Annotated in this window: 54 protein-coding genes and 1 pseudogene (1 of these 55 only partly in view); 31 read left to right on the top strand and 24 right to left on the bottom strand. The window is 66.5% G+C overall.

All coding sequences use genetic code 11. The features are described 5' to 3' along the window. Window positions 1–56 carry the start of an AraC family transcriptional regulator gene (locus tag AB0L57_RS28445; protein ID WP_364968438.1) on the bottom strand. 985 nt of this gene lie to the left of the window's left edge, so only the first 56 of its 1,041 coding nucleotides appear in the window; the start codon lies at window positions 54–56; the stop codon falls past the left edge of the window. A 39-nt stretch (window positions 57–95) separates the two neighbouring features. Here AB0L57_RS28445 and AB0L57_RS28440 point away from each other — a divergent pair, with 39 nt between their 5' ends. Continuing rightward, a complete protein-coding gene (locus AB0L57_RS28440) occupies window positions 96–1,568 on the top strand; it encodes an NAD(P)/FAD-dependent oxidoreductase (RefSeq protein WP_364968436.1) in 1,473 nt (490 codons plus the stop codon). 19 nt (window positions 1,569–1,587) lie between these two features. Here AB0L57_RS28440 and AB0L57_RS28435 read toward each other — a convergent pair whose 3' ends face one another. Then, window positions 1,588–2,010, bottom strand: coding sequence for a PPOX class F420-dependent oxidoreductase (locus AB0L57_RS28435; RefSeq protein ID WP_364968434.1), 423 nt, complete (start codon window positions 2,008–2,010; stop codon window positions 1,588–1,590). Between the two features lie 139 nt (window positions 2,011–2,149). Between AB0L57_RS28435 and AB0L57_RS28430 the strand changes: the two genes are divergently transcribed. Genes AB0L57_RS28430 through AB0L57_RS28420 form a run of 3 tightly spaced genes read left to right on the top strand, consistent with a single transcriptional unit; the run spans window position 2,150 to window position 3,688 of the window. Continuing rightward, window positions 2,150–2,635, top strand: a complete 486-nt coding sequence (locus tag AB0L57_RS28430) for a methylated-DNA--[protein]-cysteine S-methyltransferase (RefSeq protein ID WP_364968431.1) — start codon at window positions 2,150–2,152, stop codon at window positions 2,633–2,635. After that, complete coding sequence (locus AB0L57_RS28425) at window positions 2,625–3,380, top strand: 2OG-Fe(II) oxygenase (RefSeq protein ID WP_364968428.1); 756 nt, start codon at window positions 2,625–2,627, stop codon at window positions 3,378–3,380. Before AB0L57_RS28430 ends, AB0L57_RS28425 begins: the two co-directional genes overlap by 11 nt. 5 nt (window positions 3,381–3,385) lie before the next feature. Next, a complete protein-coding gene (locus tag AB0L57_RS28420; protein ID WP_364968426.1) occupies window positions 3,386–3,688 on the top strand; it encodes an Ada metal-binding domain-containing protein in 303 nt (100 codons plus the stop codon). A gap of 11 nt (window positions 3,689–3,699) precedes the next feature. Here the strand turns inward: AB0L57_RS28420 and AB0L57_RS28415 are convergent, their stop codons facing one another. Next, complete coding sequence (locus tag AB0L57_RS28415) at window positions 3,700–4,170, bottom strand: hypothetical protein (RefSeq protein WP_364968424.1); 471 nt, start codon at window positions 4,168–4,170, stop codon at window positions 3,700–3,702. A gap of 285 nt (window positions 4,171–4,455) precedes the next feature. Here AB0L57_RS28415 and AB0L57_RS28410 point away from each other — a divergent pair, with 285 nt between their 5' ends. Next, the gene (locus tag AB0L57_RS28410) at window positions 4,456–5,169 is read left to right on the top strand and encodes a VIT family protein (protein ID WP_364968422.1); all 714 of its coding nucleotides are present in this window, start codon (window positions 4,456–4,458) and stop codon (window positions 5,167–5,169) included. Between the two features lie 10 nt (window positions 5,170–5,179). On the opposite strand, the gene AB0L57_RS28405 is transcribed toward AB0L57_RS28410, so the two are convergent. Together AB0L57_RS28405 and AB0L57_RS28400 are read right to left on the bottom strand one after the other, a co-directional pair. Then, window positions 5,180–5,347: a hypothetical protein gene (locus tag AB0L57_RS28405; RefSeq protein WP_364968419.1), complete on the bottom strand. Its 168-nt coding sequence runs from the start codon at window positions 5,345–5,347 to the stop codon at window positions 5,180–5,182. Between the two features lie 118 nt (window positions 5,348–5,465). Then, the gene (locus tag AB0L57_RS28400) at window positions 5,466–6,464 is read right to left on the bottom strand and encodes an acyl-ACP desaturase (RefSeq protein ID WP_364968417.1); all 999 of its coding nucleotides are present in this window, start codon (window positions 6,462–6,464) and stop codon (window positions 5,466–5,468) included. Between the two features lie 211 nt (window positions 6,465–6,675). Between AB0L57_RS28400 and AB0L57_RS28395 the strand changes: the two genes are divergently transcribed. The 3 genes from AB0L57_RS28395 (at window position 6,676) to AB0L57_RS28385 (ending at window position 10,350) form a co-directional block, all read left to right on the top strand. Next, the gene (locus AB0L57_RS28395) at window positions 6,676–7,920 is read left to right on the top strand and encodes a KasA/KasB family beta-ketoacyl-ACP synthase (protein ID WP_364968414.1); all 1,245 of its coding nucleotides are present in this window, start codon (window positions 6,676–6,678) and stop codon (window positions 7,918–7,920) included. 106 nt (window positions 7,921–8,026) lie between these two features. Next, window positions 8,027–9,895 carry a long-chain-fatty-acid--AMP ligase FadD32 gene (gene fadD32 / locus AB0L57_RS28390; RefSeq protein WP_364968618.1) on the top strand — a complete coding sequence of 623 codons (1,869 nt, stop codon included), beginning with the start codon at window positions 8,027–8,029 and terminating at the stop codon, window positions 9,893–9,895. Window positions 9,896–10,152: 257 nt separating this feature from the next. Next, window positions 10,153–10,350, top strand: a complete 198-nt coding sequence (locus AB0L57_RS28385) for a hypothetical protein (RefSeq protein ID WP_364968412.1) — start codon at window positions 10,153–10,155, stop codon at window positions 10,348–10,350. Between the two features lie 66 nt (window positions 10,351–10,416). Here AB0L57_RS28385 and AB0L57_RS28380 read toward each other — a convergent pair whose 3' ends face one another. Beyond that, a complete protein-coding gene (locus tag AB0L57_RS28380) occupies window positions 10,417–11,583 on the bottom strand; it encodes a thiolase family protein (protein WP_364968410.1) in 1,167 nt (388 codons plus the stop codon). A gap of 139 nt (window positions 11,584–11,722) precedes the next feature. Here AB0L57_RS28380 and AB0L57_RS28375 point away from each other — a divergent pair, with 139 nt between their 5' ends. The 4 genes from AB0L57_RS28375 (at window position 11,723) to AB0L57_RS28360 (ending at window position 17,409) form a co-directional block, all read left to right on the top strand. Beyond that, window positions 11,723–13,318, top strand: coding sequence for a hypothetical protein (locus AB0L57_RS28375; RefSeq protein ID WP_364968408.1), 1,596 nt, complete (start codon window positions 11,723–11,725; stop codon window positions 13,316–13,318). A gap of 43 nt (window positions 13,319–13,361) precedes the next feature. Next, complete coding sequence (locus tag AB0L57_RS28370) at window positions 13,362–14,201, top strand: DUF72 domain-containing protein (protein ID WP_364968405.1); 840 nt, start codon at window positions 13,362–13,364, stop codon at window positions 14,199–14,201. A 100-nt stretch (window positions 14,202–14,301) separates the two neighbouring features. Then, entirely contained in the window at window positions 14,302–14,799 is a 498-nt protein-coding gene (locus AB0L57_RS28365; protein WP_364968403.1) for a MarR family winged helix-turn-helix transcriptional regulator, read from the top strand. A 12-nt stretch (window positions 14,800–14,811) separates the two neighbouring features. Then, window positions 14,812–17,409, top strand: a complete 2,598-nt coding sequence (locus tag AB0L57_RS28360; protein ID WP_364968401.1) for an MFS transporter — start codon at window positions 14,812–14,814, stop codon at window positions 17,407–17,409. On the opposite strand, the gene AB0L57_RS28355 is transcribed toward AB0L57_RS28360, so the two are convergent. Further along, window positions 17,382–17,783, bottom strand: a complete 402-nt coding sequence (locus AB0L57_RS28355; protein WP_364968399.1) for a hypothetical protein — start codon at window positions 17,781–17,783, stop codon at window positions 17,382–17,384. The genes AB0L57_RS28360 and AB0L57_RS28355 overlap by 28 nt on opposite strands. A 386-nt stretch (window positions 17,784–18,169) precedes the next feature. Between AB0L57_RS28355 and AB0L57_RS28350 the strand changes: the two genes are divergently transcribed. From AB0L57_RS28350 to AB0L57_RS28340, 3 genes are read left to right on the top strand one after another with little or no spacing between them, the layout of a single operon-like run. Continuing rightward, a complete protein-coding gene (locus tag AB0L57_RS28350) occupies window positions 18,170–19,222 on the top strand; it encodes a helix-turn-helix transcriptional regulator (RefSeq protein WP_364968396.1) in 1,053 nt (350 codons plus the stop codon). Beyond that, window positions 19,219–20,622, top strand: coding sequence for a pyridoxal phosphate-dependent aminotransferase (locus tag AB0L57_RS28345; RefSeq protein ID WP_364968394.1), 1,404 nt, complete (start codon window positions 19,219–19,221; stop codon window positions 20,620–20,622). The genes AB0L57_RS28350 and AB0L57_RS28345 overlap by 4 nt, the downstream gene beginning before the upstream one ends. Then, the gene (locus AB0L57_RS28340) at window positions 20,619–21,584 is read left to right on the top strand and encodes a hypothetical protein (protein WP_364968391.1); all 966 of its coding nucleotides are present in this window, start codon (window positions 20,619–20,621) and stop codon (window positions 21,582–21,584) included. Before AB0L57_RS28345 ends, AB0L57_RS28340 begins: the two co-directional genes overlap by 4 nt. Before the next feature lie 5 nt (window positions 21,585–21,589). Here AB0L57_RS28340 and lipB read toward each other — a convergent pair whose 3' ends face one another. From lipB to AB0L57_RS28325, 3 genes and pseudogenes are all read right to left on the bottom strand, one after another. Continuing rightward, a complete protein-coding gene (lipB, locus tag AB0L57_RS28335) occupies window positions 21,590–22,225 on the bottom strand; it encodes a lipoyl(octanoyl) transferase LipB (protein ID WP_364968388.1) in 636 nt (211 codons plus the stop codon). 315 nt (window positions 22,226–22,540) lie between these two features. After that, a pseudogene (locus AB0L57_RS28330) lies at window positions 22,541–23,584 on the bottom strand (DUF475 domain-containing protein); the annotation flags it as partial. A 123-nt stretch (window positions 23,585–23,707) separates the two neighbouring features. Further along, window positions 23,708–24,193, bottom strand: a complete 486-nt coding sequence (locus tag AB0L57_RS28325) for a transglycosylase SLT domain-containing protein (RefSeq protein ID WP_364968385.1) — start codon at window positions 24,191–24,193, stop codon at window positions 23,708–23,710. 516 nt (window positions 24,194–24,709) lie between these two features. On the opposite strand from AB0L57_RS28325, the gene AB0L57_RS28320 reads away from it, so the two are divergent. From AB0L57_RS28320 to AB0L57_RS28310, 3 genes are all read left to right on the top strand, one after another. After that, complete coding sequence (locus tag AB0L57_RS28320) at window positions 24,710–25,156, top strand: MarR family transcriptional regulator (protein ID WP_364968382.1); 447 nt, start codon at window positions 24,710–24,712, stop codon at window positions 25,154–25,156. A 10-nt stretch (window positions 25,157–25,166) separates the two neighbouring features. Further along, window positions 25,167–27,836, top strand: a complete 2,670-nt coding sequence (locus tag AB0L57_RS28315) for an MFS transporter (protein ID WP_364968380.1) — start codon at window positions 25,167–25,169, stop codon at window positions 27,834–27,836. A gap of 73 nt (window positions 27,837–27,909) precedes the next feature. Then, entirely contained in the window at window positions 27,910–28,731 is an 822-nt protein-coding gene (locus AB0L57_RS28310) for a YceI family protein (protein WP_364968377.1), read from the top strand. A 15-nt stretch (window positions 28,732–28,746) separates the two neighbouring features. Here AB0L57_RS28310 and AB0L57_RS28305 read toward each other — a convergent pair whose 3' ends face one another. Beyond that, window positions 28,747–29,097 carry a hypothetical protein gene (locus tag AB0L57_RS28305; RefSeq protein ID WP_364968374.1) on the bottom strand — a complete coding sequence of 117 codons (351 nt, stop codon included), beginning with the start codon at window positions 29,095–29,097 and terminating at the stop codon, window positions 28,747–28,749. Window positions 29,098–29,300: 203 nt separating this feature from the next. After that, window positions 29,301–30,512 carry a helix-turn-helix domain-containing protein gene (locus AB0L57_RS28300; protein WP_364968372.1) on the bottom strand — a complete coding sequence of 404 codons (1,212 nt, stop codon included), beginning with the start codon at window positions 30,510–30,512 and terminating at the stop codon, window positions 29,301–29,303. 175 nt (window positions 30,513–30,687) lie between these two features. Between AB0L57_RS28300 and AB0L57_RS28295 the strand changes: the two genes are divergently transcribed. Further along, complete coding sequence (locus AB0L57_RS28295) at window positions 30,688–32,232, top strand: long-chain-fatty-acid--CoA ligase (protein WP_364968369.1); 1,545 nt, start codon at window positions 30,688–30,690, stop codon at window positions 32,230–32,232. A 6-nt stretch (window positions 32,233–32,238) separates the two neighbouring features. On the opposite strand, the gene AB0L57_RS28290 is transcribed toward AB0L57_RS28295, so the two are convergent. From AB0L57_RS28290 to AB0L57_RS28255, 8 genes are all read right to left on the bottom strand, one after another. Continuing rightward, window positions 32,239–32,778, bottom strand: a complete 540-nt coding sequence (locus AB0L57_RS28290) for a TerD family protein (RefSeq protein ID WP_364968366.1) — start codon at window positions 32,776–32,778, stop codon at window positions 32,239–32,241. A gap of 112 nt (window positions 32,779–32,890) precedes the next feature. Beyond that, on the bottom strand, window positions 32,891–34,888 hold the full coding sequence (locus AB0L57_RS28285; protein WP_364968364.1) for a CocE/NonD family hydrolase: 1,998 nt from the start codon (window positions 34,886–34,888) through the stop codon (window positions 32,891–32,893). A gap of 178 nt (window positions 34,889–35,066) precedes the next feature. After that, window positions 35,067–36,263, bottom strand: a complete 1,197-nt coding sequence (locus AB0L57_RS28280) for a cytochrome P450 (RefSeq protein ID WP_364968362.1) — start codon at window positions 36,261–36,263, stop codon at window positions 35,067–35,069. A gap of 32 nt (window positions 36,264–36,295) precedes the next feature. Beyond that, window positions 36,296–37,567, bottom strand: coding sequence for a cytochrome P450 (locus tag AB0L57_RS28275; RefSeq protein WP_364968359.1), 1,272 nt, complete (start codon window positions 37,565–37,567; stop codon window positions 36,296–36,298). After that, window positions 37,564–38,145, bottom strand: coding sequence for an ATP/GTP-binding protein (locus AB0L57_RS28270; protein WP_364968615.1), 582 nt, complete (start codon window positions 38,143–38,145; stop codon window positions 37,564–37,566). The genes AB0L57_RS28275 and AB0L57_RS28270 overlap by 4 nt, the downstream gene beginning before the upstream one ends. A 40-nt stretch (window positions 38,146–38,185) precedes the next feature. Then, window positions 38,186–38,554, bottom strand: coding sequence for a DUF742 domain-containing protein (locus AB0L57_RS28265; protein WP_364968357.1), 369 nt, complete (start codon window positions 38,552–38,554; stop codon window positions 38,186–38,188). 10 nt (window positions 38,555–38,564) lie between these two features. Beyond that, complete coding sequence (locus tag AB0L57_RS28260; RefSeq protein ID WP_364968355.1) at window positions 38,565–38,972, bottom strand: roadblock/LC7 domain-containing protein; 408 nt, start codon at window positions 38,970–38,972, stop codon at window positions 38,565–38,567. Beyond that, on the bottom strand, window positions 38,969–40,402 hold the full coding sequence (locus AB0L57_RS28255) for an ATP-binding protein (RefSeq protein WP_364968353.1): 1,434 nt from the start codon (window positions 40,400–40,402) through the stop codon (window positions 38,969–38,971). Before AB0L57_RS28255 ends, AB0L57_RS28260 begins: the two co-directional genes overlap by 4 nt. Window positions 40,403–40,868: 466 nt before the next feature. Here AB0L57_RS28255 and AB0L57_RS28250 point away from each other — a divergent pair, with 466 nt between their 5' ends. From AB0L57_RS28250 to AB0L57_RS28240, 3 genes are read left to right on the top strand one after another with little or no spacing between them, the layout of a single operon-like run. After that, on the top strand, window positions 40,869–41,693 hold the full coding sequence (locus AB0L57_RS28250; RefSeq protein WP_364968351.1) for an SDR family NAD(P)-dependent oxidoreductase: 825 nt from the start codon (window positions 40,869–40,871) through the stop codon (window positions 41,691–41,693). Further along, complete coding sequence (locus AB0L57_RS28245) at window positions 41,690–42,586, top strand: TIGR03619 family F420-dependent LLM class oxidoreductase (RefSeq protein WP_364968349.1); 897 nt, start codon at window positions 41,690–41,692, stop codon at window positions 42,584–42,586. Before AB0L57_RS28250 ends, AB0L57_RS28245 begins: the two co-directional genes overlap by 4 nt. 1 nt (window position 42,587) lies before the next feature. Continuing rightward, window positions 42,588–43,085, top strand: a complete 498-nt coding sequence (locus AB0L57_RS28240) for a nuclear transport factor 2 family protein (protein WP_364968347.1) — start codon at window positions 42,588–42,590, stop codon at window positions 43,083–43,085. A gap of 16 nt (window positions 43,086–43,101) precedes the next feature. On the opposite strand, the gene AB0L57_RS28235 is transcribed toward AB0L57_RS28240, so the two are convergent. The 4 genes from AB0L57_RS28235 to AB0L57_RS28220 all read right to left on the bottom strand — a co-directional run bounded on the left by AB0L57_RS28235 (window position 43,102) and on the right by AB0L57_RS28220 (window position 46,769). Further along, window positions 43,102–43,344, bottom strand: a complete 243-nt coding sequence (locus AB0L57_RS28235; RefSeq protein WP_364968344.1) for a DUF1471 domain-containing protein — start codon at window positions 43,342–43,344, stop codon at window positions 43,102–43,104. A gap of 49 nt (window positions 43,345–43,393) precedes the next feature. Beyond that, window positions 43,394–45,160 (bottom strand): oleate hydratase, encoded by a 1,767-nt coding sequence (locus AB0L57_RS28230; protein WP_364968341.1) that lies wholly within the window; start codon window positions 45,158–45,160, stop codon window positions 43,394–43,396. A 70-nt stretch (window positions 45,161–45,230) separates the two neighbouring features. Next, the gene (locus tag AB0L57_RS28225) at window positions 45,231–46,085 is read right to left on the bottom strand and encodes a 3-hydroxyacyl-CoA dehydrogenase (protein WP_364968339.1); all 855 of its coding nucleotides are present in this window, start codon (window positions 46,083–46,085) and stop codon (window positions 45,231–45,233) included. Between the two features lie 39 nt (window positions 46,086–46,124). Then, entirely contained in the window at window positions 46,125–46,769 is a 645-nt protein-coding gene (locus tag AB0L57_RS28220; protein ID WP_364968336.1) for a helix-turn-helix domain-containing protein, read from the bottom strand. Window positions 46,770–46,974: 205 nt separating this feature from the next. On the opposite strand from AB0L57_RS28220, the gene AB0L57_RS28215 reads away from it, so the two are divergent. From AB0L57_RS28215 to AB0L57_RS28175, 9 genes are all read left to right on the top strand, one after another. Continuing rightward, window positions 46,975–47,961 carry a DUF2804 domain-containing protein gene (locus AB0L57_RS28215; protein WP_364968335.1) on the top strand — a complete coding sequence of 329 codons (987 nt, stop codon included), beginning with the start codon at window positions 46,975–46,977 and terminating at the stop codon, window positions 47,959–47,961. A gap of 251 nt (window positions 47,962–48,212) precedes the next feature. Further along, window positions 48,213–49,004, top strand: coding sequence for an ABC transporter permease (locus AB0L57_RS28210; protein WP_364968332.1), 792 nt, complete (start codon window positions 48,213–48,215; stop codon window positions 49,002–49,004). A gap of 56 nt (window positions 49,005–49,060) precedes the next feature. After that, entirely contained in the window at window positions 49,061–49,861 is an 801-nt protein-coding gene (locus tag AB0L57_RS28205; protein WP_364968611.1) for an ABC transporter permease, read from the top strand. Window positions 49,862–49,871: 10 nt separating this feature from the next. Continuing rightward, complete coding sequence (locus tag AB0L57_RS28200) at window positions 49,872–51,038, top strand: MCE family protein (RefSeq protein ID WP_364968329.1); 1,167 nt, start codon at window positions 49,872–49,874, stop codon at window positions 51,036–51,038. After that, window positions 51,035–52,057 (top strand): MCE family protein, encoded by a 1,023-nt coding sequence (locus AB0L57_RS28195; RefSeq protein ID WP_364968326.1) that lies wholly within the window; start codon window positions 51,035–51,037, stop codon window positions 52,055–52,057. Before AB0L57_RS28200 ends, AB0L57_RS28195 begins: the two co-directional genes overlap by 4 nt. Then, window positions 52,057–53,091: an MCE family protein gene (locus AB0L57_RS28190; RefSeq protein WP_364968324.1), complete on the top strand. Its 1,035-nt coding sequence runs from the start codon at window positions 52,057–52,059 to the stop codon at window positions 53,089–53,091. The genes AB0L57_RS28195 and AB0L57_RS28190 overlap by 1 nt, the downstream gene beginning before the upstream one ends. After that, window positions 53,088–54,323 (top strand): MCE family protein, encoded by a 1,236-nt coding sequence (locus AB0L57_RS28185; protein WP_364968322.1) that lies wholly within the window; start codon window positions 53,088–53,090, stop codon window positions 54,321–54,323. The genes AB0L57_RS28190 and AB0L57_RS28185 overlap by 4 nt, the downstream gene beginning before the upstream one ends. 5 nt (window positions 54,324–54,328) lie before the next feature. Next, window positions 54,329–55,462, top strand: coding sequence for an MCE family protein (locus AB0L57_RS28180; RefSeq protein WP_364968319.1), 1,134 nt, complete (start codon window positions 54,329–54,331; stop codon window positions 55,460–55,462). Then, entirely contained in the window at window positions 55,462–57,009 is a 1,548-nt protein-coding gene (locus tag AB0L57_RS28175) for an MlaD family protein (protein WP_364968609.1), read from the top strand. Before AB0L57_RS28180 ends, AB0L57_RS28175 begins: the two co-directional genes overlap by 1 nt. Window positions 57,010–57,105: the final 96 nt, after the last annotated feature.

Below are 57,105 nucleotides of genomic sequence, written 5' to 3'. Positions count from 1 at the left end.
AAACCGGCCGACCGGATCACCGACATGTCGTCCAGAATCAAATAGTTGTCGCGCAAAGTCAAGATTGCCGGGGGAGTAGCCAGCACACTGGAACCATGACCGCAGCTGGTGAATATGTCGATGTCGTCATCGTGGGCGCTGGGCTGTCCGGAATCGGCGCCGGATACCGGGTGCAGACCGAGCTGCCCGGTACTTCCTACGCGATTCTCGAGGCACGCGAGGCGCTGGGCGGCACCTGGGACCTGTTCCGCTATCCGGGGATCCGCTCGGATTCGGACATGTTCACCCTCGGCTATCCCTTCGAGCCGTGGCGCGATGCCAAATCCATCGCCGACGGGCCCTCGATCCTGCGATACATCACCGAGACCGCGCGGCGCCACGGCATCGACGAACACATTCGCTACGGCACCAAAGTGATTGCGGCGCAATGGTCCAGCGCCGAGGCGCGCTGGACGCTCACGCTGAGCCAGGAGGGTGAGACGCGGACGCTGCGGTGCCGCTTCCTGTACTCGTGCGCCGGATACTACGACTACGACCAGGGGCATTCACCCGAGTTCCCCGGCGTGGAATCCTTTTCCGGGACGATGGTGCATCCGCAGTTCTGGCCGGAGGATCTCGACTACACCGGTAAGAAGGTCGTGGTGATCGGCAGCGGCGCGACCGCCGTCACCCTGGTTCCGGCCATGGCCGAACAGGCCGAACTGGTGACCATGCTGCAGCGCTCACCCACCTGGATCTCCGCGGTCCCCGGTCGCGACAAACAGGCCGACAAGATCCGCGAACTGCTTCCGGCGGGCTTGGCGCACCGGGTGATCCGCATCAAGAACATCCTGTTCAATGTCGGCTTCTATCAGTACTGCCGACGCCGGCCGCAGGCGGCGCGCAAACTGCTCACCGGGCTGACCACTCGAATCCTGAAGGACGAGAAGCTGGTCGCCGAGCACTTCACCCCGGAATACAACCCGTGGGATCAACGGCTGTGTGCGGTACCCGACGCCGATTTCTTCAAGGCGATGCGCAAGGGCAAGGCCGAGGTGGTCACCGATCACATCGACACGTTCGTGCCCGAAGGTATCCGGTTGCGGTCGGGCAAGGTGCTGCCGGCCGATATCGTCATCTCGGCCACCGGCCTGAAACTGCTTGCCTTCGGCGGTATTTCGCTGGAGGTCGACGGCGAATCGGTGAATCTGTCCGACCGCTTCGTCTGGCAGGGCACCATGCTCACCGGCGTCCCGAACTTCGCCGTCTGCATCGGCTACACCAATGCCTCGTGGACGTTGCGCGCCGATCTCACCTCACGGCTGGTGTGCAAGGTGATCGCGCACGCCGATCGCCGCGGCTACGAGGCGGTGGTGCCGCAGCCGCAGGCCGATCTCACCGAACACCCGCTGCTCGATCTCGCCTCCGGATACATCCAGCGCTCCATCGCCGACTTCCCGCGTCAGGGTGATCGGCATCCGTGGAAGGTACGCCAGAACTATCTGCTGGATTCGGCCACGACGATGCGGACGAATCTGGACAAGACGCTGCGTCCGGTGCGGCGGACGGCGGCGCTGTCGAACGCCTGACCGCCGGGCCGCCGGCGAATCAGGACGCCCAGGGACCGTGTCCGCCGATCTTGTCGATCCGTACCCGGGTCAGCACCCCCGGCGGCGCGTCCGCGGGCGGGAATGCCAGGCCCGGCCGGGCCAGCGTGGCGGCCAGTTCGCGCAACAGTTCCGGCGCCCCGCCCTCGACGATGCGCGCGGTCCCGGTGACCGACAGGTACGGCCGCATGAACTCACTCGGTTCATCGGACACGATGGTCAGCGCCACTCGCGGATCACGGCGCACATTGCGCACCTTCAGATACTCACCCAGGTGAGCGCTGACCAATTCGTCCCCTTCGGGAGTGGACCGCAGTGCCACCCAGACGACGGAGATCTGCGGGCTGCCGTCGGAATTGAGAGTCACCAGCGTGGCGTTCGCGCCGGCGCCGATGAACTCACGCGCGGAATCCGGAAGATGCATGCCGAGTCGGACGCCCGCAGGTGCCCGTTCATTCCCGCCGCGCCACGGGCGTGGATGCGATGTCTGATTTCCGCCGGTATGTGCTCCGCGGCTGCGGCAGATTGGGGAACGTACGGCCCGGACGACGATGGGAGCAGCAATGACGGTCCATGCGACGACAACGAGCCCGCTGGGCGAATTGATATTGACCGGTGCGGTCCGCCCGACCGGCATCGCGCTCCGGTCGGTGTCGATCGCCGGGCCGAAGTCGGTTGTGGTCCAGCCGGAATGGGTCGAGGACCGCGACGCCTTCACCCCGGTGATCGAGCAACTCGACGACTACTTCGCCGGCCGGCGCACCAGATTCGAGCTGGATTACGCGGTCGAGGGCAGTGAGTTCCGCAGGCGGGTCTGGCGGGCGCTCGATGACATCCCGTACGGCCACACCGTGTCCTACGGCGAGATAGCGGCGCGAATCGGTGCCCCGCGCGCGGCGGTGCGCGCCGTCGGCGCGGCGATCGGCGCGAATCCGGTGCTGATCGTGCGGCCCTGTCATCGGGTCGTCGGTGCCGACGGCCGGCTCACCGGATACGCCGGTGGCCTCGACTCCAAGCGCCGGCTGCTGGAGCTCGAACATGCCGCATGAGGTGGTCACGGCGGACTCGCTACCGACGGAGCTCGCGGCCACGGCCTTCGGTGAGCGGGTGGCCGGTCAGGACTGGCGTGCGCTGGCCGCCGAACTCGATGGCCACGGGTGTGCGCTGACCGGACCGTTGCTGACACCGGCCGAATGTTCGTCGCTGGCCGCGCTCTACGCGGACGAGGCCCGCTTCCGGTCCACGATCGAGATGGCGCGCCATCGGTTCGGAGCCGGTGAATACCGGTACTTCACCCACGACCTGCCGCCCGTCGTCGCGGGGTTGCGGGCCGCGTTGTACCCCGAGCTGCTGTGCGTGGCGCGGGCGTGGGCCGAGCGGCTGGGCCGGCCCGGTACCTGGCCGGACGAACTCGACGACTGGATCGCGATCTGCCACCGCGCCGGCCAGACCCGGTCGGCCCAGATCCTGCTGCGCTACGGCCCGGGTGATTGGAATGCGCTGCACCGAGACCTGTTCGGCGACATGATCTTTCCGCTGCAGGTCGTCATCGGGCTCGATGTTCCCGGAACCGACTACACCGGCGGGGAATTTCTGCTCGTGGAACAGCGCCCGCGTGCTCAATCGCGTGGTACGGCGGTCACCGTGCCACAGGGACACGGGTTGATCTTCACCACGCGCGATCGTCCGGTGCGGTCGGCCCGCGGTTGGTCGGCCGCTCCGATGCGGCACGGAGTGAGCACGGTGCGCACGGGCCGCAGGCATACCCTCGGCCTGGTCTTCCACGAGGCCTGAGATCGATGGCCGAGAAGCCGGAGGTCGTTCCCGCGGGGCACTATCTGCTGCTCGGCTCGGATGCGGTGCCGTATCTCAGCGCCACCGCCGGAACCCTGGGTGGACACCGCCGCGCGCGTATCTACGGGCGGCTGGACTGTCCGGCCGCGCTGCGGGCGCTGCGTCGGGGCGATTACGCCGCCCATCGCGTCTTCTTCGCCGACGAGCGGACCGCGGTGGCCGCCGGCTATCGTCCGTGCGCGCGCTGTCTGCCGGATGCCTACCGGCGGTGGAAGACCACGCCCGCGATGCCCGGCTCCGCGCCCTGACCGCCTCGGGCTCAGAGACTGTGTTGCCGCCACGCGATCGGCGGCCGCGGCGGGCCGATGTGGCGATGCACCAACTGGAGTACGCCCAGCAGAATCAGTGAGAATCCCGTCGACAGATAGTCGCCGGTCATCACGCCGAGGATCGCGAGACCGCCGAATACCGGTAGCTCGAGCCACGAGCACCAGGCGAGTAACCGGAACCGGGACGCATGGGAATCGAGCCAGGCCAGCCCGTCGTCGACGATGTCGGCGGCCGTGTCGAACTCGACCATGCCGTCACCGACCTGAACGAACCGGTGCACCGCCTGATCCCGTGTGATCCGCCCCAGCCACACCTCATCGATGAGCCGCTTACCCTCGACCGCAACTTCTGTGACGACCGCGTCCATTTGTGCGGATTCCCTTTCCAGTTGGTCCCGCAGATTGTAGACACGGCGGCAGCGCCGGGGGGTGAGATCCTCACGCCCGGTCGCCGATTCCACCCACGCCGGCGGCTCCTGTCGCTGCCGAGGGCACGCGTCCGCGCCGCCGATGTCCGTGTGCGGCGCGGTGGCGGGCTGCCGCCGGACCCGCCATTGTCCAGACCTCATGAAAGAGCTGTCGCGGAGCCTGTTTCGGTGCCCGGCGGGGAATGGATCGATGGCGTGTCCGGTTACGAGGTGAGGTATGGAAACCCTTGCTGTGCAATGGATTACCTACATTCGGACAGCCTTGCTTTGCTGGCCGGAAATGGTGTGCGGAGCTATTTTTATGGGGTGCAGGCGAATATGGTGACAGTCGAGAGTGCGGCTCGTCCGGAGAGTCACGGCGCCGGTCTGCCGGTGCGATCGAATTGGCTGCGGGCCGCGGTATTGGGTGCCGATGACGGAATCGTCTCCATCGCAGGGATCGTCATCGGTGTGGCGGCCGCCACCACATCCACGTCGGCCGTCATCACCGCCGGAGTCGCCGGGCTGGCGGCGGGGGCGGTGTCGATGGCGCTCGGGGAGTACGTCTCGGTGAGTACGCAGCGCGACAGCGAGCGGGCGGTCCTGGCGGTGGAAAGGCGGGAGCTGGCCGCCGATCCCGCGGGCGAACTCGCGGAACTGGCCGCGATCTACGAGGCCAAGGGCCTGTCACCGGCCACCGCGCGGACGGTGGCGGAGGAATTGACGGCCACGGATGCCTTCGTCGCGCACGCCGAGGCCGAATTGGGCATCGATCCGGCGGAATTGACCAATCCGTGGCACGCCGCGTTGTCCTCGGCGTTGTCGTTCACCATCGGAGCCTTGCTGCCGCTGCTGGCGATGCTGGCGCCCACGGCGATCCGGGTTCCGGTCACCGCGGCGGCGGTCCTGATGGCACTGGCGGCGACCGGCGCCATCGGTGCCCGCCTCGGGCAGGCGCCGATGGGGCGGGCCGCATTTCGGGTGCTGGCCGGTGGTGCGCTCGCGATGATCGCGACCTATCTGGTCGGTCACCTGGTCGGTATGGCGATCTAGCGGGGTGAATTCAGCGGTTTCCGAACCGGTTTCCCAGGCGGTCCATGGCCGCTCGTACCTGGGCCTGCCGGTGCGGATCACCGACCCGGAACTCGACGTGCACAACGGGATGGGAAGCGCCGCTGCGCGCCACGAATTCGCGGTCCGTGGGGTGAGCAGCGCGGGGTGAAGCGGTCATACCTCCCAGTGTGCACCCGCGGCTATTTTCTGGCAATGTGTTCTGCCGCTCTGACACGTTCGAAACCATATCGAAATGCTCGGGGATGCAGTCGCTTACACCACCGCGCCGCGGGCACTCACGGTTGTGAGCTCACCAGATCGCGTTTGCGGGCCTCGCGGGCCAGTGCCCGGTCGCGCTGCTCTTCGAAACGCGCACAATCGGTTCGCAACTTCTCGAGGAATTCCCCGAGCCTGTTCCGCGCGCGATCACCGCGGGCGGTGAAGTCGTTGCGATCGAACACATTCCACTTGCGCAACACTGGCATCACCACTTCGTCCAGATGCTGGCGCAGATCGTAGATCCCGTGTTTGGCCATCAGCACCCCGTTGCGCCGCCAGTCCGGCATTCCGGCGCCCGGCATCTGGAAGTTGCAGACGATGTCGGTGATCGACTCGATGGCCTGATCGGGTACGAGATCCAATGCCGCGCCACACATGTTGCGGTAGAAGATCATGTGCAGGTTCTCGTCGGCGGAGATGCGCGCCAGCATGCGGTCCGCGACGGGGTCGTCGCAGACCTTTCCGGTGTTGCGATGCGAGACCCGGGTGGCGAGTTCCTGGAAGGTCACATAGGCGACCGAGTACAGAAAACCGCTGTCGGCCAGGTCGGCCACGTCGGCCTTCGCGCTGTCGCGCACCAGCTTCATCGCGTTGTAGCCGTTGGTCATGTGCGTCATCCGGGCCCGTTCCAGGGCGACCGGGTCGACACTGCGGGTGACCACGAGATAGTCGCGGATGACGATGCCGTGCCGGTTCTCCTCGGCGGTCCACCGGCCGACCCAGGTGCCCCAGGCGCCGTCGGTGGAGAAGTTCTCGGCGATCTCGCGGTGGTAGGACGGCAGATTGTCCTCGGTGAGCAGATTGGTGATCATGGCCGCCCGGGCCACCTCACCGAGACGCGACTGTGCGGGATCCCAGTCGTTTCCACCGAGTGCCGCAAAGTTGCGGCCGGCGTCCCAGGGGACGTAATCGTGCGGATGCCAGGTCTTGGCCATCGACAGGTGACGGTGCACATTGCGCTCGGCGACTGGCTCCAGTTCGAGCAGCAATTCGAGCTGGGTGAGATTCCTGACCAACGGTGGTGCCCTTCCTCATCATGGATCGCGGTGCGACGCTCGGGAAGAAACCGGTACAGTGCAGTCACGACCGGCCTGCCGGGTGGCACAGGTCGCCGGTCGAGTTCGCTCGTCAATGTAGCCGTTCCACCGCCACCGATGTCGCTTCCGCTTGTATTCGCCACAGTGTTGCCCCAGTTCCGGAGTGTTGCCTGTCGAAAGTGAGCCGAGAATGACGGTTTCCAGCCGCACGCGTTACCGCGACGTCGTCGTCACCAGTCTTGCCGCGACCACATCGATCGCGGGCGATGTCGACTCCACCTGGAAGGGACTGCTGAACGGTGAGAGCGGAATCGATGTGCTCGACGACGGATTCATCGACCAGTTCGAACTACCGGTGCGGATCGGCGGGCACCTCGAGGTCTGTCCGTCCAGCGCGCTGACCCGCGAGGAGACTCGCCGGCTGTCCTATGTCGAGCAGATGGCACTGGTGCTGGGGCGTGAGGTGTGGCGCAACGCCGGTTCGCCGGAGGTCGACCAGGAGCGGCTCGCCATCTCCATCGGGACGGGTCTCGGTGGCGCCGAGGCGCTGATCGACGTCAAGGACAAGATGGCCAACGGCGGTTATCGGCGGGTCAGCCCGCTGGCCGTGCAGATGATCATGCCCAATGGCCCGGCCGCGGTGGTGGGGCTGGAACTCGGCGCCAAAGCAGGTATCTCCACGCCGGTTTCGGCGTGTTCGTCCGGATCCGAAGCCATTGCCAACGCGTGGAAGACGATCGTGATGGGCGATGCCGATATGGTCGTGACCGGCGGTGTCGAGGGGTCGATCCAGGCCGTGCCGATCGCCGCTTTCACGATGATGCGCGCGATGAGTACCCGCAACGACGATCCCAAGCGCGCCTCACGGCCGTTCGACACCGATCGGGACGGTTTCGTCTTCGGCGAGGCCGGCGCGATGATGGTGCTCGAATCCGAGGAGCACGCCAGGGCCCGCGGCGCGACCATCCACGCCCGGCTGCTGGGAGTCGGCGTCACTTCCGACGGTTTCCATCTGGTGGCGCCCGACCCCGACGGCAAGGGCGCGGCGCGGGCCATCACCCGCGCACTGCAGACCGCCGGTCTGTCGAAGAACGATGTGGCGCATGTGAATGCGCACGCCACCGCCACGCCGATCGGTGACACCGCCGAGGCTCGCGCCATCGCGTCCGCGGTCGGCGCCCACGCCTCGGTGTACGCGCCGAAATCGGCGCTGGGGCATTCCATCGGCGCTGTCGGGGCGCTGGAATCGGTGCTGACGGTGCTGTCGATCCGCGACGGCGTCGTTCCGCCGACCCTGAATCTGGAGAACCAGGACCCGGAGGTCGACCTCGACATCGTCAAGGGCCAGGCCCGGGCGGGGCGGATCGACTACGCGGTCAACAACTCCTTCGGGTTCGGCGGCCACAACGTATCGCTGAGTTTCGGGCGCTACTGAGCTCCATCGCCGAAATGCCCGGACATCGGGCTTCGGCATCGATCCGGGTATTCGGTGTCATCGCACGCCGGTCTGTGCGTGCGTGCGTGAAAAAGGATAGGGAATGATCGGCGAGACTTTCGATGACTATCTGGACGAACAAGGCGATATCAAGATCCTGGGCGATGCGACCCTGATCGATTTCGTCGACAAGCACAGCGCGGCCAACGGTGACGAGCTCGCGTACCGCTACATCGACTATTCACGTGAACGTGAGGGTGAGTATCACGAGCTCACCTGGCGTCAGTTCGGTGCGCGCCTGCGGGCGGTGGCGGCACGATTGCAACAGGTCACGAAACCACGCGACCGGGTGGCCATTCTCGCGCCACAGGGTCTGGACTATGTGGTGGCGCTGTTCGCGGCGGTGTACGCGGGCAATATCGCCGTTCCGCTGTTCGATCCGGACGAGCCCGGCCACACCGACCGTCTGCACGCGGTGTTGAGCGACTGCCGCCCCACCGCGATTCTGACGGCCAGTTCCGCGGCGGCCGGCGTACGGGAATTCTTCCGCGCGCTTCCCGCCGCACAGCGCCCGCGCATCATCGCCGTCGACGCGATTCCGGACAGTATCGGCGCCAACTGGACCGAACCGGATATCAACATCGACAGCGTGGCATATCTGCAGTACACCTCCGGATCGACCCGGACCCCCGCCGGTGTGGAGATCACGCATCGATCGGTGGGCACCAATCTGCTGCAGATGATCGACGCCCTCGGCATCGACGAAACCGCCCGCGGGGTCACCTGGTTGCCGTTGTTCCACGATATGGGCCTGCTGTGTGTGATCCTCCCGGCGATCGGCGGCAAGTTCATCACCATCATGTCGCCGAGTGCTTTCGTCCGGCGGCCCTCCCGCTGGATCAAGGAGCTGGCGGCGGCCTCCGACGGTGCCGGAACCTACGCCGCCGCGCCGAATTTCGCCTTCGAGCACGCCGCCGTGCGTGGGCGCCCGAAACCGGGGGAGAGTCTGGACCTGTCGAATGTGATCGGCTTGATCAACGGCAGCGAACCGGTTTCGGTGACGTCGATGGCGAAGTTCAACGAAGCGTTCGTGCCCTACGGACTACCCAAGACGGCGATCAAGCCGTGCTACGGCATGGCCGAGGCCACTCTGTTCGTCTCCGCCACCCGGCGTGACGATCCCGCGCGGGTCGTTTACGCCGATCGTGCCCGGCTCAATGCCGGTCGGCTGGTCGAGATCGATCCGGATGCCGAAAACGCTGTGGCACAGGTGTCCTGTGGATACGTCGCCCGGTCGCAATGGGCGGTTGTCGTCGACGACGAGGGCGCCGAACTGCCCGACGGCCATGTCGGTGAGATCTGGTTGCACGGCGAGAACATGGGCATCGGCTACTGGGCCCGGCCCGAGGAGACCGAGGAGACCTTCCGCAACTCTCTGCGCGCCCGCCAGCCCGCCGGCAGTCATGCCGAAAGGACTGCACCACAGGCCGATTGGATGCGGACCGGTGACTACGGCGTGTACCACGACGGTGAGCTGTACATCACCGGCCGGGTCAAGGACCTGGTCATCGTGGACGGCCGCAACCACTATCCGCAGGATCTGGAGATGTCGGCGCAGGAATCCTCGACCGCACTGCGGCCGGGTTTCGTGGCGGCCTTCTCGGTCCGCGGCGACGAGCTGCCCGCGGAGGCGGCCGGGCCGAACACGGCGGGCTCCGAACATCTGGTGATCGTGGCCGAACGAGGCGGTGGCGCAGCGAAACTCGACGCCGCGCCGGTGATCGAAGCGGTGCGGGCGGCGATTTCGGCCCGGCACGGGGTCACAGTCCGTGATCTGCTGCTGGTCCCGGCCGGGTCCATCCCGCGCACCTCAAGCGGCAAGATCGCCCGACGTGCCTGTAAAGCCGCGTATTTGACGGGGACGCTGCGCGGCGGGCATCGCCAGCAAGCCTTCCCGGATGCCACCGACGAGTAGGTGCGTCCATCGGTCCGGCAGTGCGGTGAATGTCCGGGCGCGGCGAGCGTTGTGCGGTGGTGTGGTTCGGTGCCCGGCGATGCTTCAAGTGACGCAAGGTATCTGGTGTGACGACGCCTTAGGTGAGGCAATGCTCCGTATTGTGCTCGGTTGTCCTCTGGGCACCGGGTTGTCCGGTACTTGTCCCGTCGGCAGCGGCCTCCGGGGGAGTTACTGTGTAGCTACATCAACATGTAGAACCGGATATGAGGCATGTCATGGAGTTGTCTGTCGCTGAACTCATTGTGGTGATGGCACATTCGGCACCGACCAGGCCATTGACGGTCGACCGTGCTCACCAGGTGATGCAGTTGCACACCGATTGCACAACCGACTGCTGCGGTATCAAGCAGGCGGCATTCGACGCGCTGGTGACCGCCGGGCACATCGTGCCCGACAGCTGCCGGCGCCACTGACGGATGTCGGTCGGCGCTTTCGGGGACGCCGACCGGCAACCGGTTCGCTTCGATCGATCCGTGTGATCAGAGCCGTTCGATCACGGTGGCGTTGGCGAGACCGCCTGCCTCACACATGGTCATCAGGCCGTATCGGCCACCGGTCTGCTCGAGGTGATTGACCATCGTGGCCAGGATGCGCACACCGGAGGCGCCGAGCGGGTGGCCCAGCGCGATGGCACCGCCGCGCGGGTTGAGTCGTTCCGGGTCGGCACCGAGTTCGTGAGCCCAGACCAGTGGCACCGGCGCGAAGGCCTCGTTCACCTCGTAGGCATCGATGTCCTCGATCGACAAACCGCCGCGGGCCAGTACCTTTCGGGTCGCGGGCACCACCGCGGTCAGCATGAGCAGCGGGTCGTCACCGGTCACGGCGAACGAGTGGAATCGGGCGCGTGGACGCAGACCGAGTGCGGCGGCCTTCTCCTCGCTCATGATCAGAGCGGCGGAAGCGCCGTCGGACAGTGGTGAGGAGTTGCCCGGGGTGATCGACCATTCGATCTCCGGAAAGCGGGCCAGGTACCGATCGTCGGCGAATGCCGGTCGCAGTCCCGCCAGTCCTTCGACGGAGGTTGCCGGACGGATGGTTTCGTCGGCGGTGAGGGTGCCGGCGGCGATCAGTTCGCGGTCGAACCCGCCGGCGGCGGCGGTCTCGGCCGCGAGCCGGTGCGAGCGAGCGGCGAATTCGTCGAGTGCGGTGCGGTCGAACTTCCAGCGCGCGGCGATCACCTCGGCGGAAATGCCCTGCTGCACAAGTCCTTCGGGGTATCGGTGCGCAATGGGGCCGCCGTTGGCGTCGGCACCTCGGCCGTTGGAGAACATCGGCACCCGCGACATCGACTCCACGCCGCAGGCGATGGCGACGTCGTACGCGCCCGCGATCACGCCCTGGGCGGCGAAATGCGCGGCCTGCTGGCTCGAGCCGCACTGCCGATCCACCGTGGTGCCGGGTACCGCCTCCGGGAATCCGGCCGCCAGGGTCGCCGTGCGCGCGATGTTGAACGCCTGTTCTCCGCTCTGGGTCACGCAGCCGGCGATCACATCGTCGATCAGCGCCGGGTCGAGGTCGTTGCGCGCGACCAGTTCGGACAGCACTCCGGTCAGCAGGGTGGCCGGATGGACCTGCGACAGGCCTCCGCCGGTTTTTCCCTTACCCGACGGGGTTCGGACGACGTCGACGAGTACTGCCGTGGTCATAGCCACTCCGATCGATCAAAGTTACTCTTCGTTCCGGTCTAAGTTAACACCGATTCGCATCTTTTCCGAGGGCGGGGCGGTATTCGGGGGTGGTGCGAGCCGCCACCCCCTTCGTCGGCATGCTGGGCGGTGGTCCGATATGGCAGACTCGGCACGGCACGATGCGGCCGATCCACGACCGTGTGTGGAAGGCGATGCGGGAGTTGTGATGGCGAGTGCGCTGAGCACGATCGAACAGCAGGTGGCCGACCACAGACGGGCTGCCGCCCAGGAACGATCCGCCGAGGCCGAACTGCGCCTGGCGACCTCGCTGTGCGAGCTGGCCAAGGCGTGCCTGGACACCAAGGCCGACAGTGCCGACCGCGACCGCGCGCCCGCCGCGCTGGAGCCCGCACAGGAAGCCGCGCTGATCCGGCTGCGCTGGCTGACCGCCGGTCATGTGACCGCCCAATTCGCCGGTTTGGTCACCGAGGCGCTGCGGCTGTTCGAACAGGCGGCGCGCACCATCGGGCATCGCGAACTCGCCACCGCGACCATCCGCCAGGCATGCGACGCGTATCACCAGACGGCGCAGAACTATCCGATGGCCGCCGGAGTGTGTGCGGACGGGTTGTCGAAATGTGGTGTCTGGCTGTGCCGGCTGGACCCCGAATCGGCGGTGGCGGCCAGTGCCGAGGCGGTGCGGATCCGGGCGGGGCTGTTCGCGGCCAATCCCGATCAGACCGGGCGCTATCTGGCCAGCCTCAATATGTTGTTGCGTACCTTGATGATCGGCCGCTCCCGCAAGCAGGCGCTGGCCACCTACCGGGAACGTTATTCGGCCTGGACCACCCCGGCGATGACCACCCGGCTGCGCGAAACCTCCATCGACGAGCTCGAGTTCACCAGCAAAACCCATGCCGCCCTGGTGAAGCTGGAATGCGCGACGCTGGAACGGGCCGGCTACCTGACCCAGCAGCAGATCCTGTATCAAACCTCCGGTGATCTGACCACGATCGAGGAGATCAACTGGAAGCTCGGCCTGGTGGGGCTCAAGCCGCTGGCAGCGGGCGCGCTGGCGGATCCACCCTCCAAGCCGATGGAGATCGCGACCTCCTACGGCGCGCTGAGTGTGCGATGCGCCTCGGCGGATGCCGTGGCCCGGGTGCGGGCGGCGGTGATCGAGGCGTACGCGGCCGACGGCGCACATCCGGTCGACAGCACCGCCTTCGCGGGTGTGGGCGAAAGCCATTGGCACATGCCCGATCCCACGCTGAACACCGAGCCCGAACTCGGTGACGACGTGGTACTCGTCCAGCGTGCCGGGGGGAGCTGGGTGTCGGTGCTGAGCCTGTTCTGGGAACTCGCCCCCACCGGGAGAAATCCACTCGCGTTGCGGCTGTCGCGGCAGTGGCCGGTGGTCGCGGTGAACACCACCGAGAATCTGGCCTACGAATTGTGCTGGTACGCAGACGGACTCGCCAAGCAGTACGCGGCGCTGGGACGGCCCGCCGGGCAGGCTCCGCTGGAGACCCCGCTGGCCCCCTTGGATTTCGCCGTCCTGGCCGATTACGGCGCCGACTACGCCTCCGAGACTCAGGTCCGCGCGGCCTTCGGTAACTCCGGGATGTTCGCGAAACTCACCAATCTGGCGGCCAGCGGTATCCGGCAGGCCGGGCAGGCGCGGGCACTGGCGGAGTACGGCGATCAGATCCTGTTCTTCCGCAGGACGGCCGACGCACCGAACGGGCAGTGAACCCACGCCGGAGCTGTCACCCCGCGGGGTTACGGTCGAAACCGTGAAACTCTCGGTGGGATGTGCGCAGTGGACGCACGATGCGTGGCGGGATCGCCAGCCGGATGCGCGGCGCCGGCTGGCGGCCTACGCCGAGCACTGCACCGCCGTGGAGGGCAACACCACCTTCTACGCGACGCCCGGCGAGGCCACCGTCCGGTCCTGGGCCGAACAGACCGGCGAGGATTTCCGCTTCGTTCTGAAACTGCCCCGGCCCGTCACCCACGACCACCGGATGCGCGGCGCCGAGGCGGAATTGGCGGAATTCCTGGCCGCGATCGACCCCCTCGGGCCGCGGGTACATGCGCTGTGGGTGCAGTTGCCTGCGTCGTTCGGACCGGGTGATCTCGGTGTCCTCGCCGGATTCCTGGGCCGGTTACCGGATCGGTACCGGTACGCGGTCGAGGTCCGCCACCCTGCCTTCTTCACCGATCCCGATACCGCCGGGCGCCTGGAATACGTCCTGGAACGTACCGGCAGCGAATGGATTCCGTTCGACACCACCACATTGTTCGCCGCACCGCCCGCCAGCACGGGAGAGTTCGAGGCGGCGTCGAAGAAGCCGCGACTGCCGCGCCGGTTACGAGCGCTGACCGATCGGCCGATCGTGCGCTATCACGGTCGCGACGATCTCGACGCGACCGTGGCCGGTTGGCGGCCCTGGCGCGACATCGTCGTGGAATGGTTGCGGGAGGGGCGCTCGCCCACCGTTTTCGTGCATACTCCGGACAATGCCGGATCGCTTCTGCTGGCCCGGCGGTTCTACGACGATGTGCGGTCTGTGTGCGCCGAGCTTCCGCCACAGCCGGAACCGGTGCCGGTCGAGCCCATGACCTTGTTCTGAGAGTGTGAACGGCTGTCGTCCGCCGTCTGTATAGTTGGCGCCCGCCAACTGATTTGTCCGTGCTGAGCAAGTCTGCAGATCTGGAATAAGGGGACACCCGATGACCGCTGCCGGCCTTGACCGTTCCGTCACCGCCACAGCGCTCGACGACGCCGATCGGCTCGGCGCCCAGTTGATCCGATTCGTACGTGCCATCAGCCGTGCCAAAACGCAACTGGCCAAGGCAGGTCCGGACGGATTGGACAAACTCGCCTACGCCATGCTGTTCTGCCTGGTACACGACGGGCCGCAGCGGACCGGGAAACTGGCCGAAGGGCTGCATGCCGAAATCTCCACTGTCAGCAGGCAAACCAGATCTCTCGTGGCGCACGGCCTGGTCGAGCGCCGGGCCGATCCGATCGACGGCCGGGCATGTGTGCTGGCGGCGACCGACGAGGGCTGCCGGGTCTTCGCCGAGAATCGCCGGCAGCGCAACCTCTGGATCGCCGAGGTACTGGCCGATTGGCCCGATGCCGACCGGTCCTGTCTGATCGAACTGCTCGACCGGCTCAATCGCGGAATCGAATCAACCCCACCACTGACGACCGAACCGAATTAGGGCTCGAGACATATGACTACATCGACCACCCGGGAACCGGCGGCGCAGCCGGACTCGGGCGCCACGCCCGGCATCTCGCTGTCGCATCGGCAGATTTTGACGATTTTGTCCGGTTTGTTGCTGGGGATGTTCTTGGCGGCGCTGGATCAGAATATTGTGAGTGTGGCGATTGTTCGGATCGCCAATGATTTGCATGGTTTCGATCAGCAGGCGTGGGCGACGACGGCGTATTTGATTACGGCGACGATTTCGACGCCGTTGTATGGCAAGTTGGCCGATATTTATGGTCGTAAGCCGTTTTATTTGGCGGCTATCGGTATTTTCGTGGTGGGTTCGGCGGCGTGTACGTTCGCGACGTCGATGTATGAGTTGGCTGGGTTCCGTGCGTTCCAGGGGTTGGGCGCCGGTGGCCTGATGTCGCTGGCGTTCACCATCATCGGCGATATCGTGCCCGCTCGGGAGCGAGTGCGGTACCAGGGCTATTTCATGATGGTGTTCGGCACCGCCACGGTGGCCGGTCCGGTGCTCGGTGGCTTCTTCTCCGATTACGACATCTTGTGGGGTATCGACGGCTGGCGCTGGGTGTTCCTGGTGAACGTGCCGATCGGTGTGCTCGCGCTGGCGGTGGTGGCCAAGGTGCTCAATGTGCCGCACGAGCGGCAACGTCAGCGGGTGGACTGGTTCGGCGCGATCATGCTGGCGATCTGTGTGGTGCCGTTGCTGATCGTGGCCGAACAGGGCCGCTCCTGGGGCTGGGATTCGCCACGCGCCCTGATCTGTTACGGCATCGGCGCCGCCGGCCTGGTGCTGTTCATCGGGGTCGAACTGCTGATGAAGGACGCGGCGTTGATCCCGCTGCGACTGTTCCGCAGTTCCACCTTCTCGGTCACCATTCTGGGTGGCTTCATCGTCGGTATCGCCATGTTCGGCGCGATCAGCATGGTCCCGCTGTATCTGCAGGTGGTGCGCGGCTACTCGCCCACGAAGTCGGGCCTGCTGATGATGCCGCTGGTGCTGGGCATCATGATCGGTTCGCTGATCGCCGGGCAGATCACCAAACTCACCGGCCGCTACAAGATCCTGCCCGTGGTGGGCACCTTCATCATTGCCTGCGGTGCGGCGCTGTATGCCCAGGTGCACTACGACAGTCCGCTGTGGCAGCCCCTGGTGTACAGCGCGGTCATCGGATTCGGGCTCGGCGGCTGTATGCAGACGTTGATCATCGCGGCCCAGAATGCCGGTCCCCGTTCGGATATGGGTGTGTCGACCGCGTCGGCGACCTTCTTCCGGCAGATGGGCGGCACCCTCGGTGTGGCGCTGTTCCTGACGATTCTGTTCAATCTGTTGCCGCACAAGATCATCGACGCCTTCGGTGGGATGCTGCCACCGGGATTCGACGCCGGCGCACTCGATCGGCTGCAGGCCAATACCTCCGGTATCACCGCACTGCCGGCACAGATCAAGGATCCGATTCTGATCGGCTTCACCGACTCGCTGCACGGTGTGTTCTATGCCGCTGCCGCCGTGGCGCTGCTGTCGTGCCTGGTGCTGTTGTTCATGAAGGAGATTCCGCTGCAGGACTCCTCGGCTCCGCCGCGGCCCGAACCGGTCGCTCCGGAGGCGGCATTGCCCGAGCTGGCCGCTGAGCAGGTTCAGGTCGTGCCCGAGACTCCCGAGATGGAGCCCGACCGGGCGGCCGAACCTGCCACCGAACCACAGCCGGTATTCGCCGCGGCCGCGTCGGGAGCGGGCTCGCGCCGGGCCACCGGGGATTTCGCCGCGGCCGTGGTCGCGTCGGCGGACGGGTGGTCCGATGCGCCGGGACAGCACCTGTCCGGCCGGATCCGCCGAGAGGACGGCGGTCCGGTGCCCGATGCCGTGCTGACGCTGATCGATCAACGCGGACACCAGGTTTCGCGCACGACGACCGACCGCGACGGCGGATTCGACATCGGCGCCCCGGGGAGCGGGAATCATGTGCTGATCGCGTCGGCGGGTGGCCATCGGCCCGCGGCGGTCAACGTCTCGGTCGGCGATCGGGACCGTCCGCTCGAACTGGTCCTGCTCGGATCGGGGGAGCTGTCCGGCGTGGTCACCGCCGGGCGGGAAGAACCGCTGGCCGGAGTGACGATCACCCTGACCGACCTGCGCGGTGAGGTCGTCGGTGCGGCGGTGTCCGGTCCGGACGGCTCCTACAGCTGCCCCGGTGTGGTCCCCGGCACCTACACACTGGTCGCGGTCTCGGGTGAGCGCCGTCCGAGCGCCGCCACACTCACGGTGCCCGAGACCGGAATCCTGCGCCACGACATCGAGCTGGCGGCGTCGACGGTGCTGTCCGGCCGGGTGCGATCCGATGGTGGCCCGGTCGCGAACGCTCATGTGGCCGTGCTGAATTCAACCGGCGCGATGGTGGCGTCCGCGCTGACCGAGCCCGATGGGCGCTACCACATCACGGATCTGCCCGAGGGGAACTACACCCTCGTCGCCCGCGGCTATCCACCGGTCAGCGACCGAGTGCTGGTCGACGGCGTGAGTGCCGATCACGATGTGCGCCTGGGGTACGGCCGGGTGGATCGGCACGACTACGACGGGGCGCCCGAGAGGTCGTGATCGGCGGTACGTGGCCGCCGCGACGGCACTGCGGTGTGCTGCGGCGGCTCCGGCGCGTGCCCCGGCTCCGGCGCGTGCCCCGGCTCCGGGGTGCGTTCGATGACCCGCGCGCAGAGCCGGATCACCGCGTCGTCCATGCTGATGCCCAATTCGGACGCGTGCAGGGCGGCCATCTCCAGGGCGGTCATATCGTCGATGAGGTCGAGGTCGGAGAGAATGTCGTCGACCACCATGCCGCTGTGCGCCTGATTGCGAGTCAGCAACTCCCCGGGCAGCCAGCTCAGCATCCAGCTGCCCGGATGTGAGACCAGTCGGTGGGCGGATTCGGGGGAGACATCACTGGTGATATTCCAGTCGGTGATGTGAAGCGTCATGGGCGTTCCCCTTCCACCATCCGGCCGCTGCGGCGGTCGTTGCCGCTCCGGGAAAACGGAGGGCCGGTGGCTATAGCTAAATGCTAAGGACGGCTTTCGAAGGCTGTCAACTAAGCATCGCTGCCTTGTTGTGATAGTTGGTGACCTCAACTGCTTTCGATCAACCTTGAAGGCCTGGAAAGTATCACGCCGCCCGAATGGAGTGTCGAGTGCTCGATGAATATCGGCTCGGCCGCTCGATTCGAGGCGTTCCGAAGCAACGGCGGACGGAGGCTCGGGACGCGAAAGTCATTGTTCGACAGTATCGTTGCCGCTCACAGAAGGTAATCAAAACTTGATGTTTAGCTGATGTCCGCACGTGCCACATGTGATTAGAATTCCGCATCGTGACACATCCTGATCCGGGCAGTGGTGAGCGGATAGGTGAATTGGTGCGCCGCCTGCGCACCGAATCCGGGCTCACCCAGGCCGCGCTCGCCAAACAGGCGAACTGTTCGCGGAGCCTCGTCCAGCAGATCGAGAACGGAACCCGGGTGCCGCCCCTTCCGCTGCGGGAACGGCTGAGCGCGGCACTCGGGCAGGAACTTCCGAGGGGCGAGGAAGCCGGCGCCGACGGCGAGACCGGTAAGCAGTACGACCTGCGGATGCGATTCAACGTGCTGCTGGGCAAGGACCACGAGGTGGTGGATCGCGTGCTGACGATCGCGCAGAGCATCCTCGACAGCCGTGGCGTGCGCGAGGAAGTCGAGCCGCTGCGGATCATCGCCGCCCGTCAGCTCGAACGCGCGGAGGAACTGCTCGCGCAGATCTCCTCGCGCAGTGCCACGGTGTGGGAATGGAATACGGTCAACGACTGGCTGACCATTCTCGAGCAGGCCGAGGAGTCGGTACTCGCCATTCATACCGCCGATCTGGGCACCATCGGCGGCGACGTCGGCGACGACTATCACGCTGCGATCGTCCGGCTCGCCGATCCGGTGCACGAACCGCGAGTCACGGTGCGGCGCATGTACGTCCTCGACCGCATCGAGGACGTCTGGTCCTACGACGACAAGCTGTGGTGGCAGGCGCGCTCGGGGGTGGAGACGGTCCTGGTCAAGCGCGAGCACGCGCGAAATGCGCAGAGCATGCTCGTCGTCGACGACCGCTACGTCTGCGTGGGTGAATACGACTACTCCCGTCAGACCCGGGTGGCGACGCGTTTCTCGGTCCTCAAACACGATGTCGCGTTCGCGGTACAGCGCTTCGAACGACTCTATGATCTGCGCCGTGTCGGATCGGCCATCGTCATCAACGATCTGGTCGCCGATCCCGCGCTCGCCCCCTATGACCGGCTGGACGAAGGGGAGGGCCGAGAGTTGTTCCGTGAGGCGCTCGTTCGCGGCTGGCACGACATGCGCACCCCGGGGCAACCGCCACTGGAAGCCGGGAAGCGGTGACCGACGGCGGATATCGCGAGTGCGCCGGCCCCGCCGTGGTGGTGCTGCGTTCGGAGGAGCGCAAGAAGGAATTGCGGCGGCGGCTGTCGGACGGCGACTCGTTCGCGGGGCGGACGGGCCTTCGCCATCGCGGAATACTGGACGCGTACCACGGGGAGACGGGATTCGATCTGGATCCGGTCGCGGCTGACGCGTTGGGTGTGGCGTGGAACGAGCTGACCGCCGAGCATTCCCGGCGGGGTGTACTTCCCGACTACGACAAGCGACAGCCGATCGAATTGCGGGAACTGGCGGCGGCCACCCTGTTCGGCCGGCTGCACGGACCGGCCACGTCGGTGCCCGGCGTCCGGGTACGCCCGGACGAGGTCGTGGTGTGCCCGTATACGAGCATGCTGCTGCTGGAGGAGGTCATCGCCACCGTGGTGCGGCCGGGCGGCGTGATCGTCTGTCCCGAGGGCTTCTACAAGAACTTCGCCACACACATCGCCAAATTCGATGTGCGGGTGGTTGTTCCGGATGCCGTGCCCGAGGACAGTTTCCGGATCGATCCCCGATCGCTGGCCCGGGAACTCGACCGGCACCGCGGTGCGGTCTGTGCGGTGCTGCTGACGCTGCCGGGGAATCCGGTCGTTTCCGAGTACTCGCTGCCGGAGCTGTACGAACTCGCCCGGATTCTGGTCGCGGCCGAGGTGCCGGTGGTGTGCGATATGGCGTTCGACCGGATCGCCGGCGGTCACGTTCCGCTCGCCGCTCTCGAGGTGGCGACCCCCGGCGGTCCGGTCCGGCTCTACGACCGGATGGTCTCGGTCACCGGTAATTCCAAGGGATACAACGCGTTCGGGCCCTGCAAGCTCGGTGCGGCCTGTTCCGGCGATGCCGAGTGGCTGGCCCGGATCCGGGCTCGCCTCACCATCTCGTTCCAGCGGGAGACCACCCATCTGGTGCGTGCGGTGCTGGAGCACACACCCGAGTCGTACTTCGAGCACAATCGCAAACTGGTGTGCGAGCAGTTCGACACCGCGCTGGATCGGATCGCCGCGATCAATGCGGAGTTCGGGCTGGATACGCTGCGGCCGTTGGGTTCCGGGGCGAGCATGTTCCTGTCCGTGGTGGCCGATTCGGCGCTGTTGGCGGGCGCCGGTGTCCGGACCAGTGCCGAACTCGAGGATCTGCTGCTGGCCGGTGCGGGAATCGACAGTGTCGCGCTGGGGCGGACCGGATCGTCGCGAACGGGCGTGCGGCTCAACGTCCTGGCCCCCCGGCGTGGTCCCGGCACCGAATCGCGGGAACTGATCGACGAGCTGTTCGATCGACTGGCCGGCCTGGTCGCCGCGCTGCGCGGGGGCGCCACCTACCGCGAGATCCTGCGCCGGCGCGGAATTCCGGACATCGCCTCATGATCGTCGGTGTACTGCGCGAAACCGCCACCCGGGAACGGAGGGTCGCGCTGACGCCGGAAGGTGTACGGCGCCTGCGGGATGCCGGTATCCGGGTGATCGTGGAGGCCGGCGCCGGACGAGCGGCGGGATTCGCCGAGGTGGACTATCGCGTCGCGGGAGCCGCGATCGCCGCCGATCCGGGCGGCGTGGTGGCCGACTGCGATGTGCTGGCCTGGGTGAAGCCGACGAAACATGATCTGCGGTCGATGGACCGGCGGCCCGGTCTGATACTGATCGGGTTCCAGGATCCACTGCATCGGTCCGGTCAGATCGATGAACTGCGGGCGCTGGGGGTGGAATCCGTTGCGTTCGAGCTGTTTTCCGGTGACAGCGGCGAGCTCGACGCCTTGTCGGCGATGAGCCGGATCGCCGGCAGCGTGGCCTATCTGGCGGCGCGGCGGCTGGTACCGCGTACGGTGCGCCGACCGGTGCGCTCACTGATTCTCGGGTCCGGCCGGGCCGGACTCGCGGCGATCGCCGCGGCCGCCGCCTGCGGGGCCGAGCCACCGGTGGTCCTGGGACGCCGCGACGACCAGCGGCGGGCTGCGGACGACCAGGGCCCCAATATCTTTCACTGTGCGGCCGAGATCGGCCCCGCCCAGGTGCTGGAACAGATCCACGCGGCCAAGCCCGACCTGGTCTTCTGCGCCGCGGTGCGCCGTGGACAGCGGGCGCCGGTCCTGGTTGACCGGACCGGATTGGACGCGCTCGGTGACGGTGCGGTCGTGGTGGACCTCACCGCGAAGGCCGGTGGCAACTGCTCGGCGACCGTCGCCGATGCCACCGTCGTCCTGGACAACGGTGTCGTGGTGACCCATCGATCGAACTATCCCGCGCGCCGGCCCGCGCCGGCCAGCCGGGCCTACAGCGCGGCGGTTGCCGCATCGATACTGAGGCTGGCGGCCGACGGCCGGCCCTGGTGATCGCCTCAGCCGGCCTCGAAGGCCGACGCGACGACCGGGCGGACCTGATCCATCCCGATGTCGGGGATTTCGCGCTGTACGGAGGTCATGTCGACATCGGGTAGCCCACAGGCCACCGCCCACCGCCACGGCTCGAGATCGCCGTCGACATTGAGGGCGAACCCGTGACTGGTGACACCGCGGCTCTGCCGCATCCCGATCGACACGATCTTGCGGCCCGTCTCGACCGTCCAGACGCCGGTGAGCAGCTCCGAACCGGGCGGGGTGTCGCGCCGCTGGGCTCGGATACCGAGGCGGTCGAGCGCGGCGACCAACCGGTACTCGACCTCACGGATGTAGTCGACCACGCCTTCACCCTCATCGAGCTTCACGATGAGATATCCGACGAGCTGGCCGGGACCGTGATAAGTGAGCTGCCCGCCGCGGGTCGTCTCGACCACCGGTATGCCGTGGTCCGGATCGGGCAGATGTGCGTCGGGGGTGCGCCGCCCGATCGTGTACACCTGCGGATGGCTCAGCAGCCACAGGGTGTCGGGCATCTCGTCGCGCTGTCGCCGCTGGACCAGCTCGACCATGTGCGCCATGGCCTTGTCGTAGTCGACGAGTTCATCCTGGATCAGTGTCAGCGGGCGCGACCTCATGATCCGAGAATACGACCACCGTGGCCGGGCCCGGCCACAGTACTCAGCCGGGCCCCGCCACAGTGCTCAGTAGGCCTCGGTGTTGAGCCGGTCTCGTTGCGGAAGTGCCCTGGCCCGCAGGGTCATCCGGTCCAATGCGAACTCGCCGTCCAGTTCGGTCAGGTCGACCTCGTCCCGCAGCGACATGTCGGCGGACTCCGCAGCGGGCACCGGCACATCGGTGGTGCGGGTGATCTCGACGGGCGCGTCGGTGGTGTGGGACTCGGCGGTGGGGGAGCCGGTGGTCTGCGGTTCGACGATCTGGGTGGCCGGATGGCGCTTGTTGTGAACGATGCTGCTGATATAGGCCGCGACGATGATTCCCACCCCCAGCAGGCCGGTGATCATCTCGTTGAGGTGATAGCCGGTGGAGATGAGCAGGACCGCCGCCAGTGCGCCGATCGCCCAGTGCGCGCCGTGCTCGAGGTAGATGTACTCCGAGAGCGTGCCCCGCCGGACCAGATACACCGTGATCGAGCGGACGAACATGGCGCCGATCAGGCCCAGGCCCAGGGCGATGACGATCGGATCCGCGCTGATGGCGAAGGCCCCGATCACTCCGTCGAAGGAGAACGACGCATCGAGGACTTCGAGGTAGATGAAACCGAAGAACGCCGCGCGGCCGGTCAGCAACGCGGCGCGGGACGGTCCCTGGTGATTCTCGTTCTCGAAATGCGCGCCCAGACCGTCCACGAGGAAGTAGGTCGCCATACCGAGCGCACCGGAGACCATGACGACATCGGCCCTGGTGTTCGGTGCCAGGAATCCGGCGGTGAGTACCAGTGCGATCAACGCGATGACCACGGAGAACGTGGAAAATCGGCCGACCCGGGCGAGGGGGCGCTCCAGCCAGCTCAGCCAGGTGACCTCACGTGGCGCGCAGATGAAGTTGAGGAACAACAGCAGCAGGAACATGCCGCCGAAGGTCGCGATCTTCGGATTGGCGTCGTTGAGCAGGGTCTCGTAACTCGGTGTGCCGTCCGGGAAGAACGGCGCACCGTGTGCCGGTGGGTTCATCGCCAGATCCAGCGCCCGGATCGGATCCAGATGTGCGCCGACCGCCACCACCACCAGTGGAAACACCAGGCGCATGCCGAAAACCGCGATGACCATGCCGAGCGTCAGGAAGATGCGCTGCCAGAACTCGCTCATCCGTTGCAGCACACCGGCATTGACGACCGCGTTGTCGAACGACAGGGAGACTTCGAGGATTCCGAGTGCTGCCACCAGCACCACCGCCTCGACCCCGCCGTACAGCAGCGCGACCACCAGTGACGCCGCGGCGACGATGAACGACAGGGCGAAAACTCGCACGAACATGCCGATGCCTTTCGTCAATCCGACACCCGCGGGGGTTACGACTCCGCGGGTCACAGCAATCAGAGTGCTCGCAACCCTGACATCGATTGTGACAGTTGAAGCGGCCGAACGACAATCATTGCGCTAGTACCAACCGTGGGACTGCCAGAACGCCCAGGCGCCGTCCGGCCCACCGTACCGCTCGATCATGTAGTCGTAGGCCCAGCGTATCTGGGTCACCGGATTGGCCAGCCAGTCGGGTCCGTAGGCGGCCATCTTTTCCGGTGGCAGCGCCTGCCCGAGGCCGTAGGCGCCGGAATCCGGGTTGACGGCGTACGGATTCCAGCTGCTCTCGTGGCTGATCACGTTGTCGAACGCCGGAAACTGGGGCAACGGCACGATCGTCAGGGCCACTCCTCTGAGCGGCAGCCCCAGCAGCTGCCCGGCCGAGGCCGATCCCGAGGATCCACCGGCCGAACCGGATGCCGAGCCGGAGATGTCGTCGCAGCCGCCGCAGTCGGCGTCTGCTGCCGCGGCCAGGGCGGCCGGGAAGAAGGTGGTGAGCGATACCGCAACGGCGGCAGCGCAGAGAAACGCGCGTAGCCGGGAAATCGCGGATGTCGCTTCCATCACAATCCCGCGACGGCCGCGTAGGGGACGGCCGGATGGCGGCGAGGTTGCCAGGGCGGTGGTGATGGCGGCCGGTGCCGGAGAATTCGGTGTCCGATCAGCCGGAATTTTGGTCCGATTTGTCGGTTGGGCCGGAATTTGAACGGGTTCTGATGGTGCGCGCATCGTCAACTCGGTCCTTCCGCGTCGACTGGTTGAGCTCACGGAGTCGGTAACGCGACAGGTCGAGCAAACCACCGGTAATCCCGAGATGTCCGGATTGTGGTCGGTGTGTCCGGGTTCGTCTTCCGTCGAGGGGAAGGGTCCGTGCGGGAGGTATCGCAACGTATGTATAGTTGGCCTCAGCAACTAGTTGTAGATGCTAATCAAATGTCGCGGGGAGAAGGAAACTCGATCATGGTCGTTGATGCCCGTGATCCCCGTGTGAGCACGCGGGCCGAAGGCGGTAGCTTGCGAAACCACGCAGGCCCTGGCGAGCACGGAATCGAACACAACGCCGGCGTAGCGGAACAGGATGTGGCCGATCGACTCGGTGCACAGCTGGTCCGGCTGATGCGGGCGATCGGCAGAACCAAATCGCAGATAGCCAAGTACGGTCCGGACGGTCTGGAGCGGCTGGCCTATGCGGTGCTGTTCTGTCTGGTGCACGACGGTCCGCAGCGCACGGGGAAGCTGGCGGACACACTGCATGCCGAGACCTCGACCATCAGCAGACAGACCAGGTCGCTGGTGGCGCACGGTCTGGTGGAACGCCGGGCCGACCCCGTGGACGGGCGCGCCTGTGTGCTGGCGCCCACCGCCGAAGGTGTGCGGGTTTTCGAGGAGAACCGCCGAAACCGCAACCGCTGGCTGGCCGAGGTGATGGCAGATTGGCCCGAACCGGAACGGGCGCGACTGACCGATCTCCTCGAGCTGCTCGTCAGCGGCATCGAAAAATCCACTGCTCCAGCCGATTCGAATTAGGGCCAGGTACATGACGACTGCGACCACGCAGGCTCCGGCGGCACCGCCGGGCCCCGTTGCGACGGATAGGAGTCCCTATCTGTCGCATCGGCAGATTTTGACGATTTTGTCCGGTTTGTTGCTGGGGATGTTCTTGGCGGCGCTGGATCAGAATATTGTGAGTGTGGCGATTGTTCGGATCGCCAATGATTTGCATGGTTTCGATCAGCAGGCGTGGGCGACGACGGCGTATTTGATTACGGCGACGATTTCGACGCCGTTGTATGGCAAGTTGGCCGATATTTATGGTCGTAAGCCGTTTTATTTGGCGGCTATCGGTATCTTCGTGGTGGGTTCGGCGGCGTGTACGTTCGCGACGTCGATGTATGAGTTGGCTGGGTTCCGTGCGTTCCAGGGGTTGGGCGCCGGTGGCCTGATGTCGCTGGCCATGACCATCGTCGGCGATATCGTCCCGCCGCGTGAGAGGGCTCGCTACCAGGGCTATTTCATGATGGTGTTCGGCACCTCGACGGTGCTCGGCCCGGTGCTCGGTGGCCTGTTCTCCGATTACGACGTCCTGTGGGGTATCGACGGCTGGCGCTGGGTGTTCCTGGTGAACGTGCCGATCGGCGTGATCGCGCTGGCGGTCGTCGCGAAGGTGCTCAACGTTCCGCATCAGCGGCAGAAACTCAATGTCGACTGGTGGGGCGCCATCGCTCTGGCGATCTGTGTGGTGCCGTTGCTGATCGTGGCCGAACAGGGCCGCAGCTGGGGCTGGGGATCCGGCGATTCGGTGATCTGCTACATCATCGGCGGGCTCGGCCTGCTGCTGTTCATCGGTGTGGAATACCTGATGAAGGACTCCGCGCTGATCCCGCTGCGGCTGTTCAAGAACTCCACCTTCTCGGTGGTGATGATCGGTGGCTTCATCGTCGGTATCGCGATGTTCGGCGCGATCAGCATGGTGCCGCTGTATCTGCAGGTGGTGCGCGGTTATTCGCCCACCGAGGCGGGTCTGCTGATGCTGCCGCTGGTGCTGGGCATCATGATCGGCTCGTTGATCTCGGGTCAGGTCGTCAAGCGCACCGGCCGCTACAAGATCCTGCCGGTGGTCGGCACCTTCCTCGTCACCGTGGGCGCGCTGTTGTACGCACAGCTGCATTTCGACAGTGCCATGTGGCAGGTGCTGTCCATCGGTGCGCTGGTCGGCCTGGGGCTGGGCTGCTGTATGCAGACCCTGATCATCGCCGCCCAGAATGCCGGTCCCCGTTCGGACATGGGTGTGTCGACCGCGTCGGCGACCTTCTTCCGGCAGGTCGGCGGAACGCTGGGTGTGGCGGTGTTCCTGACGATTCTGTTCAACCTGTTGCCGCACAAGATCACCGACGCCTTCGGCGGCCATCTGCCGCCCGGACTGGACGGCGGCAAGCTGAACCAGCTGCAGGCCAACACCGCGGGAATCGCCTCGCTGCCACAGCAGATCAAGGATCCGATCCTGATCGGCTTCACCAACTCGATGCACGGCGTGTTCTACGCCGCGGCAGGCGTGGCCCTGCTGGCCTGCATCGTCATGCTGTTCATGAAAGAGATTCCGCTGCAGGATGCTTCGGCCCCCGCGCCGGCGCCGAAGGATCCGATCGAGGCGGCCGAGGCCGAGTGGGCCGAGGATCAGGTCTGGGAGGGGGCCGCGCAGGCGATCTCCGAGCCCGAACCGGTTCTGGCCGCTGCGGCGGCCGGTCGCCATGCCGCGGTCAACGGTCATGAACCACATCGAATTGCGGAGGTCTCGGCAATGACCAATTCCCCTGTCGTCAATTCCCACGGCAGCGGCCACGCCATCGGCGGGCAGGTGCAGCGGGCCGACGGGCGGCCGGTTTCCGGCGCCGCGCTGACGCTGATCGACCAACGCGGACATCAGGTTTCGCGGGCCACCGGCGACGGCAGCGGGAATTACTCGATCGAGCCGCCCGGGTCGGGCAACTACGTGCTGATCGTGTCGGCCAACGGACATCAGCCGGCTGCGGTCAACGTCACCGCGGACGGGCGTACCCAGCGCCTGGATCTGACGCTGCAGGGCTCCGGCGAACTGTCGGGTGTGGTGCGGACGGCCGGTGCGGGTCATCCGGTGGCCGGTGCCACGGTCACCCTGACCGATCTCCGTGGTGAGGTGGTCGGCGCGGCGGTCACCAGCGCCGGCGGTGACTACACCTGCCACGGCGTCGTCTCGGGTACCTACACTCTGGTCGCGGTGGCCGAACACATGCGGCCGGCCGCGACGGCGCTGGTCGTCCCCGACAGCGGCCTGCTCCGGCACGACATCGAGCTGAGCTCGCTGGCGATGCTCACCGGAACCGTGCTCGCCGACGGCGGCGTGGTGCCGGATGCGCAGGTGACGGTGCTGGACCGGTCCGGAAACGCGGTCGGTACCGCCCGCACCGACGAGAACGGCCGCTATGAGCTGACCGATCTCACCGAGGGTGAGTACACCGTGGTCGCCCGCGGCTACCCGCCGGTGACCAGCGGGATCCGGGTCGGCGGTGGCGAACTCGAGCACGATGTGCGGCTGGGCTACGACGCGACGGAGGCCACGGAGCACGAGGGTCACGACGTCGGCGGCGTCGCGGCGAATGGTGAACGGAACGGGGTCCGGCACAATGGTGTCGAGCCCAGTGGGATCGATCAGAACACGGAGTTGTCATGAGTGAGCTTTCGAGCGAATCAATGGCACAGCGCGCCCCGCGCATGCTGGAGCCGAGCGCTGGCGAGGCGCAGGCATGAGCGGTCTGACCGCACAGATTCGCAATCACGATGGCTGGCCCGTACCGGGTGCGCTGCTGACCGTGACCGATCTGAACGGTCGCCAGCTCGCCCGTGCGGCGGCCGATGAGACCGGGGCGGCGGCGACCGAGTCGCTGCCCGCGGGCATGCACACCGCGGTGGTGACCGCGCCCGGCTACCAGCCGGTCGCGCAGATCGCTCGCATATCCGCCTCCGGGACCGGGCAATTGGGTGCGGTGTCGCTGCAGCCGGAGGCCAACTCCGTCGGTACGCCCGCGCCTGGGATCTGGACCATCGATCCGGTGCATTCGAATGTCGTGGCCACCGCCCGACATCTCGGAATCGCCAGTATCAAGGCTCGGTTCCCGGAGGTCAGCGGCCGCCTGGAGGTGGCCCGGACCTTCGAGCAGACAAAGGGTTTCGCGGAAATCAAGGCGGCCGCCATCGATACCGGTATCGGTATGCGCGACGACCACCTGCGCTCGGCGGAATTCCTCGATGTCGAGCACTACCCGCTGATCGGATTCACCGGTGCGGGACTGCGCCGCACGGGTGCCGACACCTGGGTGATGGCGGGGCAGCTGGAGCTGCACGGACAGAGCCGTTCGGTGGAACTCGATCTCACCTACGGTGGCTCCGGCCCCGATCCCTGGGGCGGGGTCCGTGCGGCCTTCCATGCCGAAACCCTGTTGCACCGCAACGATTTCGCGATCGACTACAACGCCATGGTCCGGGCCGGCGTGGCCGCCATCGGCACCACGGTGAAGATCGATCTGGACATCGAACTGGTGCAGGGAGATTCGCTGCCGCAGATGTGATCTGCGGCCGGCGGATCAGCTCGCGTGCCGCTCCGGGATGACCCAGATGCGCGCGAGCGCCGGAAGCTCCATGGTGTCGGCGGCCGGATCGACCTCCGGTGTGTGGGCCGCGTTGCCGTCGGGGTACCAGCGGCTCACGCCCGCAAGAGGATTCGCCGAATTCAGCGAATCGAGGTATAGCTCGGTGGTGTCGTATAGCTCGGTGGTGTCGGAGAACGGATCGACCACCATCGCGTGCCGCCCGGCCGGTGCGGTGCGCGCCGGAATGCGGAGTCGGTCGATGAAGTCGTCGACGGAGCTGTATCCGGCCTCGTAGATCTCGGCCAGCAATCGTTCGGCGGGAGACGGGGCGGGAGAGCGGCGCATACTGTCCCTCGATCTATCGGTGTTTCACAATAGGTGCCTGTCCGGGGGCGATGGGGGCTGTCGGGGACGCAGCCCCCATCTGACCTGATGTTGCGACAGCGGGACGCTGTGGGCATGGCAACCCGCTCTGCAAGCCCCGAGCTATCGGGACGGTTCGAGAGTATGCCAACTCGGAGCAACCGCACGGCATTTCGGCGGAAACTTCACCGATTCGCAGATGTGCCGTTCGGCTCGCCGCGACGTACCAGTCGGTCGTATTGGATTGCCCACCATACCTGCGCACCGGTATGGGCCTGGCGCAGATCGCACCCGGTCAGTTCCTCGAAACGGCCGATCCGATAGCGAACCGTATTGGGATGCACGATCAGTCGCTGTGCGGTGGCCTCGATGCGCATCCCGGTGTCGAGATAATCGGTGACGGTGTCGATCAACACCGCCGCGGAGGTCCCGGTGCCCAGTGGAGACAGATAGCGGCGGACCAGTTCGGCGCCGAGCTCGGGATCGGCGGCGACGCCGGGAAGTAAACCCAGCTCGTCGAATTCGCAGGTCCCGATCCGGCCCAGTGCCGTGGCGGTGGCCAGGGCACGACCGGCCAGCCGGAACGAGTGCGCGGCCGCGCCGAGCGGGTTCGGCGGTCCGAAGGCCAGCAGTGCCGCACCGGGAATCCGGATCGCGCGGTCGGTGAAACCGGCGTAGTCCCCGTCGATGACGGTGCGGAAGGCGTGGTCCGCGCCGAGCGGCCGCAGCAGCCGATCGAATTCCGCCGGTGGCGCGGCATCCGCGTGCGCCCGGAATGCCAGGTAGTCACCATCGGCGCGCAGTCCGTAACGCTGGATGCCCAGGCGCAGTTCGGTGGCCGAGAGGGTTCCGGTGAGAACACCGTGGGTGAATTCGGCCCGCTGGACGCGATCGTGGTCGGCCCGGTCGCGTGCGACCTCGTGATGAGCATCGGAGAACAAGGCCGCCGCATCATCGACCAGCGCCAGCAGATCTCGGGTGATCTCCAGTAACACGGCATCGTCGGCGCCGCATTCGGCGGCCACGGCGGTGAGAGTCTCCAGATGTAATCGCTCGGCCAGTCGCCAGGCCCGCAGCAGCGCCTCCATCGACACCGCTTGGCCGGCCCGGATACGGCCGTAATCGGTCAGTTCGGCCGATTCGGGTGCGGGGTCGGCCGCCGTGCCGGCCAGAACCGCGAACACCCGGTCCAGGATGGCCGTCGTGGTGGGCAGCAGATCGGCGGCGGTGATGGCGCGATAGTCGGCAATCTCGGCACGGGCGCGCGCCACGATCCGGGCCGCCAGCTCGTCACGTTCGGCGTGCATACGCAGGAGCAGTCGTCGCCGCGCGGACATCGTCGACGTATTCGCCGCGTGCGGGGCTTGCGGTGACTCTGCGGTGGGCGGCTCGCTCATGACATGGCCGAGGATACGGCGGTGGTTTGGAGAAACCAACAAAACCTCGGTGACCGACTTCGGCGCCGAATCCATGGTCAGCGGGCCGATCACCGATCACACTCGACTCTGTTCGCCGATGGTGGTCGCCGTCACATCGGCGACACCGTCCCGACCGGCGTACAGAAGGATTCGCATGTATCTCACCCAAGGTTTGCACCGGGCCGTTCAACAGAACCCGAACGGGATCATGACGATCTGCGCTGATCGGGTCCGGACGTTCGCCGAGGGCGCCGACCGGGTGGCGCGGCTGGCCTCGGGTCTGCGGGAACTGGGGGTCGGTGACGGGGATCGGGTGGCGATTCTGGCGCTCAACAGCGATCGCTATCTGGAGTATCTGCTCGCGGTGCCGTGGGCCGGAGGTGCGGTCAATCCGGTGAACATTCGCTGGAGCCCGGCCGAGATCGCCTACTCGCTGGTGGACTCCGACACCGCGGTGCTGCTGGTCGACGATGCCTTCGCGCCGATGGTCCCGGCCCTGCGCGCCGCGGCGCCGGTGCTGCGGACCGTGGTGCACTGCGGTGACGGCCCGGCCCCCGAGGGCACGGTGTCCTACGAGGAGCTGATCTCCGGCTCCGAACCGATCGAGGATGTGCGCCGCGGCGGTGACGCACCGGCCGGAATCTTCTACACCGGTGGAACCACCGGACATCCCAAGGGCGTCGTACTCAGCCACGCCAGTCTGCAGGTATCGGCACTGGGCAGTCTGTCCACCGGATATCTCGCAGCGCCGGGCGCGATCTATCTGCATGCGGCACCGATGTTCCATCTGGCCGATCTCGCCGGCTGTGTCACCCAGATCCTGATGGGTGGTGCGCAGGTGATGGTCCCCGCCTTCGAACCGGTGGCGGTGATGAATGCGATTGCCGCACACGGTGTCACCGATACCCTGCTGGTGCCGGTGATGGTGCAGGCGATCGTCGATCACCCGCGGGTCGGGGACTTCGATCTGTCCAGTGTGCGCGGCATCATCTACGGGGCCTCACCGATCGCGCAGGCGGTACTCGAGCGCGCCATCCGCGCCTTCCCGCAGGCACGCTTCGCACAGGCGTACGGCATGACCGAATTGTCGCCGGTGGCAACGCTGCTCAGCCCCGACGACCATCTGGCCGGCCGGCTGCGCTCGGCGGGCCGGGCGGCGCCGCACGCCGAGGTACGCGTCGCCGATGCCGAGGACAACGAGGTGCCGCGCGGTACGGTCGGTGAGATCCTGGTGCGCGGTGCGCACGTGATGCTCGGCTACTGGAACCGCCCGGAGGAGACCGCCGCGGCACTGCGCGGTGGCTGGATGCACACCGGCGACGGCGGTTACATGGACGACGAGGGGTATGTGTACATCGTCGACCGGATGAAGGACATGATCGTCAGCGGCGGAGAGAACGTGTATTCCGCCGAGGTGGAGAATGCCGTCTCCGCCCATCCCGCCGTCGCCGCCTGCGCGGTGATCGGTGTGCCGGACGAGGAGTGGGGCGAGCGGGTGCACGCGGTGATCGTCTGCCATCCGGGCGCCACGGTGACCGCCGAGGAGATCCGCGGCCATGCCAAGGAGCTGATCGCCGGGTACAAGGCGCCGCGCACCATCGAGGTGGTCGACGCCCTGCCCGTCTCCGGCGCCGGGAAGATCCTCAAACGTGAACTACGCAAACAGTATTGGGGTGATTCGGCGCGTCAGGTGCACTGACCGTGATCACAGCAGCGGAGTCAGATACGGCAGCGCTTCGACCGGATGTGCGGCGGTGATCGCGGTGTCGGCGGCGCGGAATGTCCACTCGTCACCGCGGCGGAAGATCCCGGCGATCAGGCCGGTCTCGCCGCGGGTGGACAGGTCGTGGTCGGCGAGTGCGGTGCCGACGGCATCGACGATCCGGCAGCGCGGATGGTCGACGTCGGCGAAAGTCTGTCCGCTGTAACAGGTTACGAGCACCGCGACCGTGTCCACCTCGGGCCGGATCCGGCTCAGGTCGAGGGTGATGATCTCGTCGTCGCCCTCGTCCTCGCCGTTGACACTGTCGCCGAGCAGCCGCACCGCGCCGTCGGCGGAGATGAGCTGCTGGTGATAGACCACCTCCACCGCGTCGGCGCCGCGGAGCAGGACCGCCGCCAGATTGAGGTCCACCGCCGCCCGGCGCGCGCCGTACCAGCGCCTGCCGTGTGCGGGATCCCAGCTCAGCCCCACCCGCGCGAACTCGAGTGCGGTGTTCGGCTCGGTTCGTCCCTGCTCGGCCATCGGCCTCCACCTTCGCTTCGCGGTTCCCGCCGCGTCCGGCGGAGTCACCGTATTGTCCCACCGGTTCGATGGAACCGGGCGGTGTGCGAAAGAGCGTGCCGAACAGGATATTTCAGCCGATGGGGCGATCGGTGGGGAGATTGACGAAACTGGGTGCGTTCGGATCCAGTTGCAGATGCTGGGGTTTGAGCTCGGAATCGTTGAGCATCGGCCGAAACGGCATGGACTTCGGCGCGTCGGAGGCGAACAGATCGATGCGCAGCCGATGCCCGATCTGCAGGCGTGCCTGGGTCGGGGTCACCGCGATGTCGAGGGCCACGGGTTGTCCGGGAGTGACGGTCTCGCGCGAGGCCGCGGTGATCGGATGGAACGGAATGGTGTAGTCGCCGTTGGCGGATCGGGCGCTGCGGGCCTCGTCGATCGACCGCATGGACACGGTGAGCTGACCGGTGGTCAGTGTCGTGGACGTGCCGTCCGGCGCGACATCGTTGACCGTCGCGCTCCAGAACCCGTCGGTGGCGTCGTGCACCGACCGCAGATGGATGTCGATGGGCCCGGAGATCGCGGTGGGGGCGGTGACCGGCGCGCTGGTGAAGGTGATCGCGTCGTGTTCGGCGATGCGCGAATCCTTGGAGCAGGCATCGAGTATCGCGCCCGAACCCGCCGTTCCCTGGGCGGTGTCGCGGGAGCACACCGTCGCCAGCCCAGGTGCGACGGTCAGCGAGTCGAGGACGGTCGGTGGCGCCGCGCTCAGCGATCCGTCGTGCGCGCTGCCCGCGCCGGTACCGCTGGGCGCCGCGGTCAGGTAGACGCGGCGATGTGTGGTGCCCGGCTGCGGGTACTCCGGCATGGTCACCCAGCCGCCGCCCTGTTCCTTCAGCACGATCGGGCCGTAGCGGTCGACGCCGTTGTCGATGTCCTTGAGCCACTTGTCGAACCAGGCCCGCTGAAGTACCTCGAGTCGCGGCGGCGCACCCGGCATGCCGGTTCCGGCGCCGGGATTGGCGTGATAGGTATCGCCCACCACGAGCTGCTTGCGCCCGGGCGCCAGCGGAATGGCCTGGTAGATCTTGGTCGCGCTGTCGGCGAAGATGTCGTGCCAGCCGCCGTAGACGAAGGTGGGAACGGTCACCCGTTCCGGATGTCCGGTGATGGCCTGCCGGAACGCGCTCTGATCGTCGAGGGCGTTGGACAGTGCCGGCGGCATGTGGTCCAGCGACGGTGTGAGCAACGCCGCGGCCAGCAGATCGACATTGGTGGCCGGATCGGCCATGCGTGCGCCGAGCCACTTCCAGTCGAAGGTGCCGGTGAGCATCGCCTTCAGATCGGGAATCAGTTTGAGCTGGTTGACCGTATTGAGCCACATGGGCAGGAAGGTGGTTCCGACGCCGCCGCCGGGGGCGACCACATCGCGCATCAGATCGCTGCCGGGGACCACGGGGAAGATCGCCTTCAATGCCGCGGGCGCGTCCTCGGCCACCTGCAGCTGGTTGATGGCGGCGTAGGAGCCACCGCTCATCGCCACTGTGCCGTTCGAAAATGGCTGTGCCGCAGACCAATCGATCAGCTCACGGGTATCGAGCTGCTCCCGGTCGCTGAGCGTCTCCCACTGTCCCTGCGACTGTCCGGTGCCGCGGACGTCGGCCACCACGAGGGTGTAGCCGCTGCGGATCAGATTGCGGTCCAGGCCGAGAACGGTGGGAACGGTGCCGCCGTCGAGGGCATGCAGTAGATCGCCGAAGCTGCTGATCGGGGTACCGGACAGATTGACCTGCTTGACCAATGCCATGACCAGCGGTTGCAGTGCGGGGTTCTCGACCGCGGACCCGACCAGATCGGTCATGAGTTTGGTGTAGGGGGTCAGATTCACGATTGTCGGCAGTGGCTGGGTGACCACCGCGCCGGTGATGTCGACCGGGCGGTAGACATTCGCCTTCAGCACGATGCCGTCACTCATCCGGATCGGCACGTCCGCGTCCAGGTGAACGTCCGGGAACTGTTGGGGACCGTCGTGGACGGCGGTCCATTGTTCCTCCTGCCCGGCCAGATTCGGCTCACCGGAATGCGGGAGACCGCCGAACAGCGCGGTCGCGGTGGCGGAAATCCCCACTGTCACAACGGCAATCAGGGTTCGTACGGGCACGATGGATTTACGCGATCGCAGCTGCCCGGACATCATGCCCCTTCTCGGTCGATTTCTCGCGCACGGCTGGCCGGTCACCGACGATAGCAATCGGCTACCGGTAAATCCGGTAGCCGGGCCGTGGTGTCGTCCGCGAGATCGACCGCTATCCGAGCAGGACGGGGAACTCCGCCAGATCGTTCTGGGTCAGCACCGGGAGATTGCGGATCTGTTCCGCCGGTACTCCGAGCGACAGGTCCGGGAATCGCTCGAACAGCGCGGGCAGTGCGATCGAGGCTTCGAGCCGGGCCAGGGCGGCGCCGGGGCAGATGTGCGGGCCGTGTCCGAAACTGATGTGGCGCTTGGCCGTCGGCCGGGTGATGTCGAAGGTGTCGGCATCCGGACCGTGCACCGTGGTGTCCCGGCCGATGGTCCGATAGGACATGACCACGCCCGAACCCTCCTCGATGACGGTATCGCCGACGGTGATGTCCTCGGTGGCGAAGCGCATCAGGAGGTGGGTGACCGGGCCGTCCCAGCGCAGCGCCTCCTCGATCGCCACCTCCCAGTCCACCTGTCCGGACCGCACGAGTTCGAACTGTTCGGGGTGGGCGAGCAGGGCCCGCACCGTGGTGAGGATCAGGGACACCGTGGTCTCGTGGCCAGCGGCGACCAGGGCCTGGAGATTTCCGACGACCTCGGCCTCGGTGAGCCGCTCACCACCGTCGGTGGCGAGGATCAGCGCGCTGGTCAGGTCGTCGGCGGGGGTCGTGGTCCTGGTGCGCACCATCTCGGTGAAGTACTCGCCCATTCGCTCGATCACGGCCAAGCGCTCGTCCTGCGGGGTCAGCAGGGAGAAGAACTTCTTGTACCAGTCGAGCAGCATCGGCTGATCGGCCGGGTCGACGCCCATGAGCTCGCTGATCACCCGCATCGGCAGGGGATAGGCGAAGACGGACTTCAGATCGACGGGGCCGGTGTCGGCCGCGGTGGTCAGATCGTCGAGCAGGCCGGCGACGGTGGACTCGATGAACGGCCGGATCCCGTCGAGCCGGCGTGCGGTCAGTGCCTGGGTGGTCTTGATGCGCAGGCGGCGGTGTTCGGGCCCGTCGACGGTGAACATCGAGACACCGACATCGATCATGCCGATCAGCGGCCACTGCCGGGTGACGACGCCGTGGCGCCACAGCGACCAGGAACTGATGTCCTTGACCAGCCGCGGATCGATCAGCAACTGGCGCGCCAGGGTGTGCCCGGTGACGGTCCAGGCCGGGATGCCCAGCAGTTCGATCCGGGTCAGTTCGCCGGCCTCGCGCAACCGGCCGGTCTCGCCGGCGAGATCGCCGACCAGGGGATCTATCACCAGCGGTGCGGCATCATGTGGGCACGTCGGGTTCACGGGGTACCTCCCACGGTACGAACGGGTGTGAAGGTGACCGGTAGCGCCGTCATCCCACGCAGGAACGGCGACGGCCGCCGGGTCAGTTCGGTGGCGGCGACCGCGAGATCGAGATCGGGCAGCCGGTCCAGCAGGACCTCGATGCCGGTGCGCGCGATGATCTCGGCGATCTGCTGCGCGGGAAACGGGCAGCGGTATTCGCCGTAGCTGAACGCGAAGTGTGCGCTGTTGCCGCTGTGCGCGGGGGCCAGGGAATCGGAGAAGTCCTGGCGCACATGGGGATCGGCGTTGGCTCCGGCCAAGCCGAGTAGCAGCATGTCGCCGCGGCGGATGGTCTTGTCGCCCAGCCGGGTGTCGCGTGCCGCCCAGCGGCCGGCCAGGATCTGGGTGGGGGTGTCCTCCCACAGCACCTCGTTCATGGCCTGGCCGACGCTGTGGCGGCCGCCGCCCAGCGCCGCGGCGAAACGATCGTCGGTCAGCATCAGCCGCACCGAATTGCCCAGCCAGTCACTGGTCGGCAGATGGCCCGCCGCGGTGACGGCCATCAGATCCTGCGCGTACTCCTCATCGCTGAACCGCTGTGCCGAGCGCAGCATCCGGGAGGTGAGATCGTCGTCCGGCCGGATCTTCTTCATCGCCACCAGCCGCTGCATGTGCTCGGTGAATCGGGCGTGGGCTCGCTGCGCTTCGGTGCCACCGTCGGCCAGGGTCTTCATCGTCCAGGCCAGATCCGCGCCCTGATCGTCGGGGAAACCGATCACCCACGCCAGCGCCAGTACCGGCAGGGGTTCGGCGTATTCGGCGATCAGTTCGGCGCGACCGCGACCGCAGAAGCCGTCGATCAGCCGATCCGCCAAATTCTCACAGGCATTGCGCAATCGGAAGGGATCGACCTGTTCGAGCGCGGGCTCCACCATGGCCAGATGGCGCAGGTGCTCGGCACCGGCGGTGAAGTAGATGGATGGCATGGGGCGCCCGACCATCGGCAGCAGTGGCCAGTCCTCGGGAATGTTGGGCCATTGATTCCAGCGCGCCACATCGCGCGGGAACAGCTCCGGATCGCTGGTCACCTGATGGACCTCGCGGTAGCCGATGACCAGCCACGCCGGAATGCCACCGGCCAGTTCCACCGCCACCACCGGACCGTGGGTGCTGCGCATCTCCCGGTACAGCTGCTGCGGCTCGGTGTGAAAACGCGGTCCGCTCAACGGAATCGCGTCGAGCGGTGCTACCGGACAGCCTCCGGTGGCGGGGAACGGCGTGGTCATCGAGTGGACTCCGGGGTGGGTGTGGTGCGCGGGGCGGTGGTGTACAGGTGTTCGACGAGGGCGATGAGGACACGTTTGCCCGAATCTCGGGAGCGGGCGTCGCACGCGATCAGGGGCACATCCGAATCCAGGTCCAAGGCGCCGCGCACCTGCACGTCGTCGTGCCGGGCCGGTCCGAATGCGTTGCACGCCACCACGAACGGCGTCTGCTGATGTTCGAGCCGATCGATCGCGTACCAGGAATCGGTGATCCGCGCCGGATCGACCAGCACGATCGCGCCGAGCGCGCCGGTGAACAGCCGGTCCCACAGGAACCAGAACCGTTCCTGTCCGGGCGCGCCGAACAGGTACAGCACATGTTCGGCGTCGATGGTGATGCGGCCGAAATCGAAGGCCACCGTGGTGGTGGTCTTCGCCGGGGCGCCGGCCGGATTGTCGATCCCGACGCCCAGCGAGGTCATCGTCGCCTCGGTGTCCAGCGGCCGGATCTCGCTGACCGCCCGAACCATCGTGGTCTTGCCGACGCCGAATCCCCCGACGATGACGACCTTGAGGCCGTGCCGGGCGGTGGCGGCCAGCGGCAGTTGCGCGCGGGCGGGACGATCGCCGAGGCGATGATCAGAGGTTGCGGAGTCCAACGAGTACCTTCTCCAGGATTGCGGTGTCGGGCAGCGAATTCCACGGTTCCCAGTCCGGGCCGGAATGCGGGTGGCGCACCGTGATCTTGCCCGCGGCCTGTAGATCGCCCAGCAACACCATGGTGATACCGACCGGAAGTCGCAGCTCGGCGGCGATCTCCACCACCGCGGTCGGCGCCCGGCAGATACCGAGGATCGCGACCTGCTCGGATCGCATCCCGGGCGCCGGCTCCGATTCGGCCACAACGAGAGTCACCAGATCGAAGGCGTCGGTATCGGGCTGGCTGCGGCCGCCGGTGAGGGTGTAGAGCCGGTCCGGTGTGTCGTCACGCCCCGGCCGCCTGGTCATCGCGGACGCCTCACGGCCGTGGAGTGCGGGGTGCCGCGGACAGGTGTTCGCCGAGTTGCTCGACCAGTTCGCTCATATTGTGGCCGACCAGGCCCGCGTCCGCCTCCGCCTCGGCGACCACGGCGATGTGCGCGCCCATCCCGGCCTCGACGATGAACAGGATGCCGCCGTAGAACTCGGTCATCGACTGCCGGACACCGCTGCGGCCATCGCCGAATTCGACCGAGGCGCCGTGCGAAAGGCTCTGGATACCGGCCGAAATCGCGGCCAGGTGATCGGCCTTGTCCGTCGAGAGCTCCGGCGTATGGCAGATCTTGAGGCCGTCGCTGGACAGCAGCAGCGCGTGCCGGGTGCGCGGGGTGCGGGACAGCAGCTGGTCCAGCAGCCAATCCAGATGTGCCGGTACGGAAGTGGTCATCGATCGTTCTCCATGGCAATCGGAGGGGCGGGTGGTTCCGGCACCGAGACCGCTCGCTGAAAGGCACCCAGGGCCGATGGGCGGGCCGGCGGGTAGGTGGAACGCTCGGCGGTCGCGGGGTGCAGACCATCGGGGTGGACGGCGGCGAAGGTGCTGCCGCGCCGCCGCTTCGGAAGCGGATCGGCCGATGACAGCGGTGGTACCGCTGCCACGTCGGCGGGTTCGGCCGCCGTGACGAGTTCGGGCGGTTCGGTCGTGGCGCCGACCGGCGGGCCGAACGGATTTCCGGTGGACGGGGCCGCGGTGGCCGGTGGCTGTGCGGCGGGCGGTGGTTCCGGCGCCGCCGTCGGGCCGGGGGAGCGGTCCAGGCGAGTGGTGAGATCGCGCGGGACCACCACGACCACGGCGGTACCGCCGATGGCCGAGGGCCGGTACGACACGGTCAGTGTGTGCTTGCGGGCCAGATTGCCGACCACCGAGAGCCCGAGCCGGGTGCCGGTGAGGGAGGACAGATCGGCGTGGTCGCCGCGGCCGGCCGGCCGGCCCGACACCACCTGTTCGGCCCGGCGCAGGGCCGAATCGCTCATCACCAGACCGCTGTCCTCGACGGTGACGACCACGCCGGCCGGTACCTCGGCGGCGTAGACGTGAACCTCGGTGGTCGGTGGGGAGAAGTTGCAGGCATTGTCGATCAGCTCGGCGAGCGTGTGCATCACACCTTCGGCGGCGTGTCCCGCGATCGCGATCTCGGCGATGGCACGCAGCCGGACGCGTCGATAGCCCGCGACCCGGCCCATCGCGCCACGCAGAATCGATTCCATGGCAATGGGTTTGGCCCAGCGCCGGCCCGACCGCGCACCGCTGAGCACCGCGATGCTGTCGGCGAGCCGACCGGCCTGGGCGGTGCGGTGATCCAGGGCCAGCAGATCGGCCAGTACCGACGGATCGCCGTGCCGGTGCTCCATCTCGCGCAGTTCGGCCAGCATCGAGGTGGTCATCGCCTGCATCCGCCCGGCGGCACCGGCGAAGGCCGCCATCGCGGCCACTCGGCGGCCCTCACTGCTGGTGGAATCGCGACCCGCGGCGGCCGCGACGTCATGGGCGGCGCTGAGGCGGGCATTGCTCTCGGCGAGTTGGGCGGCCGCGGTGCGCTCGGCGTTCTCGGCCGCTTCGTGACAGCGAATCAGCTGGTCACGCAGGTGTGCGGCGAGGCCGGTGGCGACCGCGAGGGTGAGTGCCGCCGCCCCGGCAGCGGCGGCGAGCAGAACTCGCTCGGTACCGGGGACCAATCGCAGGACAGCGGTGCAGGCCGCGATTCCGGCCAGTACGCAGATCAGGGCCGGAAGGATGGCGGCGGGGACGCGTCGGGAGTGCCGGGGCCGGTCCACGGGGTGGGGTGCGGGCTGCTGCGAAGTCGCTGAACGGTTCACGATGGGTACTTCCGAATCCCTGTCCACCTGTGCGGAGACAGCACAGTTGCCCCCAACCTTCCGCTGTGTACGGATTTACTCGAATATGCGTACTGCCATACGATTTCGAAATTCGAAGACGAGCATAACGCCGTCTTCGGGGGCGCGCTACTCGACAGTGTGCCCTCTGATTCGATGGCTTCACAATGCAAGATTGCATTCGCTTTTTCGAATTCTGCATACCGGCAGCAACCCGCCGCTGTCGGGGAAATGTCCTGGTGGTCAACGTATTCGACGAATCGTCGGTGTTCCGGAGCTGAATTTCCGATTCCAATCACGATCCGGAAACAGTGCGGCGCAGGGTATTTCGGGGAATCCAGTGAACAGTGTTCATTTCACCTCTGAACGGCACTTTTGTCTTCTGGTCAAGTGTCCGGTGAGTGGGAGTGCGCACCGGGCCGGAACCCGTTTCGGTTACCGTCGCGAGATGGCCGCAGAACCGAACGAGAACATCGATCCGCACCGCTACGGGCCCTGGGCCGTGATCGCCGGCGGTTCGGAAGGGGTGGGCGCCGAATTCGCCGCCGGGCTCGCCGCCGCGGGCATCGGTGTCGTCCTGCTGGCGCGACGTGAAGGTCCGCTCACCGAAACCGCCGAGCGGATCCGCGCCCTCGGCGGCCAGGTCCGGACGCTGGCGGTCGACCTCACCGCCGCCGACGCGGCCGAGCGGGTCGCCGCCGCCACGGCCGATATCGAGGTCGGACTCTTGATCTACAACGCCGGGGCCAACACCCACAGCGCGGAATTCCTCGACGGCGATCTCGACGGCTTCGCCACCATGAACGCGCTGAACGTCACCGCGCCGCTGGCCCTGGTCCATCATTTCGGCCGCGGCATGCGCGAGCGGGGGCGCGGCGGCATCATCCTCGTCGGGTCGCTCACCGGATACTGCGGCTCGGCCCGGCACACCGTCTACGGCGGGTCCAAGGCGTATCTGCGGATCTTCGCCGAGAGCCTGTGGCTGGAACTGCGCGAGCACGGGGTCGACGTCCTGCACCTGGTCCTCGGTGTCACCCGCACCCCGGCCATGGCGCGGGTGGGCCTGAACTTCGACATCCCTGGCATGCTGGTGGCCGAACCGGCCGATGTGGCGCGTGAGGGGCTGGCCAATCTGGCGAACGGGCCGGTGTTCGTCACCGGTGGAAATGCCGAGACGGCCGCGCGCAGCAGCGGAGAAGATCGCGCCGCGATCGTGCTGGGCGGGCATCGCCGGATGCAGAAGCTGATCGGATCGCAGGCGGACCGGTCGTGAGCCCGGCGCCGCGGCTGGCGCTGTCCTCGCCGATCGTGGTGCAGTTTCCGGGGCAGTGCTCGCCATGGGAGGCGGCGGCCGGAATCGAGGACCTCGCGCTCATCGCCGAAACCGCCGACCGGCTCGGGTTCGACCATCTGACGTGCAGCGAACATACGGCGGTTCCGGCCGAAGCGGCGCAGGTGCGCGGGGCGACCTATTGGGATCCGATCGCCACCCTGTCGTATCTGGCCGCGCGCACGACCCGGATCCGGCTGGCCACCTCGGTGCTGGTGCTGCCGTATCACCATCCGCTCGAGATCGCCAAGCGCTACGGGACGCTGGACCGGATCAGCGGTGGCCGGGTGGTGCTCGGCGTCGGGGTCGGTTCGCTCACCGAGGAATTCGAGCTGCTGGATGCGCCGTGGGCCGGCCGCGGGGACCGTGCCGACGATGCGATCGAGGCATTGCGCGCATCCTTCTCGATGCGCGAACCCGCTTATGCCGGAACGCATTACAACTTCTCGGGCATGGTCGTCGAACCGCACGGACTGCAGCCCCGGGTGCCGATCTGGGTCGGCGGGCGCACCATGCGCTCGTTGCGGCGTGCCGTTCGTGCCGGTGACGGCTGGATGCCGTTCGGGATCCGCACGGCGGATCTGAAAATTATGCTGGCCCAAGTGGATTCGCCGCCGGATTTCGAGGTGGTGTTGCCCACCGGTGCGCTGGATCCGCTGGGCGAGCCGGAGCGAGTGGTGCGCCGGTTGTCGGCGCTGGCCGGCGCCGGTGCCACCCTGGCCGGATGTACGGTCGTCGCGGAATCGGCCGCGCACTACTGTGAACAGCTCGCCGCACTGGTGGAGCTGTCGGGTCGGTCGGCGCGCGACGGCGCCGACGAGCGAACAGGAGAGTGATGTGACAGCCGAGGAGATCACCGAGGTGCTGCGCCGCCTGCGGCGGGTCGAGGACGAACTGGCGATCATGCGGCTGATCGCGACGTACGGCCCGCTGGTGGACTCCGGCGAGGCCGATGCCACCGCCGAATTATGGTGCGCCGACGGTGAATACGAGGTCGAGGGCTGGCAGATGCGCGGCCGTGAGCAGGTGCGCGCGATGGTGAACTCGCCGTCGCATCAGGGCCTGATCGCGGGCGGCTCCGCGCATTTCCAGGGACCGGCCCGCATCGATGTCGACGGTGACACGGCACTGGCGGTCTTCGAATCCCTGCTCGTTCATCGCGAGGGAGACGGTTACCAGGTGCTGCGAGCCAGTGTGCACCGCTTGGAGCTGCGCCGCGAAGCCGATGACTGGCGGGTGGCACGGCGCACCGGCCGCCTCCTGGACGGTGGTCCGCAGGCGCGTGAGCTGCTGTCGACCTTCGCGCGGGCGCCGCGAGACCGGGTGGTGCGCTGAGGTCCGGCGGTCCCGCTCAGGCCCGGCGGAACCACCGCCGCTTCGACCGGCGACGATAGACGACGGCCGTGATCCTCGGGCCCAGGGACTCGGTGACGTAGAAGTAGTCCCCGCCGATTTCGGCGGCGCGTCGAGCGACCTCGGCGACGGAGCTGTGGACATCTCCGGCGCCGAATCGGCTCAACGTCATCTCGACCTCTCCCACCCGGTCGAATCCGCTGGAAGGGGGGATGTCGAGTTCCTGTGCCCGAGCGATCACGATTCCAATGTCTGCCGCGATGTCGCGGCAGTCAAGTGCCCCGCGGGTGTCACTCCTCGGCGAGGAGTCCGTACTCGGCGAGCAGCTGGCCGATCTCGGAGCTCTCCAATCGGCCGATGATCTTGCGGCGCACGATGTCGGGTCCCGGTATGTCGAGCGCACCGCCGTCGCGCATATGGCTGACGGCATTGAGCAGACTGCGGACGTCGTAGGTGGAGTTGAACACCTCCGGGACGCCACGTTCGATGCCGAGCAGCCGATAAGCCGCCTCCATCCCGGTCCGGACCGAGTATTCGGTGGTGAAGATGCAGTCGCGGCTCGTCTCGGCGAACTGCCCGATGAAGGCGAAGTTCACCGCGCCCTCGGGCACCACATCGGGCCGGTCCCCGGCCTGGCGCGGCATGAAGAACGAGGTCACGTAGGGCATCATCACCGGCACGCAGGTGGCGGCCTCGGCGGCCAGCCGGTCGATGTCGTCGAGTGGAACTCCCAAGTGGTACAACCATTCCCGGGTGATCTCCTCGCCGGTGCACTCCTGCATCGTCTTGTGCACATAGTCGCCGGGGCGGTCCACGAACAGCGAATACACCCACACCACGATCTGATCGTCGGGCTGCTGTTTGAAATGCGGCTGCCGGTTCACCGTCCAGCTCATCAGCCAGCGCGAGTCCTTGACGGTGACGATGCCACCGGTGACCACCTTGCCGCTGAACGGATCCCGCTTGCAGATCTTGCGGATGTATTCCGGTATCCGCCGGTCCAGCGTGGTGACGGTGGCGGACTCCCATTTCGTCTCGGGAATGTGCGAGCCGAAGACGTCGGGCCGGCCGAAGGCGGGATCGGCCGCGGCGATATGCCGCCACAGTTCCCACGCCGGTGCGGGACTCTCGTCGAGTTTCGCCGGGGTGTGCTGGTCGCCCTCGTCGGAATTCTCCACCAGTGATCCGATCGTGGTGAACAGCAGATCTCCGGGGCCCAGATCGGCGCCGCCCGCCGCCCCGTCCGACATCCAGTGAATCCGGGTGGCCTGTTTACGATCCGGGGTGATGTCGAAGTCGACGGCGGTCACCTCGGTGTCGAAGCGAACGGTCACCCCCTGATCGAGCAACCACCGGTACAGCGGCAGCACCAGCGACTCGTACTGGTTGTATTTGGTGAACTTCAGCGCCGAGAAGTCCGGCAGGCCGCCGATGTGATGGATGAACCGATGCAGATACAACTTCATCTCCAGCGCGCTGTGCCACTGTTCGAAGGCGAACATGGTGCGCCAGTACAGCCAGAAGTTGCTGTCCAGGAAGTCTTTTCCGAACACCTCGTCGATCCGCTTGTTCTCCATTTCCGCGCGGGTGGCGAGGAAGATCTTGGCGATGTCCTTCTGCGCCTTGTCGTTCAGCGCGAACAGGCCGTCGGTGTGGGCGTCCTGGCCGCGGTTCACCGTGGCCCGTTGCAGCGAGTAGTTGGGATCGTCCTTGTTGAGCCAGTAGAACTCGTCGAGCACACTGGCGCCGTGGATCTCGATCGAGGGTATCGAGCGGAACAGATCCCACAGGCATTCGAAATGGTTCTCCATCTCGCGACCGCCACGGATCACGAAACCCTTGGCGGGCTTCTTGATTCCGTCCAGCGCACCGCCGGGCAGCGGTAGCCGCTCGAGAATGGTGATGCGGTCGCCGGACAGCTGCCCGTCGCGGATGAGGAACGCCGCGCCCGACAGTGCGGCCAGGCCGGCGCCGACGAACCAGGCTGTCTTGTCGTCGACGCCCTCCGGCTTGCGGGGCCGGGCGAACGCTTCGTAGTTGCCGCTGCTGTAGTACATGGGCGTTCCTCTCCTGCGGTTGTGTGACCCCCGAGCTCCGATCCGAAATATGTGGTGCGGTGACGATCTACTACGAGTAGCGGTAGAAGCCTTCGCCGGTGGCGAGGCCGAGCTTGCCCTTGTCGATGTATTCCGACTTCAGCCACGCGGCCAGCTGCCGGCCGTCCTCGCCGCTGTTGACCAGGATGTTGTAGGGCGTGGTGAGCCCGACGATGTCGAGGATCTGGAACGGGCCGGCGGGCGCCCCGGTACCGATGCGCCACGTCTCGTCGACCGCCTTCGGCTCGGCGTAACCGCCGGCCGCCAGGGCCATGGCCGAGTTCAGGAACGGCACCAGCAGGGAGTTGAGCACATAACCGGCCTTCTCCTTGTGCAATTCGATCGGCACCATGCCGATGGCGCGGGCGAAGTCCACCACCGCCTGGTACACCTTCGGATCGGTGGCCTCGGTGCCCATCACCTCCGCGGTGTTGAAGTGCCACACCTGATTGGCGAAATGCAGGGCCAGGAATCGATCCGGGCGCCCGGTGGACTCGGCGATGTCGCTGGGCAGCAGGGTGGAGGAGTTGGTGGCGAAGATGGTGTGTTCCGGTGCCGCCGCACCGAGCTTGCGGTAGGTGTCCTGTTTGATCGACAGCACCTCGGGCACCGCTTCGATGATCAGATCGGCGTCCCGGGCCGCCTCGGCCAGATCCGCGGTGAGCGTGATACCGGCCGCGGTGGCCTCGGCCTTACCGTCGCCACCACCCGCGACCTGCTCGCGATAGGTGGTGGCCAATGTGTCGAAGCGCCCACGCGCGGCGGCCAGTGCCTCGTCGCTGATGTCGTAGGCGGTGACCTCGAATCCGTGGAAAGCGGTCTGGAACGCGATCTGCGAACCCAGGACACCTGTGCCGAGGACGGTCACCTTGCGGATGGTCGACATTCTGACTCCGTTCTGTGAAATCTGTTGCAGGACAGTAATTTACAAATTTCCGGCAGTTGCCCGGAAGCCGGCGACGAGCTGGGCGAGCTGGGCGTGCAGATCATCGACGGGGTCGTGGCCGGGATCGATTCCGGTGGCCGGGCGCACCAGTGCCAGGTGCAGGACCGCGAAGATGCAGCGACCGGTGATGCGCGCGGCCTCCCGGCGTGCGGGAGTCACACTGCCGCCGGCGGCGAGGAGAATATCGCTCAGCAGGCTCTCCAGCCGTGCCACCAGCGCCAGTCCCTGTTCGCGGTAGGTCTCCTCGGGTGGGCCGAACAGCAGTTCCCGCTGATACGCGATGGTGTTTCCCGCATTGCGATCGGCGGCCGACAGGATCGGGCGCAGCAGTGCCGTGATCGCGGCGAGGGGGTCGGGCTCGGCGCGCGCCAGCCGTTCACCCGAATCCAGTGCGGCCCGGAAATCCTCGTTGTAGACCATCAGCAGTAGTTGGCCCTTGGACGAGGCGTAGCGGAACAACGTCCCGGCGGCGATATCGGCGCGCTCGGAGATCTGCTGCGTGGTCACCGCGTGGAAGCCGTGGTCGGCAAACATCTGGGAAGCGGCGTCGAAGATCCGGCGCTGTTTATCGCGCATATTGCGAATACGACGATTCACCTGCTCTGTCTCGGATGGAGTTGTCAACGGAACACCTCCCCTCGATGCCGATAAATGAGTAGACTCATTAATGAGCATACTCATGGTAATCGCAAGTGCAACCGCGTCCAAGCATGAACCGGATCGCCGCCGTCGTCAGCCGCCCGGCACATCGCGTGCCCGGAACGTGATGCGCGGTGCCGGTACGGGCAGGGCGTTCGGCCGTGCTTCGCGACAACGGAGGAGGACCGGGATGGACGAGGCTGCGGTATCGGAACGCGAGATCACCGAACGGGTGGATCTGTGCACGGCGAGCGGCAGGCTGAATCCGGATGCGGTCGGCTGGACCCGCCGGCCGCTGCATCGCGCGAATCTGCGGGGCTGGGGGCGGTGCAAACGGTGGGAGTACTGGGGCATCGTCACCCCCGACCACATCATCGGCATCGTGCTGACATCACTGGATTACGCTGGGCTGCAAGGTATCTACCTGCTCGACCGGCGCGACGGCACCGAGGTGGTCAAGGATGTGGTGAGCCCGCTGGCGCGCGGCGTCCAGCTGCCCGATCGCAGTGGGGAGGGGACCGCCTCGGGTCATGCCGGGGACGTGGTGATCGAGTTGCGTAACGATGTGGGCGGTACCAGGATTCACGCCACCACGCCGCGTATCGATATCGATCTGCGGGCCCTGCTGCCGGTCGAGCACGAATCGCTGGGAGTCGTGGTGCCGTGGAGCGATAACCGATTCCAGTACACGGTCAAGGATCTCGGCCGTCCGGTATCGGGCACCGTCACCATCGACGGTGTCGCGCATGTGATCGACGACGGTTTCGCCGTGCTGGATCACGGTCGTGGCAAGTGGCCCTATTCGATCGCCTGGAACTGGGCGGCCGGGTGCGGTCCGGGGATCGGAATTCAGTTGGGCGGCAGGTGGACCGACGGCACCGGTGCGACCGAGAACGGGTTGTTCGTGGGCGGCAGGCTGCACAAGATCGGCGACGAACTCGAGTGGCACTACGACCGCGGTGACTGGCTGCGTCCCTGGCGGATCACCGGCCCGCGGGTGGCGGTGGAGTTCACGCCGTTCCATGTACGCGCATCGCGGACGGCACTCGGTGTCCTGGCCAACGAGACCCATCAGTGCTTCGGGCATTTCACGGGCCGGGCCTGCGCCGATGACGGTGATTGGGTGGAGCTCGACGGGCTCACCGGCTGGGCGGAGGAGGCCCGTAATCGGTGGTGATCGAGCCCCGGATCTGAAACGTCACCTGCGCTGATTTGCTATTGCGTTCTTGTTCCAGGGATGTAGCATTATCGAAACCGAGAATGAGATTTCCGACACTGCGGTCGAGGCGTAACCGGGCTCCGGGAGGTGGCCGCGCCGAGGTCGGTGCCGGCGGTAATGGCTACGGGAGCGGGGACGTCGATGATTCATGTCAGGAACGGATCCGCAGATCGATTCGGAACAGGCCGGCGAACGGGGCCGGAATGGCGATGACACTTCCGGGCTGGTCCCGCAAGGCTTCCCGGCGATCGTCGAACGGCCTGCAACTGGTCGGCGGTTTCTTCGCGATGGCCGCGGACGCCGTGCGCTTCGCCTTCCGCCGCCCGTTCCAGACCCGCGAATTTCTCGAGCAGGCGTGGTTCGTCGCCCGGGTGTCGCTGATTCCGACCCTGCTGGTGGCCATTCCGTTCACGGTGCTGGTGAGCTTCACCCTCAATATCCTGCTGCGGGAGCTGGGTGCGGCCGACCTCAGCGGTGCGGGCGCGGCGTTCGGTGCGGTCACCCAGGTCGGGCCGATGGTCACCGTGCTGATCGTCGCCGGATCGGGCGCGACGGCGATGTGCGCGGATCTGGGCTCGCGCACCATCCGCGAGGAGATCGCCGCGATGGAGGTGCTCGGCATCGATCCGGTGCAGCGCCTGGTCACTCCGCGCATGCTCGCGTCCGGACTGGTGGCGCTGCTGTTGAACAGCCTGGTCTGCATCATCGGCATCGCCGGCGGCTACGTGTTCTCGGTCTATGTGCAGAACGTGAATCCGGGCGCCTTCGCCAACGGCATCACTCTGCTGACCGGACTGAACGAGGTCGTGATCTCCGCGGTCAAGGCGGTGTTGTTCGGTCTGGTGGCCGGGCTCATCGCCTGCTATCGCGGACTGATCGTGACCGGTGGCGCCAAGGCCGTCGGTAATGCGGTGAACGAGACCGTCGTCCTCGCGTTCGTGGCGTTGTTCGTCATCAATGTCATGGTCACCGCCATCGGCATCCAGATGACGGCCAAGTGAGGGAGACCGCTGTGGTTCTGGAAGCGAGATACCCGCGTGCGCTGCGGCGGATCCGGATGCCGGTGCGGAGCCTGGGAAATATCGGCGATCACACCCTCTTCTACTTCCGGGCGTTGTTCGGCGCGCCGTTCGCGGCCTGGCGCTACAAGAAGGAGACCATCCGGCTCATCGCCGAATTCAGTATGGGCTCGGGCGCGCTCGCGGTCTTCGGCGGCACCGTGGTGATCGTCGGCTTCCTCACCCTGGCCACCGGTGGCACGCTGGCCGTGCAGGGCTACAGCTCACTGGGCAATATCGGGATCGAGGCGTTGACCGGATTCCTGTCCGCGTTCATCAATGTGCGCATCTCGGCGCCGGTGGTGGCGGGTATCGGGCTGGCCGCGACCTTCGGCGCGGGCGCCACCGCGCAATTGGGCGCCATGCGGATCAACGAGGAGATCGACGCGCTGGAATCCATTGCGATCGAGCCGATCTCGTATCTGGTGGGTACTCGCATCGTCGCCGGGATGATCGCCATCACACCGCTGTACTCACTGGCGGTGGTCGGCTCCTTCCTGGCCAGCCGGGTGACCACCGTGTTCCTGCTCGGCCAGTCCTCGGGTTTGTACGACCACTACTTCGCGACCTTCCTCAATCCGCTCGATCTGGTGTGGTCGTTCGTGCAGGCGATTCTCATGGCACTGACGATTCTGTTGATACACAGCTACTTCGGCTTCTTCGCCGCCGGTGGTCCCTCCGGTGTCGGCACCGCGGTCGGCAACGCGGTGCGGACCTCGCTGATCGCCGTCGTCTCGGTGACGCTGCTGGTCTCGCTGGCGATCTACGGTTCCAACGGCAATTTCAACCTGTCGGGCTAGGTGAGATGGCATGCTGCGCAACATTTTACGTCCGGTGGTCGGCCTGATATCGATTGCCGCGCTGGTCGGCGTGGTGACGCTGGCGGTGTTCATGTTCCGGGACGGATTCGCCGACACCGTGCGGGTGACCGTGCTCTCGCCCCGCGCGGGCCTGGTGATGTACCCCGATGCCAAGGTGAAGATGCGTGGTGTCACCGTGGGCAAGGTGGCCGCGGTCGACGAGCGTGACGACGGGACGGCCGCCATCCAGCTGGCGATAAACTCCGACCAGGTCCGCCGCATTCCGTCCAACATCTCCGTGGATATCGCCTCCAGCACCGTATTCGGCGCGAAGTTCATCGAATTCCTGCCGCCGGCACAGAAATCGGGGACCGCGATCCATGCCGGGCAGATCTTCGACTCCGGGCACGTCACCGTCGAGATCAACACCATCTTCGAACGTCTCACCGCGGTACTGGGGCAGATCGAACCGGAGAAACTGAACGAGACCCTCGGTGCCCTGGCCGGGGCGACCGACGGGCGAGGTGAGCAGGTGGGCCAGATGCTCACCGACCTCAACTCCTTTCTCGCCAAGGTGGAACCGGCGTATCCGGCGCTGAACAGTGAGATCGCCGCGGGCCCGAAGGTGGCCACGTCCTACGCCGATGCCGCACCGGATCTGACCGCCACGGCCGCACACGCCACGACCTTCGGCCAGACGATCACCGACGAGCAGAAGAATCTGGATGCCCTGCTGGTCAGCGCCATCGGGCTGGGCGATGTGGGCAATCAGGTGCTCGGTGACAACGGGCCCACGCTGGCCTCGATGCTGCATCTGCTGGTGCCGACCACGGATCTGGTCGACGAATACGGACCCGGGCTGAAATGTTCGATCGAGGGCCTGGACTATCTGGACCACGTCCCCCCGGCGAAGGTGCCGGGGATCGGCCTGACGGTCAACTTCCTGTGGGGCGCACCGGCGTACGAGTATCCACGTGATCTGCCCAAGGTGGCCGCCACCGGCGGGCCGCAATGTTCGGTGCTGCCGGTGCCGTACAACACGCACCCGCCATTCCTGGTCGTCGACGACGGCGCCGTGCCGTTCCCGAATCAGAACCGGACGGTTCAACTGGGGCCCGATCTGCTGCGGGACGTGCTCCTCGCGCCGCCCCCCGCACCGAACGGAGCCCCGAAATGAGCCCGCGCAGTGCACCACTGCTGAAATTCAGTGCCTTCGCCGTCGTGATGGTGGTGCTGTCGGCCTTCCTGGTGCTGGTTTTCGGCCAATACCGGACGGGGTCGACCAACAGCTATTCGGCCGTCTTCACCGACTCCTCGGGTGTGCGTTCGGGAGAGAGCGTGCGGGTGGCCGGTGTGGAGGTCGGCAAGATCCGCGGTGTCCATCTGCGTGACGATCAGAAGGTGGTCGTCGATTTCGACGCCGATCGCGACATCGTGCTCACCGGCGGCACCAAGGTGGCCATCCGCTATCTGAATTTGGTCGGTGACCGCTATCTGGAACTGACCGACGGTCCCGGATCGACCAAGGTGCTGCGGCCGGGCGCGCAGATCCCGCTCCAGCAGACCACGCCGGCTCTGGATCTGGATCTGCTGCTCGGCGGGCTGAAACCCGTTCTGCAGGGACTGAATCCGAACGATGTCAATTCGCTGACCTGGTCGCTGGTGCAGATCGTGCAGGGCCAGGAGAACACGATGGATTCGCTGCTGACCAAGACCGCCTCGTTCTCGTCCAAACTGGCCGACACCAGCGATGTGGTCGGCAAACTCATCGACAATCTGAACACGGTCATGAAGACGCTGTCCGACAACGGAACCCAGTTCTCCGGGGCCATCGACCGGCTCGAGCAGCTGATCACGCAGCTGTCCCAGGACCGCGATCCCATCGGCTCGGCGATCGAGGCCCTGGACAAGGGCACCGCCTCGGTCGCCGATCTGCTCACCCAGGCCCGGCCGTCACTGGCCGGTACCGTCGAACAACTCGCGCGGATCGCGCCGGCGGTGGACGACAACAAGGGTGAGTTGGATGCCGCACTGGGCCGCGCACCGGAGAACTTCCGCAAGATGATTCGCACCGGTGCCTACGGCAGCTTCATCCAGTACTTCGTCTGCGGCCTGACCATCCGGGTCAGCGATCCCTCCGGCCAGGTCGTCCAGCTGCCCTGGATCGAAACCAAGACGGGGAGGTGCGCACCGTAATGCTGCATTATCGCGGCGCTCACCTGTTGCGCCCGGGACTCGTCGGCATCGTGGTCATCGTCTGCGTGATCATGATCGGCCTGCAGTCCCAGAAATTCATCTCCTGGGGGACCACCGTCCGCTATCGAGCGCTGTTCGCCGAGGCCGCCGGACTCACCGTCGGTGACGATGTCATCGTCTCGGGTGTGCGGGTGGGCAACGTGCAGAAGATCGGGCTGGAGAACGGGGACGCCGCGGTGGTGTTCTCGGTGAATTCGACCGTCCGGCTGGGTGCCGACACCTCGGCGCACATCAAGACCAATTCGCTATTGGGCAAACGGGATCTGACCGTCGTATCGGCGGGGTCGGGCCGGCTGCGCACGCTGGACACGATTCCCGACACCCGGACCTCGGCGCCCTATTCGCTCACCGACGCGGTCGGCGATCTGACGACCAAGACCGCCGCGGTGGACACCGATGCGCTCAACCGTTCCCTCGACATGCTCTCGCAGACACTCGATCACATCGCCCCGCAGGTGGGCCCGGCCTTCGACGGACTGACCCAGCTGTCCAGGACGATCAACAGCCGCAATCAGTCGCTGCGCGATCTGCTCGGCAGTGCGAGCACGGTCACCGCGGTGCTGTCCCAGCGCAGCCAGCAGGTGAATTCGCTGATCCTGAACGCGAATTCGCTGCTGCAGGTGCTGGCGGCCCGGCGACAGGAGATCGTGCAATTGCTGGCCAACACCTCGGCGGTGGCCAAACAGCTGTCGGGTCTGGTCGCCGACAACGAATCCAAGCTGGGGCCCACGCTGGATCGGCTGAATTCGGTGACGGCGATGCTCGAGAAGAATCGTGACAACATCGGCAAGGCGATTCCGGGATACGCCAAAGTCGCTCTGACCCAGGGTGAAGCGGTGTCCGGTGGTCGCTTCTACAACGCGTACGTGGCGAATCTCATCGACGGCAACGATATTCAGCCGTTCATCGATTCCGCCTTCGGTGTGAATCCGCCTGCCCAGTTCCCGATACCGCATCCGGAGCCGCCGCGATGAAAAAGACCTGGATACTACGGATCGCCGGTGCCGTCGTCGCCGTCGTGGTGGTCGTCACCGGTGGTGTGATCGGCTATCGGGAACTGTTCGGGCCCAAGCATTTCACCGCGATCTTCAGTACCGCCACCGCCATCTACGCCGGTGACGATGTGCGGGTGGCGGGGGTCCGGGTGGGCCGCATCGCCTCGATCCAGCCGCAGGGCACCACCACCAAAATGGTGCTCGATGTCGACCGCGGCGTGCGGATTCCCGCCGATGCGAAGGCGGTGATCGTGGCGCAGAGCCTCATCGCGGCCCGCTACGTGCAGCTGACCCCCGCCTACAGAACCAGCGGGCCGACGCTGGCCGACGATGCCGTCATCCCGCTGCAGCGCACCGCGGTGCCGGTCGAATGGGACGAGATCAAATCCCAATTGACCAAGCTGGCGACGAGTCTGGGTCCCAATGGCGATTCGCAGAGCAGCTCGATGGGCCGGTTCATCGACAGCACCGCCGGCGCATTGGGCGGAAACGGCGAGAAATTACGTGCGATGCTCACCCAATTGTCCGGAGTGGGACGCATTCTCGCGGACGGCAGCGGCAATATCGTCGACATCCTGCAGAATCTGCAGACCTTCGTCAGCGCGTTGCAGAACAGCGGTACCGAGATCGTGCAGTTCGAGAACCGGCTCGCGACATTGACGAGTGTGGTCGACGACAGCAAGTCCGATCTGGATGCGGCGGTGCAGAATCTGTCGCTGGCGGTCGGCGAGGTGCAGCGGTTCGTCTCGGAGAACCGGGACAAGACCAGCGAGCAGATTCAGCGGCTGGCCAATGTGACACAGAATCTTGTCGACCATCGCGGCGATCTGGAGAATCTGCTGCACATCGCGCCGAACAGCATCGCGAACTTCTACCACATCTACAACCCCGACACCGGTACCGAGGCAGGCGTTTTCGAGCTGAACAACTTCACCAACCCGATGCAGTTCATCTGCTCGGGCGTGGGTGCCATCGAGAATGCGACCGCCGCCGAGTCCGCGCAGAAGTGCCGACAGTACCTGGGCCCGATCCTGCCGCTGATCGCGTTCAACTACCTGCCCTTCCCCTTCAGCCCGGGAATGGGTGCGGCACCGGATCCGAAGAACGTCATCTACAGCGAACCCCGCCTGGTCCCGAATGCGACCGAGCCACCATCCGGTCCGCCGCCACCGGCTTCCATCGGCGAACTACTGCAACCGTGGGGAAGGTGAACGGTATGAGGATTCGCCAGCTTGCCTTGGGGATCTGCCTGCTGTTCACCGCCGCCGGCTGCGGCTGGCACGGGGTGGACTCACTACCGCTGCCCGGCGCCACCGGGCGCGGCGCCGATGCGGCGATCTATCACGTGGAAATGGCGAATGTCGGTACGCTGGTGTCGAATTCGCCGGTGATGATGGATGATGTCACGGTCGGCAGCGTCGGTACCATCAGCGTGCGCGGCTGGCATGCCGATGTCGAGGTGTCGGTGAAACGCGATGTGGTGGTACCGGCGAACGCGGTGGCCACCATCGGTCAGACCAGCCTGCTGGGCTCCACGCACCTGGCCTTGAATCCGCCGCCCGGGACCGCACCGAGCAGGCGCCTGCGGCCCGGTGCGACGGTGCCGCTCAACCGGACCTCGACCTATCCGTCCACCGAGCAGACCCTGGCTTCGCTGTCGGTGGTCCTCAACGGCGGCGGAATGGGGCAGATCAACGACATCATCCACAATCTGAACGCGGCGTTCTCCGGACGTGAGGGCGCGATTCACGATCTGATTCCGCGGCTCGACGCGTTCATGACGGTGCTCGATCAACAGCGTGACAATCTGCTGACCACCGTGCAGCAGCTCAACCGGATGTCGGAAACCTTTGCCCAGCAGCGCGATACCGTGAGCGAGACGTTGCAGAAGATCGGCCCGGCACTGGACGTCCTGCTGAAGGAGCGGCCGAACATCACCACCGCCCTGGACAAACTGCACACCTTCAGCGATACCGCGACCGGAGTGATCTCACAGGTGCAATCGGATCTGCTGACGAACCTGCACAACGTGGAACCGGCACTGCAGCAGCTGGCCGAGGTGGCGCCCAAGATCTCGAGCGCGGTGTCGTTCCTGACGGTGTTCCCGTACGGCCAATACGGCATCGACAAGGGCATCAAGGGCGATTTCATCAACCTGTTCGCCACCATCGACCTCACCGTGCCGCGACTGCAGCGCGAACTGCTGCTGGGAACGCCCTGGGGTGATCCGAACGCGGTGGTACAGGCCATGGTCGGTGACCCCGGCTACGGAAAACAGACCAACGATCCGCTGGGGGCCCCACTGCAGCCGCCCGCCGATTCGCCGGCACCGAACGGAGGCGGCCGATGATTCTCACCCGTTTCGTGCGCGCGCAGCTGGTCATCTTCGCGATCCTCGCGGTGATCGGCATGGTCGCCATGGCCGTCCAATACATGAAGCTGCCCACCCTGGCCGGGGTCGGCACGATGAAGGTGACACTGGAACTGCCGACCTCGGGCGGTCTGTACCGCTTCGGCAATGTGACCTACCGCGGCGTTCAGATCGGCAAGGTCACCTCGGTGGACCTGACCGACGACGGGGTGAAGGCGACGCTGGCCATCGACGGCGGACACAAGATCCCCGCCGATCTGCAGGCCGAGGTACGCAGTGTGTCGGCGGTGGGTGAGCAGTACGTCGACCTGCGCCCACGGACCGACGCGGCGCCCTATCTGCACGAGGGATCGGTCATCGATGTGCGCGCGGCCACCGTGCCACAGCCGGTCGGGCCGATGCTCGACAAGCTGGACAGCCTGGTCACGAGCATTCCGAAGGACAAGCTGCACGATATGCTCGGCGAAATGTTCGCCGGGCTCAACGGCGCCGGCTACGACCTGCAATCGCTGCTCGACTCGGCCTCGAAGGTCGCCGCCGATGCCGACAAGACCGGCGACACCACCCGGGCGCTGCTGGAAGGCGCACAGCCGCTGGTGGATTCGCAGGATCAGTCCGCCGATGCCATCCGGATCTGGGCGCGCAGTCTGGCCGGGGTCACCGGGCAACTCGCGGCCGACGATTCCCAGGTGCGATCGCTGCTCGACAACGGGCCGGGCGCGATCAGGGAATCGACCCAGCTACTCGATTCGGTGAAACTGACCCTGCCGGTGCTGCTGTCGAATCTGACGTCCGTCGCGCAGCTGGGCGTGACATATCACGCCGGGCTGGAACAGATCCTGGTGTTGCTGCCGCCGGAGATCTCGATCGTGGAAGCGGTGCAGCCCACCAAGAACGCGCAGGGGCTGGGGCTGGGTGATTTCCGCATCAGTGGTGTCTCCGATCCGCCCGCGTGCACGGTCGGTTTCCTGCCACCGAACCAATGGCGCGATCCGTCTGACACCACCACCGTCGACACCCCGGACAATCTGTACTGCAAACTGCCCCAGGATTCGCCGGTGGCGGTGCGCGGTGTGCGCAACTTCCCGTGCGCGACCCATCCCGGAAAACGGGCGCCGACCGCCGAGATGTGCAACAGCGACCAGAATTTCGAGCCGTTGGCGCAGGATCAGCCCGTGGTGGGACCGTATCCGCGCGATCCGAACCTGGAGGCCCAGGGGATACCGCCGGACACCCGCCCGCTGCCGAGTCCGGCCGAGCCCGCGCCGCCACCACCCCAGCAACCGCCACTGCCGCAGTTGCCGCGGCTACCGCAACTGCCCCAGATTCCGCTGCCGCGGATTCCGGGCCTGCCGGCTCCGGCCGCCGCCCCCGCATCCGGCACCGGAAAGCCCGCTCCCTCCGTGGCATTCGCGCACTACGACCCGCACACCGGTAAGTATCTGGGCACGGACGGGACGATGTACCGCCAACAGGATCTGGCCACCACGAAACCGGCGGGCTGGAAGGACCTCGTGCTGCATTGAGTTTTTGGCCTTCGCTTCGCTCCGGCGGGGTTCGCGGCCCCTTGGTCTCGCCGTTCGGGTGCCGCTGCTTGCTCCTTCGTCGCTTGCGCAGCGGCA

This window comes from Nocardia sp. NPDC052254, from assembly GCF_040679495.1.
In the GTDB taxonomy this organism is placed as follows: Bacteria; Actinomycetota; Actinomycetes; order Mycobacteriales; family Mycobacteriaceae; genus Nocardia.
Note: the sequence above shows the minus strand (reverse complement) of the source record. Positions and strands in the feature narration are given on the sequence as shown.

Coding starts and splice junctions, on each gene's coding strand:
- AB0L57_RS28440 (WP_364968436.1), top strand. CDS start 96: ATGACCGCAGCTGGTGAATATGTCGATGTCGTCATCGTGGGCGCTGGG.
- AB0L57_RS28435 (WP_364968434.1), bottom strand. CDS start 2,010: ATGCATCTTCCGGATTCCGCGCGTGAGTTCATCGGCGCCGGCGCGAAC.
- AB0L57_RS28430 (WP_364968431.1), top strand. CDS start 2,150: ATGACGGTCCATGCGACGACAACGAGCCCGCTGGGCGAATTGATATTG.
- AB0L57_RS28425 (WP_364968428.1), top strand. CDS start 2,625: ATGCCGCATGAGGTGGTCACGGCGGACTCGCTACCGACGGAGCTCGCG.
- AB0L57_RS28420 (WP_364968426.1), top strand. CDS start 3,386: ATGGCCGAGAAGCCGGAGGTCGTTCCCGCGGGGCACTATCTGCTGCTC.
- AB0L57_RS28410 (WP_364968422.1), top strand. CDS start 4,456: ATGGTGACAGTCGAGAGTGCGGCTCGTCCGGAGAGTCACGGCGCCGGT.
- AB0L57_RS28405 (WP_364968419.1), bottom strand. CDS start 5,347: ATGACCGCTTCACCCCGCGCTGCTCACCCCACGGACCGCGAATTCGTG.
- AB0L57_RS28395 (WP_364968414.1), top strand. CDS start 6,676: ATGACGGTTTCCAGCCGCACGCGTTACCGCGACGTCGTCGTCACCAGT.
- AB0L57_RS28385 (WP_364968412.1), top strand. CDS start 10,153: ATGGAGTTGTCTGTCGCTGAACTCATTGTGGTGATGGCACATTCGGCA.
- AB0L57_RS28380 (WP_364968410.1), bottom strand. CDS start 11,583: ATGACCACGGCAGTACTCGTCGACGTCGTCCGAACCCCGTCGGGTAAG.
- AB0L57_RS28375 (WP_364968408.1), top strand. CDS start 11,723: ATGGCAGACTCGGCACGGCACGATGCGGCCGATCCACGACCGTGTGTG.
- AB0L57_RS28365 (WP_364968403.1), top strand. CDS start 14,302: ATGACCGCTGCCGGCCTTGACCGTTCCGTCACCGCCACAGCGCTCGAC.
- AB0L57_RS28360 (WP_364968401.1), top strand. CDS start 14,812: ATGACTACATCGACCACCCGGGAACCGGCGGCGCAGCCGGACTCGGGC.
- AB0L57_RS28355 (WP_364968399.1), bottom strand. CDS start 17,783: ATGACGCTTCACATCACCGACTGGAATATCACCAGTGATGTCTCCCCC.
- AB0L57_RS28340 (WP_364968391.1), top strand. CDS start 20,619: ATGATCGTCGGTGTACTGCGCGAAACCGCCACCCGGGAACGGAGGGTC.
- lipB (WP_364968388.1), bottom strand. CDS start 22,225: ATGAGGTCGCGCCCGCTGACACTGATCCAGGATGAACTCGTCGACTAC.
- AB0L57_RS28325 (WP_364968385.1), bottom strand. CDS start 24,193: ATGGAAGCGACATCCGCGATTTCCCGGCTACGCGCGTTTCTCTGCGCT.
- AB0L57_RS28315 (WP_364968380.1), top strand. CDS start 25,167: ATGACGACTGCGACCACGCAGGCTCCGGCGGCACCGCCGGGCCCCGTT.
- AB0L57_RS28310 (WP_364968377.1), top strand. CDS start 27,910: ATGAGCGGTCTGACCGCACAGATTCGCAATCACGATGGCTGGCCCGTA.
- AB0L57_RS28305 (WP_364968374.1), bottom strand. CDS start 29,097: ATGCGCCGCTCTCCCGCCCCGTCTCCCGCCGAACGATTGCTGGCCGAG.
- AB0L57_RS28300 (WP_364968372.1), bottom strand. CDS start 30,512: ATGAGCGAGCCGCCCACCGCAGAGTCACCGCAAGCCCCGCACGCGGCG.
- AB0L57_RS28295 (WP_364968369.1), top strand. CDS start 30,688: ATGTATCTCACCCAAGGTTTGCACCGGGCCGTTCAACAGAACCCGAAC.
- AB0L57_RS28290 (WP_364968366.1), bottom strand. CDS start 32,778: ATGGCCGAGCAGGGACGAACCGAGCCGAACACCGCACTCGAGTTCGCG.
- AB0L57_RS28275 (WP_364968359.1), bottom strand. CDS start 37,567: ATGACCACGCCGTTCCCCGCCACCGGAGGCTGTCCGGTAGCACCGCTC.
- AB0L57_RS28265 (WP_364968357.1), bottom strand. CDS start 38,554: ATGACCAGGCGGCCGGGGCGTGACGACACACCGGACCGGCTCTACACC.
- AB0L57_RS28260 (WP_364968355.1), bottom strand. CDS start 38,972: ATGACCACTTCCGTACCGGCACATCTGGATTGGCTGCTGGACCAGCTG.
- AB0L57_RS28250 (WP_364968351.1), top strand. CDS start 40,869: ATGGCCGCAGAACCGAACGAGAACATCGATCCGCACCGCTACGGGCCC.
- AB0L57_RS28230 (WP_364968341.1), bottom strand. CDS start 45,160: ATGTACTACAGCAGCGGCAACTACGAAGCGTTCGCCCGGCCCCGCAAG.
- AB0L57_RS28225 (WP_364968339.1), bottom strand. CDS start 46,085: ATGTCGACCATCCGCAAGGTGACCGTCCTCGGCACAGGTGTCCTGGGT.
- AB0L57_RS28215 (WP_364968335.1), top strand. CDS start 46,975: ATGGACGAGGCTGCGGTATCGGAACGCGAGATCACCGAACGGGTGGAT.
- AB0L57_RS28210 (WP_364968332.1), top strand. CDS start 48,213: ATGACACTTCCGGGCTGGTCCCGCAAGGCTTCCCGGCGATCGTCGAAC.
- AB0L57_RS28205 (WP_364968611.1), top strand. CDS start 49,061: ATGCCGGTGCGGAGCCTGGGAAATATCGGCGATCACACCCTCTTCTAC.
- AB0L57_RS28200 (WP_364968329.1), top strand. CDS start 49,872: ATGCTGCGCAACATTTTACGTCCGGTGGTCGGCCTGATATCGATTGCC.
- AB0L57_RS28195 (WP_364968326.1), top strand. CDS start 51,035: ATGAGCCCGCGCAGTGCACCACTGCTGAAATTCAGTGCCTTCGCCGTC.
- AB0L57_RS28190 (WP_364968324.1), top strand. CDS start 52,057: ATGCTGCATTATCGCGGCGCTCACCTGTTGCGCCCGGGACTCGTCGGC.
- AB0L57_RS28185 (WP_364968322.1), top strand. CDS start 53,088: ATGAAAAAGACCTGGATACTACGGATCGCCGGTGCCGTCGTCGCCGTC.
- AB0L57_RS28180 (WP_364968319.1), top strand. CDS start 54,329: ATGAGGATTCGCCAGCTTGCCTTGGGGATCTGCCTGCTGTTCACCGCC.